Genomic DNA, 57,671 nt, shown 5'->3' on the forward strand with positions numbered 1-57,671 from the left:
ATATTATTAAATAAAGAGGAAGCCAATACAAATTTCCGTAAAAGTTTAAAAAAGAAAGGATATGAAGGCTTCCTACTACAAAACTGCACATGGAATAATAGTGTGACAGATCTCTATTGTCTCTTTACAGGTGATGCCCTCCAAATAGCCGATATCATTTCTGTGAGTCAATTAGATAGGGAGAAGTGAGAATCAATCCATTTGAATAGGCTGCCGAAAAACGACAGCCCACCCTTGTTTCATTACATTTTTAACCCCAGATTTTCACTTTGTTTTTCCCAGGTTTTAAATCAGAGATTGGTCCTAGGATGCTTGCCGCACCTTTTTGTTTTCCTAAATAATCTGTATCTATGACTACATCTGTTCCATCAGAATTCTCAAACTCTGCATCTACAATTCTTACCCGTTCTAGCGTTTCGGTAGAATGGACTTTACCCAAAACTACTCCTATTGTTTCAGGCATCTCACATGTGAGGTAGACGTCATCTCCTTCCTCCACGATTGTAACATTCGGGTTAAAATGGTCGTCTACCAAACTTTCTTCCTCTCTCTCGAAGGAAACTGCGCCGTTTAAATAGGCATTCTGATTAATGTAAACAGGCTGGTCATTATCTAAATATATCTCCACATCTCCAGGTTTTTTATGGACATTTTCCATGTACTCCCCTAGGGAAGTCGCATAGCCATTGTAATGGGCGGTACCAACGCCATGCAGCGATTCATTTTTACCAGGAACGATACCTTCCATATCTTCACGTCCAATGAAGATATTATTAAACCAACGGTCATCTCCACCATGAACGACAGAAAATCCTTTTATCTTCGTACTATGTGGAACATGATAAGGTGTGGAACGATTGAGGATTTTACGGTGAACCATTTTTCCAAAAATAAGGTTATTAATATAAGCGCCACCTTGTGCATAATTATCTAACGCATAATCAGATGCTAAAATGTTATGATCTACAATAAACGGCCCATGGTTCACCTCAATATACATGTCACGATTATTATTGTAAAACAGGTTTCGGCTAATTTTTGTCCCTTGCGTCTGCCAGTCTAACCAAAGGCCTAAGGAGCAGTCATGAATCCGATTCGTATGTAATTGTACATCGATTGCCGCGTGAAGCTTAATACCTGCAATCTCATGACCATAAAACTCTCGCTTAAGAGCAATATTATAAATGTGGTTATTATATATTTCACTAAAAATACAGCCTAAATGTCCCACAATAGCGTTTTGACCGCAATCGTAAATGGTGTTATTTCGTATGATGTGTGACCCCACTTTTTCCTTACTCCACCCTGCTTCAAGTCCTAGAAAAACAGATTCGATCTGATATTGATAACCAGGCTTATCCTTTCGCTTCGTACTAAAATTATCTCCTGTTGAAATCTCTTTCCCAATACTAATTCCGCTACATTTTGCATCGTGAATAATATTGTCCTCGATAATCCACCCTTTACTCCAATGGGCACCAATTAATCCTGGTTGATCTGCTGTTGGTGGTGTCCACGGTGTCGCAGCATGCGCCATCTCAAAACCTTTTACGGTAAGATAATCCATGCCACTGACTTCTGGGTAAAAACAACATTTGCGTACATTGATCTCCACATTCTCTTCATTTGGGTGATAGTAATGGAAATTAGCATAAATGGTCGTATTATACTCATCAACTTCAGCATACCAAACATACTTAGTTTGTTCTGGTTGATGAACTGGTACAATGTTTCTAGTCCAATTATCTTTTATTTCTGTTCGAATACTTGGCTTTAGTAGCTCCTTATATGTCCCAGCCTCGTAAAAGGACATACCATTTAAATACACATCACCTAAATGTTTTTTAGACTCAGATTTAAAAAGCCAATCTCCAAACACTTCTTCTTGATACGGATTGAAATCCCCAAAGATTTCATTTGGTAAGACAGTCTTCCATACCGTCCCTTCAATTTCAACCCAATTTTGGATTCGTTCTGAACCTTTAATAACTACTTTTTCGCCATCTGCAGCTTTATATGTAATTCTTCGCTTTTCGCTTAAACCAGGGTTTCTCGGCTTCACCCATTCTCGATATTCCCCTTCATGCACGATGATAGTATCACCAGCTATTGCCTCTGCTGCCGCTTTATTAATTGTTAAAAAAGGGGAATGCTTCGATCCTTCTCCAACGTCTGATCCATTTTTTGCAACATGATATTCCGTCATAATTATACCTCCTTCATCACACTCTCCCCATTATAGTAAAGTTCCAACCTTGGATCTAGTTTTTGTAGGGAAGTTAGGATTATGTCATCTACGTTGTTCATGCATGTATTTCATCCACTTTTTCACCTTATAACTGTAGATAAAGTATCCGATACTTGAAATTACAGAGACTCCGATAGAAAGCTGCAAAATAAGTTGATGATTTGTAAAAGTTCCTAACCCTATCCCTAAAATTCCTAGGAGGTTTAACTGAAACAAATTTTTTTTATAGTTTTCATATATAGTAAATTGAAATTGTCTTCGCTGTTCTATTTCCTTTAAACTCTCTAGTTTTTGAGGGAGCTTTAGGAATTCATTAAAGGAATGGACTGTCTTAAATAAAGGTTGTGACTGCAGCCAGAACCAGATAAACGACCACTTGTTATTCTCCTGTTTCCTGAGCCAATTCATAAATACTGGTTTTAAAACATGATGGAGATCGTCTTCTGAGACCAGACTCATAACTATCCCCTCCATCGTTATGAATGATCGGCCTAAGAAGACAAATCTAGTTGGCACCTGAATCGGGAGTGCTTGAATCATATCGTTCAACTCCAATTTTAAAGCAATAAGGTCCATTTCTTTCAAATCGGCAGGTTGAAAAGACATTAATTCAGCCAAGAGTCTTTCCATCGTCCTAGGGTCTGCTTCTGGAAGCAAGAAACCTAAATAAGTTAAGCTTTCCACAGCTTTCGGGTAATTTTTTGATAATAAACTCTCAATTAGCGCTTGAAAGTATGTCGCATCCTTTTTTGAAATTTCTCCTACCATTCCGAAATCTAGTAAAATAATTTCCCCTTCCTTTGAAACTAGTACGTTACCTGAGTGGGGATCAGCATGGAACATACCTGGTTCTAGCCACTGTGGAAGAAAAACTTCAATGAGACGCTTAGCTAGCTCACTTTTATTTGTTTCCAATTGACTAATGGATGCTTCATCAGTAAGTTTAATTCCATTCATCCACTCCATAACCAATATCTTCTCTGTACTCAACTCGGAATACACGTCTGGAATTTTCACGCCTTCAGTATCCTTAAAACGTTCTTGGAAAAAAAGTAGACTGTTTTTTTCCAACGAAAAGTCTAGCTCACGTTCAATAACTTCCTTGAGTTCTTTATATAAAACCTTTAAATTAATAAATCCCTTTGGTAATGGAACAAAGTGATGTGCAAACCAAATAATAATACTTAAAGTACGAAAGTCCGTTTGAATGATAGATTGAATATTTGGTCGCTGTACTTTAATGGCAACTGTTTTGCCATCCTTTAGTATAGCTTTATACACTTCACCAATAGAGGCAGAAGCTACAGCTTTTTTCTCTATAGAAATTAAGGAATTCTCCAGTGGCCCACCCCATTCAGTTATAAGGGTTCTCTCAATTTCCTCCCATTCAGAAGGGGGTACTTGATCGGTCAAATCTTGAATTTGACGAATAAATCCATTAGGGAGCAAGTCTGCACGTATACTCAGTAATTGTCCTACCTTAATAAGTAGGCCTTCTAAATCAAATAATGTCCTTCTAAATCTTCCCCCTATTTTTTCCCACAGCTTTTCCCAATCCGCTGCCGATTTTTTGCTTAACTTATACCAATAAATTTGAATGAAGATGATAAACGCCATTGATAATACCTTTGACATTCTTTTAAATTTACTCTTCGTTTTCATAACATCACTCTTTTCTTTTTCCAAAGGACTATTTAGTAACGATGCAAACTAAGTGAAGCTATATCAATGAATAGGATCGCGTCATAATGCTCCCTTACTACAATAAATTCCACATTACCCTTCAAATAAATGATGAAGCAGGCGATCCTTGTTTTCAAAGAATTGCTTCATTAATGAGTAGTGAGTCGTATCTTCCAAACGCACCTCCGTGAGACCCTCTTCCGTCAACTGAATAATAGTTGCATGTGGATAAGCCATAATGATAGGAGAATGAGTTGAAATAATAAATTGGGAGCCTTGGTTCACCAGCTCATTAATTCTAGCAAGCATAGACAACTGCCTTAATGGAGATAGTGCCGCTTCTGGCTCGTCTAATATATACAAACCATTACCTTGAAATCGTTCTGTAAATGCAGCGAAAAAGGATTCACCGTGGGATTGTTCGTGCAAGGACGTACCACCAAAGGAATCAATGATTTTTCCTCCCAATCCTGGCTCACTATCCATTTTTTCTATATTTGTGGCGACATTATAAAAAGTTTCTGCTCGAAAGAAGAAGTTGTCCTTCGCTCTCTGTACGCCTTTTGATATGCGGAGATATTGATCGAGATTAGAATGGGAATCATAGCTTGAAAAATTAAAATTTAAAGTACCACCCTCTGGATTAAAACCTAATAGGAGTGCAATACCTTCAAGTAAGGTTGATTTTCCCATGCCGTTTTCACCGATAATGTAGGTCACATTTGGATGCAATTTGATTTTATTAAAATGCCTGATAACAGGTAGATTAAGTGGAAATTGATCATATGAAGTAATCTGTTCCCGCTTCAAGTGGACTTCTTTCAGGTATTGTGTTTCACGCGTCAATCTCATACCCTCACCTCCTATTTCCTTTAGGTTAGCATGAAAATGGCTTTGTTGAGTTGGAATGCGATTTGATATATTGCTTTTTACATGATGTTCACCAAGTTGATTTGGTGCTCGATCGGGTATGAGATTCTACTTTTCCTCATTCTCATACCTGATCGGCCCTTGATCGGGTATGAGATTCTATATTTCTTCATTCTCATACCTGATCGGCCCTTGATCGGGTATGAGATTCTACTTTTCTTCATTCTCATACCTGATCGGGCCTTGATCTGGTATGAGATTCCACATTTCTTCATTCTCATACCTGATCGGCCCTTGATCGGGTATGAGATTCTACTTTTCTTCATTCTCATACCTGATCGGGCCTTGATCTGGTATGAGATTCCATATTTCTTCATTCTCATACCTGATCTGCACTTGATCTGGTATGAGATTCCACTTTTCTTCATTCTCATACCTGATCGGGCCTTGATCTGGTATGAGATTATACATTTTCTCATTCTCGTACCTGATCGGGCCTTGATCTGGTATGAGATTCCACATTTCTTCATTCTCGTACCTGATCGGCCCTTGATCGGGTATGAGATTCTATATTTCTTCATTCTCATACCTGATCGGGCCTTGATCTGGTATGAGATTCTACTTTTCTTCATTCTCATACCTGATCGCCCCTTGATCGGGTATGAGATTATACATTTTCTCATTCTCGTACCTGATCGAGCCTTGATCGGGTATGAGATTCTATATTTCTTCATTCTCATACCTGATCGGGCCTTGATCTGGTATGAGATTCCACTTTTCTTCATTCTCATACCTGATCGGGCCTTGATCGGGTATGAGATTCTACTTTTCTTCATTCTCATACCTGATCGGGCCTTGATCGGGTATGAGATTCGGGTTTTCTTCATTCTCATACCTGATCGGGCCTTGATCGGGTATGAGATTCCACTTTTCTTCATTCTCATACCTGATCGCCCCTTGATCTGGTATGAGATTCGGGTTTTCTTCATTCTCATACCTGATCAGCCCTTGATATCCATAACTCCTTAATTCACCTACTACAATTCACTAAATGATAAAAACAACGCTAAAAATCATTAAAAATATAAACGAACTTGCTAATATCCAATATACATTTATTATCAAGAAAGTAACCAATACACTATGTTCCTGTGTTTCTTCTGCTACATTGGATGCAACTTTAAGATTAATAGGGATAAAGTACAATGAAAATAAAAATCCCACAGACAGAGTTATGCCAAGAGTTATAATAAAAGTATTTGAGGTTACTTTTGCGATGGCACTCCCAATAAAGAAAATGGGAATACCCGTCCATATGAAAAAAGTTATTCCTAATAGAACCAATGCTACAATTACTAACATAAAATTCTTTTTAAGTACTTTTGCATAGTTATATACATAAAAACTCACACTACCCCACCTAACATCGCATTATTCACTCCGTTACTGTTAATTAAAGTTTATCATATGATTCCGTATTTTCATTAAACTTCTACGACAATTCTAGGCTACCAACTATCATCAAAAAGGTAGTAATTATACTTCGTCCTTGTTAAAATAAACGTTGCATGAAGAAAGTCATATTAAAGTAGATATGAAAGTTATTCAATTTACATAAAAGTTGGTGTGAGACGATGAAAACAGAAGATAATAAACAAGAAGAAAAGTATAGTAAAGGATCCTTACTAGAAGTATTTTTAGTGGCTTTCAGGTTAGGATTGACATCCTTTGGAGGCCCCATCGCCCACTTAGGTTACTTCCATCATGAGTATGTCAGGAAACGAAAATGGCTAGATGAACGTAGCTATGCAGATTTAGTTGCGTTGTGTCAATTTTTACCAGGACCTGCAAGTAGTCAAGTAGGTATTGGTATTGGTGTTATACGCTCAGGATTATTAGGTGGGATTATGGCTTTTCTAGGCTTTACCCTCCCTTCTGTTTTGGCATTAACCATTTTTGCCCTATTTGTACAAGGTTTTGACATTAGTAGTGCTGGTTGGATACAAGGACTGAAAATTGTGGCTGTTGCTGTTGTTGCACACGCCATTTTAGGTATGGCTTCAAAACTTACACCAGACAATAAAAGAAAAACGATCGCATTATTTGCAGTTATTATTACATTGTTGTGGCAAGCGGTCATAACACAGGTCGTTATCATCGTTGCTGCTGGGCTCGTTGGTTTTTGGATATACCGAGAACAAAAAGCACCGGAAATATCACACATTCATGTACCAATAAGTAAGCGTTTTGCTGTCATTTGTTTATCCATCTTTTTCGGACTCCTTTTCCTGCTTCCTTTTTTAAGGGAATTGACGTCTATTCATTGGATTGCTATGTTTGACAGCTTTTACCGAGCAGGATCCCTCGTATTTGGTGGTGGTCATGTTGTTTTACCACTTCTTGAGCGAGAAATCGTTCCAGTTGGTTGGATGACGGAAGAAGCATTTTTAGCAGGATATGGGGCTACACAAGCCGTACCTGGACCGCTTTTTACTTTCGCAGCATACTTAGGGGCCATCATGAACGGTTGGGGAGGTGCTCTACTAGCAACAGTAGCCATTTTCCTCCCAGCCTTCCTTCTTATTCTAGGGACACTACCATTTTGGGGTGCATTAAGAAGTAATCCACATATTCAAGGTGCTCTATTCGGAGTGAATGCGGCTGTAGTTGGAATTTTAGTTGCAGCACTCTATCATCCGATCTGGACTAGTTCCATATTATCACCTGTTGATTTTGCGTTAGCGGCTGTATTATTTGGAATGCTTGTGTTTTGGAAGTTACCACCTTGGACAATAGTTTTAGCAGGAGCAATCGGTGGAACCTTGATTAACTTGATATAATTTTACGTCTGTCAGAGTGTTCTGTTTCATCTATACAGTTTGTACCTACTTGGTATCTTTGTATATAAAATATAATCACAATATTAAGGGCGTGTTCAAGTGGAAAATAAACAATATCATCATCTATTAGAGCGCATGTTCATTGGTGCTGCCGAAGATGCTATGTCTATGGTATCTGAGGAAAAAGCAAATGTAATCGTTGACCTACGAAGCGAAGCAGAAAGTTGTTCCGTATCTGATCCAGAAGTCCAGTGTATTCGTGTTCCCATAACAGATGCCATTTCTGGTCAAAAAGAGGAACTTAAGCGAGCAATTGATACTGTTGTAGAAGCCTTTCATGCTGGAAAAGTAGTAGGATTTCACTGAGGTGGGGGAAAAAGCCGCGCAGGTAGCGTGGCAATAGGTGTACTTCTAACACTAGGAATATGTAATACTGTTGATAAGGGAGAACAATATATTCAGCAAATTCGACCACAAGTAAAGGTCCACCCCCTTTTAAAAGAGGAGCTTAGGAAGATATTCCCTTATTCCTAATATGAATGGTTGATAACTTAACATTTAGGGACCCAAGTGTCTTCCCTATACTTGGGTCCTTCTTTTAATAACTTTCGGTAAAAAATAGAAACATAGATAACAAATCTAAAGCTCTTTAATGATCTCTACTCTATTACCAAATGGATCCCTAAACTCAAATCTTTCAAAATTAGGGATTGGGACAGAATCTATTATTTCTATGCCATTTTCCTCTAGCTTGTTCCTCCAATATGAAACGTCTTCTACTTGGTATGCTAAATGTGCTTTTGTTTGAAGACGGTCAAATCCTGCTTCTGTTCCTACATGAACTGATATGTCACCAACTTGTAACCAAAATCCTCCTCTTCCTTTAAGAGAGTCAGGTTTTTCTATCTCAGGTAAACCTAAAACATTACAATAAAAATCTTTCCCTTCCGCCTCAGTACCCTTTGGTATTGTTATTTGTGCATGGTGAAGTCCAATAATCATAAAAAATCATCTCCTATATACGTAATATCATTTTTTCCACATAAATTGTACCTTTATTTTACTTGATTAATTTCGGCCACAAGGGTTTGTAATGCTTCCCCTTTTTGCGACTCTTTCATTCTTTGTATAAATTCATACTTGTTTTTATAGATCGTGTTAACGTATTCCATCAAGGAATGGCGATTAAGTTTATCTTCTTCCAAAGTAAGAGAATATCCTTTTTCTTCAAATGCCTTAGCATTCAAGATCTGATCTCCCCTACTTTGATTTAGTCCTAGTGGAATAATGATCATTGGTATCTTTAAGGCTAGAAACTCAAATATGGAGTTAGAGCCACCCCTTGTTATGACGATATCCGTCGCAGCTAGTATATCTGGTAGCTCATCATGAACATATTCATACTGTCTATACCTCGGATGATTAGACAACTTATCATCAATGTTATTTCTACCACACAAATGTACCACTTGATAATCCATAGTTAAGACGTTCAGAGATTGACGGACTACTTCATTAATTTTTTTTGCACCTAGACTCCCACCCATGATCGTCAGGATTGGTGTATTACTGTCATATTTAAGAAACTCCCTTCCAAAATCAGGAGAACCATTAAATATCTCTCCCCTAATTGGGGAACCAATCACTTTCGTTTTATGCTTCGGGAAAAAATTAGTCGTTTCTTCAAAAGAGGTATATATTTTCGATGAAAATCTTTGGGAAATTTTATTTGCTAGTCCTGGTGTCATATCACTTTCATGCATGTAGATAGGTATATTTAAAGATTTTGCAGCTAAAATAACAGGAACGGAAACAAATCCACCTTTAGAAAAAACGAGACTAGGCTTTATCTCTTTTAAAATACGCCTTGCTTCAAAGCAACCTTTTATCACTCTGAACATATCCCATACATTGTTTATATCAATATATCGTCTTAGTTTTCCACTACTTATCCCATAATAAGGAATGCTAATTTTCTCGATTAACTCTTTTTCGATCCCACTTTTTGAGCCGATATAATAGATTTTCCATTCATCTAGTTCATTCATCAGTGCAATGTTGGGTGTTACATGCCCAGCAGAGCCACCACCTGTAAATACAATTCCCTTTCTTGTCATACTTTCCTCCTTGTACATCAACAATATGTTTATTCAATAGAATCAGGTTAAGCATGCACGTCAACACTTTCTAACTATCCGTTTCCTCGTCTAAAAACACATATATGTATTGGTCGATGTCGATAAAATTATCTATACTAATTGCAAATTTCATTACATCTATTGGTATGACATAGGAAGGAGAATCTTCATTAACTACATGTGTAACTACTCGCAAAGCAGTTTCGATTCCAAGTTCTCTTTTTAACTCATTAATAACCTCAACTTTATCTCTAAACGTATCAACAATCTTCCCAATAACCATTTCAAAATCCCATGTTTCAATAAGACCTGTACTATATCTCCATTCTGTCGTAACATATTGCCTCTTTTGGTTTGCCCAATCTCCTATTTTTTCAAGATTCGTTGGTGTTACTCCCAATCTGCCCGTTACTGTTTCTAGTGGAAAATCCCAGTGTGGTTCATTTTTGAAAAAGCATAAATATGCTTCAATGGTTGTTTCCTTGTACAAAAAAATCCCCTCCAATCTAGATGGTTGAATGCGTATTCGTTTACTTTACGTGGAAATGGCTCACCCAACAAGATGAAAGCAAGTGTGCTACGGGGCTTTAACTATTGAAAACAACCTTATATTTTAACATCATGTTCATAACCTGTGATAAATAAATATAATCCGTATATCGCTAATCCAAGTCCGACATAAAACGTCCAAGGATTATCTTCTCTGACCTTATCGAATGTTCTTATTGTTAATAGTCCAAAAAGAATAGTTACGATAGGTATGATGACAAACCGTGGACCGAATAGAAACGATGTGAGCCCCATCAGCATCACTATTAGTCCATAGGGATTCTGTTTTTTGATCTTGTTCAATTCTTCTTTTTCCTCAATGGACAAATCGTCTAACCCATTCTTCCACTTAGCCCTGTTACTCAATATAATCCAACCTTCCTAAGAATAATGGTAGGTGATTCAAAATTAATTAGGGTAATAAACCATAGGTTCTGTACAATGAACGTAACCATTTTTCCTATAATAATTTTCCGCATCTTCACTTGGCCATACAATAACGAATTCGTATTCATTCACTTTTATCCATGAGTTGATTGAGCTCAATAATTCACTCCCAACCCCAGCATTTCTAGACTCTGGTTTCGTATAAACGTTAGTCATGTATGCGAATGGTTTCGTAATTCTACCAGGTCTCGGAACCTTATGTATTAATTCAACATATATATGTGAGGAGATTTCCCCCGTTTCATCCTCTGCAATCCAAATAAACCACTCACTACTATTTAGTGCTTTCTGTAAAAATATATAACATTCCGTTGCAAATTTTTCATAATCTTCTCCTTCTTTGCTTACGTCGAACTCTATTGTGTTATCCCACCTCATTTTGATTAACTGCTCAATGTCTTTTTCTTCAGCTAGTCGAATATTCAATATATACACCCCCACTATTCTCTGTTTGTCATCTCATTTTTTTCCAGAATAACCATAAAAAGAACCGTTCGTAATTTATATGAAACTATCGAAAAGGCCTATAGAAATCTTCTTCTAGCTGATATACATCTCCATTAGACGGGTTTATCATGTAATATAAATCATCTCCTGAAGCCTGAACCTCATAATGATAGTAAAAGTTTTCTAACAGCCAAGAAGAATTATCAGTCGTTTGTATCGTTTTGAACTCCGTTGAAATAAAGGATACTTCATCATGGGTGATTTCATTTTGGAGAATTTCTTTTCCACCTTCATAGGTTGTTGTCGGTAAAGCGATGATGAAAACAATTGGCATGATAATTAATAATGCAATATTTGCTATAAAATCCTTACCTTTGCCCGATTGCTGCACGCCCAAAAAGAGTATAAATTGTAAAATGATCGTTAAATCAAAAATCCATGTTTTTATCACACCGTAGAAAAGCATGTTTATTATATGTATTGCTAACAGTTCGATTGCAAAAATGCCAACCAATAATCCTGCTAAACCTTTGTTACTCATATCTTATACCCCCCACAATTATTTTCTGTTCTCTTATTCTATAAAATATAAATTACGATAAACATTACTATATATTTGATCCAAACTCCTTAGTTTATAAGGGTTAATAATAAGGGAAATATACCTATAATGATAAAACTTGAGAGGAGAACTCGCTGCAACAAGGATTTGTTTTCATTTTTAATACTATCTTTCTTTATTTCCAACCATAAAACAAAGATCAAAGCTGCTACAACTCCAAAGGTACTCGCTTCAATATCAAGTCTGCTATATATGTAAGACAACGTACTGCTTACTAATACCCCTATAATGAGGAGGAGGACAAATCTAACAATCTTATTTGGTATTAATGACTCTGATAAAAATTTTCTGCTAAAAAGATAAATAATCCAAGCTGATACAAACAGAATAATTATAAATGCAATAACGTACATAAAAGCCTCCTTTCGTTTCATATTAACATTAATTCTCTGAACTTTGGAATAATTCCCCAAAAAAGCGTTTCTGTTTTTTCACAGAAACGCTTTTTCGCATCTTGAAGATATTGACTTATTTTTAAATTTTTATATATAGGGTCTTTCCGTTTCTCTTACTTCATTTCTTCGGCAATTGCACGCCCAGCTACTCTTCCTGTAAAAAGACAACCTCCCAAAAACGTCCCTTCTAATGAACGGTATCCATGTACACCGCCTCCACCAAATCCGGAAACTTCTCCAGCTGCGTATAATCCTGGAACTGGCTTTCCTGTTTCATTCAAAACTCTCCCTGATAAATCTGTTTGTAATCCCCCCAATGTTTTCCGACTCAAAATATTGAGGCGAACTGCAATGAGAGGACCATTCTTTGGATCGAGTATTTTGTGAGGGGAGGCCACGCGTACAATTTTATCTCCACGATAATATCTTGCACCTCGCATCGCTGTAATCTGGAGATCCTTCGTAAACTTATTATCTATTTCCCGATCTCTCGCAATGATTTGTCTTTCTATATCAGCTAAATCCAACAGGTTTTCTCCAGATAGTTGATTCATTCCCGCAACAAGGTCAGCCAAATTATCACTAACTACAAAATCTTCTCCTTTTTCCATGAAAGCTTTGACTGGAGCAGGCGCACCTTTTAATGCCCTTCCTAGTACTTTACGAATACTTTTCCCCGTTAAATCGGGATTTTGTTCTGAACCAGAAAGGGCAAATTCCTTTTCTATAATTTTTTGTGAGAGAATAAACCAAGAATAGTCATACCCTGTCTTTTTGATAGCATCTAGAGTAGCTAGCGTATCAAAGCCAGGATAGTTCGGGGCTTGAAAACGCTTACCTTTGGCATCTAACCAAATAGACGAAGGTCCAGGTAGAATACGAATACCATGATTTTTCCATATAGGTGCCCAGTTTTTAATGCCTTCCGTGTAATGCCACATCCGATCGCGATTCACAATTCTGCCTCCTGCTTTTTCAGTAATTGCAAGCATCCGCCCATCAACATGTTCAGGAACACCTGAAATCATTTGTTTTGGTGGGGCGCCAAGTCTGCTTGGCCAATTCTTTCGTATCAAATCAAAATTCGCTCCAATTCCACCACTTGAAACTAATACTTTTTGTGCACGATATTCAAAATCACCAATTACCTCTTTACTACTCCCCTCTCCACGAGCAGCATCACTTGGAACAAGCACAGCCCCACTTGCACCGACAACAGCTCCATTACTTGTAATTAATTGATTCACGCGATGGCGCGGAAGAAATTTCACTACCCCATTTTTCATATGCTCACGTACACGTCGTTCAAATGGTGCTACAATTCCTGGTCCCGTCCCCCATACAATATGAAATCGTGGCACGGAGTTTCCTGGGCCATCAGCTAGGTGACCACCTCGTTCTGCCCAACCAACAACTGGAAAAATACGTACCCCCATATCATACAACCAAGAACGTTTCTCTTCTGCAGCAAACTCTACGTAAGCTTCCGCCCATTTACGCCCCCAATAATCTTCGTCATTCTCCCTATCAAAACCAGCAGTCCCAAGCCAATCCTGCCACGCCAAGTCTTTAGAATCCTTAATCCCCATTCTTCGCTGTTCAGGTGAATCAATAAGGAATAGCCCACCAAAGGACCACCAAGCCTGTCCCCCCATTGAAGCTTCTGGTTCTTGGTCTAACAATAATACTTTTTTTCCCGCGTCCCCCAATTCTGCTGTAGCTACCAACCCAGCTAATCCAGCTCCTACTACAATAACATCATATTCCATGTAACTGATTCCCCCATACTTTATATTTACTTAATATTCTGATATTCAAAAGCGGATTATGTCTTAAGTATTAGTCCATCTATGCCGCATTATGAAAGACTTTTAATCTATTGATATGAAGATTCTTCATTTTAACTTACAAAGCCCTTTTCTAAAATACAATCCTTCTATTCTATTTCATTTCCGTCCTTATCATAGTATGTATAATCAAACATATATCTTCCATCCGATTCTGGTAAAGGAATCCAAGTCACAGATTTTTCTTTTAACGGAAACTCTTGTTCAATTACTTCTCTATTTACGATCAACTCCATTTTAGCAATCTCATTTTCATTAGTTGTTACTACCCAAAACGCGGCTCCATCATATTCACCATTCCTTACATGCTCGAAAAATGCAGTAAAGGTTGGGTTTCCACTTCTTATGAATCTCCACTCATAATTACCATCGAGGTTTTTTGTGAACTGTATAAATGTTGGCTGGTTATTATCTAAAAAGCTTACAAATCTGTCCTCTCCTAAATCTTTAATATCCAGTATTTCTATGGAACCCTCTCCATACCCATCTATGGACCTAATCACTTCCACAATAGATTCCTCATCGTTACCATATGTTCCTTCATTCTTTAAAAAAATAGATGCAGAAACAATCATAACGATTAAAACAATAAATATAAGTACACTATATTTTTTCAACAAATACAAGCTTCACTCCTCCTTAAGTCATGATATTATGCATAGCCACCAACTGTATCAGGCAACTCTTGATACTCCTCTTTATTGATAATAATTTCGTGTATAAACTTCTCCAATTCTGCAAGGTCTAACATGTAATCAGGATAATATTGGCATACACTACCATATCCCATTCTTTTCGTTTCTCCACCCATTTCAATCTTCCAAATTGATAGTGTTGCTGGAGAGCTCGCACAACTTAAGTCCTCATCTATATCTATCTCCATGATGTTGATGTCCATCATTTTATTATAAATTTCTTTCATTTCCTGATTAGATAAAGTAATGTTTACCTCTGCTATGCCACTTTGTACTAGATCTTTCACTACAATGTTATGAAAAGTGTCCACTTTTTGATTACCACCCACTCCATAACTTAAACTAAAATTAAAGTCTTCCGGCATTTTATCTGGTTCACCAGTCGATGGAGAACAACCCACCATAACAATTAAAGTACCAATAACAAATGCCCCAAATGAGTAAATGAGTTTTTTTCTAATCAACCAAACACCTCCTAGTCTCCTAACAGTATATTCTTCAAAAATCCTCAAACATGAGTCATTTATTAAACCTAATAATATCTAATACAATACACAAATAATACAATAATTTCGAATAGTAGATTTCAATTTTATTGTAAAATTAATATTATACTAGTATTTGAAGTAATTTATTGGAATAACATTAAGATAGTGATTGATTATAGGAAATAGATGAAAGGAGGTGATAAGAATGACAACTCAAATTATACTTAATGCAACAAATGAAACGTCTGGACAACAACGGTCTTTTTTCGATGGTGGTTTATTTCAATTTATAGGTTGGTCTATTTTAGGTTGGATAGTAACTGTATTTACATTAGGAATTTGTTATCCTTGGGCAGTAACAATGGTATACAAATGGGAAGTTGAGCACACAGTCATTAATGGAAAACGACTAAGATTTCATGGGACCGCCCTTGGATTATTTGGAAACTGGATCAAATGGTGGTTCCTTACTATTATTACCTTAGGTATTTATGGGTTTTGGGTCTTTATATCAGTGAAGAAATGGAAAGCGAAACACACTACTTTTTAGTCAACAAAAGCCTGCCCCCAGGTGCTAAAACTGTTATTTCCCTTCTACATAGGGCAGGCAACTTTATTTATTTCCAACAACTCTCACCCTTTATCCTCCCAACCACATTAAATATCTCACCTAAAACTCAATGTTTATCTTGATCAATTTGTCCAATCAGGAAGCCTCATTTTTCATATCGTAATTATTGAATGACTCGAAAGGAGGAATTCAATATGAGTAAAAAGTGGAACGCACTAGACCCAATTCATGATACGCAGGACGAAACACAACAAGCAGGTAACAAAAATAAAACGAAGCAACTAAATGAAGAGTATATCTATATTAAAGATTCTTGTGACATTACTGTTACTTCAACAGACACGAAAGCATCTGTTAACCTTCAAGCTGGTCTACAGGCTGCAATTGCTGTTTTAATTAGCATCTCTATCGCTGACTCTGACACTGCAGAAGATCTCACGCAGGAATTAATGCAAGCATCAAAAACAGAGCAAGTTTCTATTCAAAAAACAGTGATAGAAAACTCTCGAGATGTTGAAGTGTCAACAACTGACACGCAAGTAGCAGCAAACATTCAAATCCTTCTCCAATTACTAATCGCACTAGCTGTAAAACTAGATATTCTTTAATATAGAGGTTTAGATAGTTCCCCTGTATAGTCAGGGGGACTTTCTTGCCTTCTCCGTGCTGTAACAAAAAGAAGATAAATTCTTAAACCATAAGGCGGTTCTCCCAGTGTAAACGTGAGAACCGTTCCTACGTTCACCTTTCTTCTTGTTTAGGAGAATGGTATAATACACTCTTACATCCAAGTTTTGAAAGAGTGGTAATATTATGAGCACTTCAACAAAAAAAGACTTTTATATTGCAATTAGCTTTTTAGTATTGTTTGTCTTCCTCTCGGTCTTATCATTACTAGATCAGTTAGTACTTTTCGATCAACGACTTATCTCCTTGGCTATGAGTGTAGCAACTCCTTCTATCATGTCAGCAATGGAACTAATAACGAAAATTGGTTCTGGAGAGATAATCATTGTACTTACAGTCTTAATTGGTATCACTTTAATGGTAAAAAAAATGTGGGCTTATACTATATTGTTATTTACACTTAATTTTGGTGGTATAATATTAAACTTTTTGCTCAAGATTCTTTTCCAACGGGAAAGACCAGGGGAAATGAGTGTCATTGAAGTATTCGGTTACTCCTTGGAGATTTCCTCATATAGTTTTCCAAGTGGGCATACTATGAGAGTTTCCATTTTATTTATTCTCATTATTTTCTTAAGTTTTCAACTTATAAGCAACACAATTGCAAAATATATCATTGCACTCTCAGCCATATTCGTCATTTGTGCAATTGCATTAAGTCGAATCATTGTGGGAGCACATTTCCCTTCAGACATTTTTGCAGCGATTGCTATTTCCATATCCTGGTCATACCTTTGCTTCATGACCTTCCGCCACTTAACGCAGGGACGGTTCTCCCGTTCACGGGCATTATGGTTCATGAATTAATGGCTAGATAACAAAAAACGCAGATGAGGTTCTCAAGTTTTGTAAAACCGTAGAAACCCCACCTGCGTTTTTAATATGATGGTTTATCAAAACCGTACTCCTTTAAGAGCCCCTGTCCCTCATCACTTAAAATAAACTCCACAAACTGCCCAGCTAATTCCCTTTCCCCTGATTGGACAGGTATTCCTAAAGCTTGTAGGATCGTATCATGGGAAGCATCATCAATCAGTTCATAGTAAAATCCCGTTCTATTCATAAGAGCCAGTGCAATCAACCCGACATCTGCATTTCCTGTTTCAACGTATTGATACGATTGTCTTATATTCTCCCCTAACACTAATTTAGGCTGAATTTCCTCCCAAATTCCCCAGTATTCCAATGTTTCTTTTGCTGCTTTACCATATGGAGCATGTTCAGGATTAGCAATAGTAATTGTTTTAACATCTGAACTTAGCAAATAATCTACATCTAGATTAACCTCCTCTTCACTTGAGGACATAGCAACGAGTCTCCCAATGGCGTAATACTCTTTAGAATCCTCATGCACTGCACCATTTCTAATTAATTGGTCTATAAACGATTCATGCGCCGCCAAAAATAAATCAAATGGTGCTCCCTCTTGTATCTGTTGTGTCAAAAGTCCAGTTGATCCATATGTATATTCTATGTTCACATCATATTCTTCAGCAAAAGCATTGCCAATTTCAGTTAGTGCATGATATAGGTCAGAAGCTGCTGCAACATATAAAGTTCGCTCTTCCTCTTGGGCATTGTTGCATCCGAAAAGTAAGATAATAGGAAATAAAGCTAGTAAATATCTTTTTAACATCAAAGTTAATTCCTTTCAACTCTGTTTTTTAAATCATAAAAAATTATACCACAATAGACATTAAGTCTGCCCCTTCTCCCTTTTTAAAATTCACATTTTCATATTGACTTCTCAGCATAAACATTATACAGTTATAATGTTACTTTATCGCATAAAAGCGTTTAAGTGTTTAAGTGGTTAAACGGTTAAATGCCCATTATTTCTAATATTTGTAAAAACAAAACTGTAAACGTCAGAAGAGGGAGTTGGCGAAATGATAGATTTAAAAAGATGGGAATCATTCCTGATCGTAGGAGTGATGCTTAGTATCATTGGTGTGTCCTTAATTCACTATAATGCACACCCTCATGTACCAATCTTTTTCGTCATCGTTTTTATAATTGGATATGGATTTATTCGCCGAATAGCATGGTCTACCATGGAAGAAGGCATTATAAAAGGAGTAAAGTCTGGAATCATTCCCATTATCATTTTTATGTTAATTGGTGTGCTCATTGCAGTTTGGATGGAGTCAGGAACTATACCTACGTTGATAGCATACAGCCTGCAAATTGTATCAACTGACTATTTCTTACCAAGTGTGTTTATAACAACTGCTATCGTCGGTTTATCTATTGGAAGTGCATTTACAACAGTCTCAACTATTGGCGTAGCATTTATTTCAGTCGGGACGATCCTTGGTATTCCGTTACCAATGGTGGCAGGTGCAGTTATATCAGGGGCCCTAGTTGGAGACAAAATGTCGCCATTATCAGATACGACTAACCTTGCTTCCTCTGTTGCAAAAACAGATTTATTTGAACATATTAGGCATATGTTGTGGGTAGGCGTACCTGCATTTCTCATATCCCTTATTCTTTTTACCATCGTTGGACGAACAAATGGATCGGTGCAGCTTCATAATCTGAATGACATGCTCATATCCTTACAGGAAACAGCAATCGTCCATCCATTTGCACTATTACCAGCTTTTTGTATTGTGATCATGGCAATCTTGAAGAAGTCCGCAATACCAACGATGATTTTAGGGATTGTCGTAGGCTTAGTCACCTCGTTCGTTCTTCGCGGGGACGTCATGATTGCAGATTGGATGACCTTGATTCAGAATGGTTATGTATCTGGTGCAGAGAATCCAGAACTTGCGAATATTCTGGATCGCGGTGGAATCCAGAGTATGATGTGGGCGGTGTCCCTTCTTTTATTAACATTAAGTATGGGTGGTTTATTGTCCGTTCTCGGTGTTATTGAAAAATTGATTGCCTCTATTCAAGGTGCTGTAAAAACAACTGGAAGACTTGTTTTGTCAACTGTTTTTTCAGCAATTGGAATTAATGTGAGTCTTGGGGAACAATATATGTCTGTTATTTTAACAGGTGAAGCATACGAGAAGCGTTATCAAGAAATGGGGCACTCTGGAAAACAGCTATCTAAAGTCCTAGAGTCAGGAGGGACAGTTATTAACCCGTTAATTCCCTACGGCGTTAGTGGTGTATTTATGTCCAGCGTATTAGGTGTTCCTGTTCTTTCTTATCTACCATTTGTATTTTTCTGCCTACTGTGTCCAATTATTACAATTATCTACGGATTCTCAGGAATTAGCTTTGGAAAAAATACGTTGCGTGAATCTAACGTAAGCTAATTTATATCAAGTTGATTATTTTAAATGTATCTAGCTACCCATAGCGTGTCCCTATAGTAGAGGATGATCCAACCCGATATGGAATTGGAGCATCCTCTTTTCTTCTTAATTAATAAGGGCTTCCCACAACTGCTGCTCCAATGATTACTAGGAGTACAAAAATTACAACAATAAACGCGAAGGCACCTGCAAAACCTGGTGTGTGTGTGTGTTTGTGTGCGTGTGTCATCATCCTACCCTCCCTTTCTCCTCTTACAATAATCACAACCCTACTGTTAAACTATGCGGCAAATAAATTTGTGTATAGGAATTGTCCTATATTCATAAAAAATCAGTTATTTATCCCGTAAACATGGGTAAACATGGGGACGGTTCTTACGTTTACAATTGTCTGATAATTGTAAACGGCAGAACCGTCCCCATGTTTACTCTCTTCTCAACCTTTCACACAGTAATCCCAATTTTTCTCTTAATCTCATTAAGAAATGGCTTGCTAATTTCACGCGCTTCCATTGCTCCATCCTTTAAGATGTTATCAATAGTCTCAGGGTGAGCCATGAGCTCTTTGTACCTTTCCCTTGGACCTTCCAAGAACCTGTTCATAACAATAAATAACTGCCTCTTCGCCTCACCCCAACTAATACCAATTGAATAAGCTTCCCTCATTTTTTCTACCTCAACAGGTGTTGCAAATTCTTTATAGATTGTAAAAATGATTGAAGTATCAGGATCTTTTGGTGCTTCTGGTGGTAATGAATCGGTTTTAATTTTATTTATTAATTGCTGTAATTTTTTTGGTTCTTCAAAAATCGGGATTGTATTATTATAGCTTTTACTCATCTTCCGTCCATCTAATCCTGGTAATACAGATGTTCCTTCTTGGATTTTATACTCTGGTAAATGAAAAGTTTCTCCATAGTAATTATTGAAGCTTTCAGCAATATCTCTTGCAATCTCAACGTGCTGTACTTGGTCTTTTCCAACTGGTACTACCTCGGTTTTGAACATTAAGATATCTGCAGCCATCAAAACTGGGTACGTGAATAGACCAATATTTACTCCAGTGTCTTCGTCTTTCATCAAATTTACATTTTTATCAACCAGTGCTTTATAGGCGTGGGCTCGATTCATTAAGCCCTTAGTTGTAATACAACTTAGTATCCAGTTTAATTCGAATAGTTCTGGAACATCTGATTGTCTGTAAAAGATTGCTCTCTTTGGGTCAAGACCAAGTGCCAACCATGCAGCTGCAATACCATATGTTAATTGCCGAAAGTCATTTGGTTGTTGCATTTTAGTTAATCCATGATAATCAGCAACAAAGTATGCTGGCTGATACTCCTTTCTAATTGCCAAATCTAGTGCAGGTTTAATTGCACCAATATAATTGCCTAAATGTATTTGGCCAGTTGGTTTAATACCTGTGAGAACTGTTTTTTTCATTAGTAACCCTCCTTCTAAAAATACAAAAAGGGCTACTCCTCCCCTAATAAAGGACGAGTAACCCGTGGTGCCACCTTTGTTCGCTATTAACGCGCTCATTCCGTACAGAAAATATTTTCGATACGTAGTCTCTTTTATCGGTGAGACATCCGGCAAACCTACTAATCGTTCAGTTTACAAGCTCAGAAGCCCATTCAACTTTATTATGCACTGATTCACACCAACCATCAGCTCTCTGTACCACACATAAAGTTTACTATTCTTCATCAAAGCTCTTGAAATATTTCCTTAATTGTAAATTATGGATAATAAAAGATCAACATTTAATTTTTGCTATACACATGGAATTGTTCAAGATCACCGATAAAAACAAACACATGTTCTTGTTTTTGTTTTCTCTTTGGAGTATATTAGTCTTAGGAGGTTTTTGAGATGGATATGAATAATAACAAGGATCGGGGAACGATTAAGTGGACTGCCATGATGTTGCCAGAGCATGTTGGCATGTTGAGGGATCTAGAGCACAACCTCAAAAAACAACCAAAACCAGAGATTGATGAACAAAAACTAGAGGAATATGAATTTACTATTTGTGAAGCACTTGAATTTAATAAAGAACTAACATTCCATTATTGGAAAAACGGCTTTTTTGAAGACGTGACAGGTCATGTTCATTACATTGACCACATTACGAAAAGACTCCATATAAAAAGTACATCAGGAGATGTAGAATACATTAAAATAGATTGTATAACCTCTATCAAATAATCAACTTTAGAGCTATAGCCATAAAAACCTTTGTTTCTACTGTGCTTCAAAGCTCAGTAGGACTCCTCTGAACTGACACAAGAAAACATTAACTTATTTTCATTCCCCGCCCCGGCATCTCCCCTATTTCAAAACAATTTTGAGTGTTTAAATTTAAATTTCCCACATATATCTCATAAAGAGGATACTCAAAGTTTTTATGAAATGGGTGATAGCATGCTGTATAACGTGATTTTTTATGAAAAAGGGGAAATTATTTTAAGTCAAGTTCGAGAAAAGTTACCAGAGGAAGGGCAAGGTATTAAGGTTAAGGGGAGAAAAGGGAAAGTGCTACGTGTAGAAAAGTCGGATGACGAAAAGAGATATTACATTACAGTAGAAACAGTTAGCAAAAAAGCAGAGGACAGTAACAAGAAAAGATAGGAAAAACGACAGGCGCCTATTTGGCATGACCTGTCGTTTTCTCTATCATCTACTTACCCAAACGATTCTTCTCTTTGAATCCCAGTGAGTTCTAGCGTTTGTCGTTTCATTCAATGTTCGCATTGATACGTAGACCCTTGAGTTAGAAATAATTGGTGCATTGGTTAATTTTTTATTTTTCCCATTGACCGTTGCTGTTCTACTTTTTACAGTCATTCGGATATTCGAGCGTTTATCTCTCACAGTAATGCGATTAGTAGATCGATTCCATGTGTAGTTCATTTTTAGTGTGTCAGCGACACCTTTCATTGGAACATAAATTGTGTTGTTACGCACGATTGGATTGCCTTGAACATTAGCAACTCGCCCATTGATCACAACTGCTGTTTGTCCATTTGCTGAAAGACGCTGGTTAATGGTTAGTAGATCTACGTGTATAAACCCTCGCACCTTTCCAGCTTGCACTTCGTAAAAACTTCCTCTTCTACCTAGAATGTTAACATTTTGATTGCGGGTAGCCTTTCCTACAATTTGAGATGATGTAGAATTAGACTTTCGGATATTGGCAACATTCACATTTACTCTTCCAGTAACACGAGTACCAACTTTCGCAACTGCAGGTGCTGTCGATTTAGGCTGCGTCACTGTTTGTGTAGCAGGTTGTGTCACTGGTGGTTGCGTTACCGATGGTTGTTGAATTGGTTGCGTCGTTGACTGTGTAACTGTTGGTTGCGTCACAATTGGTTGTGCTACCACTGGTTGCGTGCTTGGTTGTGATACTGGTTGCACCACTTCTGGCTGTTGTGGTTCAACATGCGTCAACGTGTGCTTAACAGTAGCAAGGTCCGTTTGACCACTATCCTTTGCCTCTATCGTAATGTCGTATGTGCCGTTAGGAATCGTTGTTACTGTCCAAAACTGAGAAAGATTTCCTGACTTTCGATTTACGTCTCTTATTAATGTTGCTACTAATTTGTTCTCTGCATCTCGAACTGTGATCGTTACCTGTGCGTCTCTATTTAAGTGATATCGAACAATAACCTGGTGATTTTTCGCATCAAACTCCACGCGAGAATCCGTAATTTTTAGTACAGCTCTTTCCTCTTCTACAACAGGAGCTGGTGCCTGTGCTTGATATTGGATAAACGGTGTTAAGGTAGTCCCAGGGTAATAAAACTCCAAAATGTCCCGGACTTTAAAACCTTTATCCGCCATCCCCTTGGCTCCCCATTGACTCATTCCCACACCGTGACCAAAGCCACGACCATTAACAACAAATGATGTACCTGTATCTCTCACACTATCAATAAACAAACTTCTAACGACACTGGTCCCCAACATGGATCTCATTCGCTGTGAAGTTGTATTCGTCAATTGTAAAGTGTGCAACATAATGGAACCATCGGCGTTTCGCACAAAACTATTATTACTTAATGAACGAACATAGAATTGTACAGTAATATCACCATGTCTCATGCGGCCCCCTGAGGTTTGCTGATCAGAAAACCTCAATGTTGGAACAGATATGATTTTAATGTCTGAGTTCGGATAACCGTTGTTGTTTAACCAAGACTTCAAGTTATTCGCAATCGCAGTGTCCCTTTCCTTCACTTGGGACCACCAATTTTCAGGTGTTAATAAATTTAAATTAGCAATATCAATCTGGTTTTTATGAACAGTAAAATTCCATGGGTTCACTGGGTCGTGTGGGTCTTGTTTAACTGGAAGATAAGAAACATTTGTCCCACCCCAGGCATTCCCATTAGACTCTGTTCTTCCACCATTACTAGAAGAATAAACAGCTGATATATATTTCCCTTGATGCATTAATGTTTGACCGCTTGTTTCATTCACTGCACGTGTACTGTTTTGATGCCATGCGTACCCAGCGTAAACTTGAAAATTCACTGTGTCATCAATGACCTTAGCTCCTTGCATTGCCACATACGTTCGAGCAGCAACAGCTTGTGCCTTTAGGGCCTCCACGTTCCAAGAAGCTGGCATCTCTGAAGGAACAACACCTTTTAAATAATCTTCCACCGGTAACGTATTAATCGGTCTAACAAATGAACCTTCTCGTACAAAACGCATCGTACCTTGGTATGGACGATTATTTATAAAAATGAGGTGATCCTCATATGATCTTGGAGTAAAAGTTAACTCATTTAATGTATGCAATCTATTAGAACCATCTAGCATGACGATCGTATTACCTTCATTTCTAAGACGATACGTCTTTCCGCTTTCAATAGCAATATTATGATTTAAAAAATAATTACCTGTAAACCTAATTGTAACCTCATTCATATTACCTAAATAGTTTACTAGTCGGACACTAACATTTGGTTGTATATGAGCTTGTCCATGAACAACATCATATTGAAAAGGAAAGGAAACAATAATAAGTATAAAAGCCAATAAAGCGGAAGTGATCTTTTGCTTCATCTATTTTCCCCCTACAGGTAAAGTAATAGCAAACTAGTAAGCTAATCATAATCATTTTTGAGAATAATAGATACTAGTTTTTTATGGGAAAAAAATATGCAAATAAAGTAAAAAAGCACTAGAAAAAAGCTAAATATTCCTAACTTTGCATTTCACATGATGGATTTGTTAAAATGTTCATCTACTGAATTGAAAAAGGAAAGGAGATAATATAGATGATTGAAAAAATTGGAAAAATAACGTTATATGTGAAGGATCAAAAAGAAGCGAAGGATTTTTGGTTGGATAAACTAGGCTTCGAATTGAAATTTGAGCAGCCAATGGGACCGAACTTATCCTGGATAGAAGTGGGGCCAAGTGATGATAATACAACGTTAGTTCTCTATTCTAAATCCGCGATGGAGCAACAAGATCCATCTGTAGTCGCCCACCCTTCCGTCATCTTCAGTACAACTGACCTTGAAGCAGCTTATGAAAAAATGAAGGCTAACGGAGTAAAAGTTGAGGAAATGCAAAAAATGCCGTATGGCTCTATGTTCATTTTCTTTGATCAAGATGGAAATAACTATTTATTAAGAGAAGACGCTTGAGATAAGAAATGTAAACTTGAGAATGATTTACATAATCACGAGCAAGGAAATTAAAATAATATAAAATGACCATCCACTTTGCATAAGTAGATGGTCATTTCAATAATTAAAATATAGTGTATTCATTTACTATGATCGTTTTGTTTTTAGGAGAGCTGTCTTCCCTTTTTCACACCTATCTATAGCCATTCTTTCAACAATCTCAACAGAATCACCATTCGTGATAATAATTGGAGTTATCGTGCTTGTTGCTTTCTCTTGGATTAGGTCAAGATCGAATGTGATTAATTTGTCCCCTACCTTCACCTTATCTCCCTCTTTCACATGCCCAGTAAAGCCTTCTCCCTTCATATTCACCGTATCAAGGCCTACATGAATGAGAATTTCCACACCTGCCTTAGAACGAATGCCAATGGCATGCCTTGTGGGAAAGAACTGTATGATCTCTCCATCTACTGGGGAAACGACATTCCCTTCAGAAGGTTCAATAGCAATGCCATCACCCATCATTTTTTGTGAAAAAACGGGGTCTGGGACGTCTGATAGCTGTTTTACTGTTCCTGTTAACGGAGCAACAACTACTTCTTCCAACTCAACTTCCTTTTTACCGAATAATCTCTTTAACAAAACAAATCCACTCTCTTTCTAGTTTGAGGTTATGTATAGGATTAAACACTTGTATATACAACTAATAAAGCAAAATATATAATACCTATTAAATATTGTCAACTAAAAACCTTTCTTCCTACTGGTATATCTTATATTTGGAGGTCATTCTCTTATGGTAAATAGCAGCTTATTTTTATCCTCACAAGCGGAACTACTTACTCTAATGGACATGGACATTTTTTCTTATTCAACACGAAAAGCTGTCCTAAATAAAATTCATTCCAGACAGCTTTCATCTCTTTTTATCCATTCAACTCTCATTTTACTAGAGCGAGTTCATTTCAATTTTTCTGCAATTAGCTTCGCCGCGCGTTTCGGATTTAAGCGATACATCAGATCCATCATTCTCGAATCTTTACCAGCTAACACCCTGTATTCGTCCTTTTCGATTCCTCTGACGATGATCTCTGCAGCCTCTTTACTTGATAATAGCTTATAGGAAGCATCTTTTTTTGGGTCCGACTTTCTCGACCCTTCCGCTCCAGAATTTTTCATAATATCAGTTCCTACCCCACCAGGGAAAACAATAGTAACCGATACATTTGTATCACTTAGCTCTGAATGTAATCCTTCCGTAAATAATTTTACAGCCGCTTTTGAAGCACCGTAAATAGATTGACCAGGTACAGGAAGAAACCCTCCCATACTAGAGACATTCGTGATGTTTGCGACTGGCCTATCCAATAAGTAAGGCAGGAACGTTTTTGTCATATAGACTGTTCCATAGAAATTAATGTCCATTACTTGCTGGATTTTTTCATAATCAATATCGTTTATGTCTATAAAAGGTTGAATAATTCCTGCGTTATTTATCACCCCATCCACGGCACCATGCTTAGAAATCACTTGCTCTGGAAGCTCCTCCACTTCCTTTCTATTAGAAAGATCCACCTTATGAGTAGATAGATTATCACGTTTTTGTTCTGATAACTTTTTAGTTTCCTCCAGAGCGGTTTCATTAATGTCAACTGCTGCTACTTTCGCCCCTTTCGATAGTAAATGCAGCACTACATCCCTTCCAATTCCGTTTCCACCACCTGTAACTACGAAAACTTTATTTTTTACCTCCATCGCACTTCCCCCTTAATATCCATTAATACTTCCAAAACTATATTTAGTACTCACTAACACTATTACTTTATTATATTATTCTAAATTATCAATTAGAAAGGGAAATGCATTTATCGGCTAATCACTAATAAACAACGAAAAAAAACACCAATTAAATTGGTGTTTTAAGACAATTGCATCGTTGTTATACACGTATCGTCACCTTCATAGGTTGAAATCTTCGACTCCACACTTTTCTCATTGTTTTCAATGGTAATTTGATACGTGCGATCACGTGGTAGCCATAAATCAATAAAGCCGTTTTGTAAGGAGGTTACTGTATCATTTAATACGATGCTACCATCCTCCACATCTACAATGACCACTTCAAACTCTTCCTCTATCATCTCTCCCTGACAACCTGTCAGATTATGAATGCTTCAAGGATGGGTTTCATTAACGTATGGTGCAATGGAAACAAAGAAATCTTCCTCTGAAATATCATAGACAAACTGATCGTCACCTTCCCTGACCATTAATTCATGAGAGGAAATAGAAGCGACTTGATTAGTAATATTTCCTACACTGTAATCGTGCACCAGTTCGCGAATGTCCTCCACCTCCATTGAGGTATTATTATCATCATTACATCCTACTAATAAGAGAATGAGAACAAGGCCAATTCCGAATAGTACTTTTAATTTCATCAAATATCACCACCTTTTTTAACTCTTTTATATTAAAACAAAAATATGAAGAAACAATGAAGTTATTATATACGTACAAAAGGACTTAAATTTTGTACATGTTTTACACACGGATAATAGTGGTGTTTTATTTAGTAACTACAAGATAATATTTTACTAGAAAAATAAAAGCGACACAACACCTCTTACGAGAGTATTGTGACGCTTTTGGTAAGTTATTTTATGGTTATGCTTTGAATGTATTCATAACACTCTTTTGCTGTAAGGGGTTTGCTATACAGGTATCCTTGGACAAAATTACATTTTTCTGATGTTAATATATCTTTCTGTTCTTCCGTTTCGACTCCTTCAGCCGTAACAGTTAACTCTAGTGAATGAGCCATTGCGATAATCGCCCGCACAATCGCTGCATCATCCTTGTCCATATCCATATCGTGTATGAACGATTTATCAATTTTCACATTGGAGATTGGCAACTGTTTTAACATGGCTAGGGACGAATAACCAATTCCAAAATCATCAATGGATATATTGACACCTAGTTCACCAAGTTCTCTTAACATATCCATGCTGATCTCTACATTTTTAATGGCTGTGCTTTCCGTAATCTCCAGACATAAGTAGGATGGTGGCAAGTCACTCTCTTCGAGGATAGATTTGACAATATCCACAAAGTTTTTTTGTTGTAACTGTCTCGCTGATATATTAACAGAAACTATAATTGGCGGAAGCCCTAAATCTATCCATTCTTTATTTTGTCGGCATGCTTCTTTCAAAACCCAATTTCCTATTGGGATAATCAGACCCGTTTCCTCAGCCAACGGAATAAAATCTAATGGTGATACAAGTCCACGACATGGTGAATGCCACCTTAGTAGTGCTTCAATTCCAAGTGTTCGGTTATTTTCTAATTGAAATTGAGGCTGATAATGTAACTCGAATTCATTGCGTTCAATCGCTTTACGTAGTTCGTTCTCCATCGTAAAACGCTCTATTGTCATGGAATTAATGTCTGATGAATAGATTTCCATTTGATTTTTTCCATTTTCCTTCGCCTTGTACATGGCCACATCTGCACAGCGAGTTAAGCTGTCATAATCTAGCCCATCATCAGGATATACACTTACCCCAATACTTGCAGTGGTAAAAACATCGTGATCCTGTATAAAGAATGGGTCTTTAAATTTTTCAATAATCCTCTTAGCAACGACATCTGCATCTCTTACATCATGAATATGTGATAACAGAATGATAAACTCATCACCACCGAGCCTTGCTACAGTTGAATGTTCGCGGCTACCTCGTGAGATGGTATCTGAGGACCTCACTGTTTTTTCTAGTAAGCCCGCAACTTCTTGAATGAGCTGATCCCCTGCATGGTGCCCAAGAGTATCATTAATCACTTTGAATCGATCCAAATCTATTAATAAAACACCTAATTTGTAATTATAACGATCAGCTTGTTCGATAGATTGAACTAATCGATCATGGAACAGTCGCCTGTTCGGAAGACCAGTTAAACCGTCATGAAAGGCTAAGTATTTAATTTGTTCATCGGCAAGCTTTTTCTCTGAAATGTTAGTAATTGAGCCAATAATTCGAACAACCTTATCATTCTTACGGATAGAGTCTCCAGTTACATAAACCCAAAGCTCCTCCTCGTTTTTCCCTTGAATCCTGAACTCACTCTTTAGTGCTGTACCCTTTTCCCCATGCTCTTTAAAGCTATTCAACACTCGGTCATAATCATCTGGATGTATAAGTTGGAAGAAAGATTGATAATCAACAGGTAAAGATTCTCCTATTGTATCAAAAATATCTTTACTCCTGACGTTCCATTGAATATGATCTGTTTCTACGTCCCAATCCCATATACCGTCATTCGTTGTGCTTGATACAATTTCCAATTGCTCTGCGATGGATTGAATTTGTTGAAATAATTCATCACGCTCCATAGATGCAGCTGAAACTGTAAAACTAATTTGCGTAATATCGGCAGCAGAAATTAAGATAAGTTCATCTACTGGACCAACAATAGCAATAAATCCCCAGTCTCCACGTTGATTTCGAATGGATTGAACCCGAACAAAATCATTGTCCTTAAGTGGTGGAATCCATTCCGTCGGTGGAAATTGATTAAGGGGGATTTTATATCCAACAGGTGGTACAGGGTCACCATTTTTACTAAAGGTCTGGGAAACGATCAGATCTTTTTTATCCTGTTCATTTTTATCCCATAATGCGAGGCAACCCCAATGACTTTTCTTGCCAAACATATTTTCAAAATCAAAGTATTTCTCCCGTGATGCAGATGCCCATCTCTGAACAAACTCATCATAACGAGTTAGTATTGTATCTAAATTTAACTTTGATTGAATAAGCTGCTTTTGAACATCTACCGTTGGCTCCACAACTGGCACATGGTCACAACCACAGGAAGCCCGAGTGACAAGGTGAGTCTGAATGTTTGTTACGCCATACTCAATGTCTTCTCCATTCATTTTTCGATATAGGATATCAAAACCAGCACTTGCCAAATCTTTAAAGGATTGGCGCACGGTTGTTAGTGGTGGATTAAAGGTTTCAGCTGGCGCTAAATCATCAAATCCTACTACTGCAATATCTTCTGGCACTCTATATCCAGCTTCCTTTAGTTTCTCAATTGCTCCCATGGCGTTTAAATCTGTTGCAGCAAATATAGCAGTAAAGTCAATTCCTCGCTCAATCATTTCTTCAGCGGCGTAATATCCCCCTTGACGTATAGAATCCTTGGCTTGAAAAATGAGGTTATCATCATGATTTATCTGACTTTCAGTAAGCGCTTGCAAATAACCGAAACGCCGCTCCACAATGTCTAGATGTTCATTGCTACCAATAAAAGCAATGCGTTCATGACCATGATCTTTTATAAGGTGGAGAACGGCTTCTTTTGTCGCGCTTTTGTTATCAATAATAACAGAATGACAATCAATAGCTTCCTCTGGATAACCTATCGTCACAACAGGTTTTCCAGTTGATTCAATATGTTTTAGTAATTCAGGATCTATAGGCAGCACAGACTGGGGATTAGTCATTAATAACCAGCCATCTGTTTCCTCTGTTCCAACTTGATAATTAAATGGTTCTGGATTTCTTCCACTTGGTCTAGCTTGAATGGTAAAAATAGTAGCATTCTTTTTATTCGCTTCTTTATGCAACTCAACAAAAATTCTGCCGTAATAATCACCATCTAGGTAGGGAGTCATTAAACTAATGCGAGTGTTCATGTTCATAGGCGTGAACCCCTTAACTATTATTTTTCTGAAAATGTTAGATACTACTACAATTCGACATAATGTAAGTAAATCCTTCTAGGATATTAGTACTATTTTAATATTTTTTTTACCAATTTACATAGTAATTTCAAATGTTCACAAATGTTTCCTTTTTAGAGAGTCTTCCTTTTCATTTCCTGTTAAGACTGGTTCGGTCCGAAACCATATGTTTAAATCATTGATGACACTAGCAAGGTGAACAATTTCGTTGTTTAAGTCTATCATTTTATTAGCATCATTCTCTAAAAGCATATCATTTGTTTTTCTACTTACAACTTTCTCTAATTCTTTTATTCTATCAGGTATTTTAGCACGTTGTTTTTCCCAGAATGCTAATATCTCTCCTTGCTCTTCTATCGTATATAACTCCCAAGACTTATTTAGTTTTGGAAGAGCGATTCCTAATCGTTTGTCTTCAATAAATAAGGTTTGCATCCTAACCTCTCCTTTTAAACTTCATCAAAACTATAACTGGATAATCATTTCTAGTTATTATCCCTTAAGCATTATCTAATCGTTTCTCCACGATTTAAAAAATCTATGGTCTATTATACCAAAAATAATCCATATAAGATTCCATTAAAGAATAAAATCACCATTTAATCCAAATAATAATAAAAAATTTAATGTGGAGGGAAGTATGAGAAAAAAATCATCACTTGTCCTAGCAATACTATTTATCATTTTCATTCATGTTTTTCCATTTTCAACTATTGGATACGCAAATACTGATGTTAATCAATTAGATAATCAAGATAAGCACCTTATCATGACGAAAGAGAAATTTAAGGAATGGTTATTTCAACAGGATTTATCCAGAGAAGTAAAGGTCATTCAACAGCATCATACATGGGTCCCATCCTATGACCGCTTTAACGGCGTCAATCATCTTGAATTATTACAAGGAATGGAGCAGCATCATATAAAAACAATGGGTTGGAGAGATATTGCTCAACATATTACTACCTTTCCAGATGGCAAGGTAGCAGTATCGAGACCTTTTGATATGTCTCCTGATGGTTCCATTGGTCCAATTGCCAATGCAAATAGTATTGCTATTGAAAATGTTGGTAACTTTGACATTGGTAATGATGTGATGACGAAAGAACAAAAGGACACCATTGTTTTTATCACTGCACTTCTGTGTATTAAATTTGGATTAAACCCATCTGTTGATACGATCACCTATCATCACTGGTGGCATTTGAAAACGGGAGAGCGCGTGCTTGATGAAGGAAACGACTATGATGTAAAGACCTGCCCTGGGACTGGTTTCTTTGGTGGCAACTCAACGGAAGATGCAGAAAAGAATTTTTACCCACTTGTGTCTGAAAAAATAGAGGAAATACTAGCCTCAATGTCTTAAAGGAGGGTGAGGTGAAATTTGAATCTCTCCTCTTCCTTTGTTTGCTCTATTTTGTGAAAAAATGGTGAATCCTACTCTTATGACCTAGCTATCACTTGTGAAATACCTGAGACTTCTTTACAATAGTACAAAGAGCGTTTTATGAAGGAGTTTCTATCAACCTACTATCGAAGCTATATTCGTGAATATTGGTGTTAGAAGTGAATGCAACAACCCATATAATTCGGTTCTTGACCAGAATGAAGGAGGTCGTACATTTGAGTATGAGCAATGATAAGCAGCTGCAAAAAGAAGCGATGCAGATGCTAAAGCTAACTAGCAGAACCTTTTACATACCCATCACTCTTTTAGAACCTACGCTGAAAAAGACTGTTGCTTCCGCATATCTTTGCATGCGTGCAATCGATGAAATCGAGGACCATGTAACACTTGATTCCGGTGTAAAGGAGCACTTATTGCGTGAAACAGCAAGCCTTTTGAAAAAACCGTTTGATCATGAAGCATATCTCCAGTTAGTTTCCCCCTACAGCCATATTTTGCCTGAAGTAACTCTAAAGCTTGGAAACTGGATTTCCACATGTCCCTCAGATATCGTTCATAAGGTACAAGAGTCTACTAGTATAATGGCAAATGGTATGGCAGAGTGGGTAAGAAAGAACTGGCACATTAAAACAAAAGAAGATTTAAATGACTATACTTATTACGTAGCAGGTTTAGTTGGGGTCATGCTGTCTGATATTTGGGAATGGCGTGATGGTACGAAAACGGATAGAGATTTAGCAATTGCATATGGACGAGGCTTACAAACTGTAAACATTTTAAGAAACGTACAAGAGGATAAAGATCGGGGAGTTAACTTCATTCCAGCTGGTTGGTCGATTGATGACACTTTTGACTATGCAGAACGAAACTTAGCACTAGGCGATGAATATATGAAAGACATTAATAGTAAAACCATTCTATTGTTCTGTAAAATTCCATTAGCATTAGCGAAAAAAACGTTACAGACATTAAAAAGTGGTAAAGAAAAAATGTCCAGATCAGAAGTGGAAGCAGTTGTAGAAGAAATAACAGGTAGTTAAATTAATATAAACATTCAATTAATTAGAAAAAGGTCAAAGCTCATGGACTTCTTAAATCCGAATGCGCTTTGACCTTTAATATTCTGCTCTTTAGTATGCAAGTCTAAGATTATATCTCTTCTACAACATTTGCATCATTCTTCTGTGTTTGATAAGCGTCCACTAACAATAAAACACCAGTAATGATATGCAGAATCATACCTAGTATTGGAATCCATGCAAGACAAGATGTGATGATACCCATAATGCTTCCGTGATATTTTCTATTGTCTCGAATGGAAAGAATTAAGGTGACGATATGTAAGATTAGCATGAAAAATAATGGTGTCCATGCAAGACTTAGTATAAGTGTTCCTCCGATTAAAGGGATCCCCCAAAATGCTTCTAATCCCCCTGTAATCCATTTAAATAAAGTTGAATTTTTCATCATACAATCCTCCTAAAAAAAATAAATAATGACTCCATCTCAAAAATTATTTGGAAAATGTTACCGTTAAACCTACATACTCGATATTTTAACACTAAATACCATAAAAATATGTAGGAATAATTACCTAAGTATTCCGAATTTTATAACTCCAGTACGTAATAAAAGTCCCAACCTTAAAATTCTTTGTCCAATTAAAAAAGGATGAAATGACGTATTTTGACGACATCTCACCCTTCCACATTACAAGCGAATGATACGAATGGAACTCGTTACTTACCTAATCCTAACTCATTTTTCCGAAGCTGTAATATTAAGATTAAATCACTCGTACACTTACGATTCCTTCAATTTCCTTAATCCCTTCAATAATACCTGGAATCGTGTCGCCATTGATCCGATTATCAATATCTATCATTGTATAAGCATAGTCACCGCGACTTCTATTGACCATATCCGCAATGTTTAATTGATATTTTGATATAGCAGAAGTCATTTGTCCAACCATGTTAGGTACATTTTTATGGAATGCAGTCACGCGTCGCTTCCCTGTATAAGGTAATGAAGCATTTGGGAAGTTTACAGAATTTTTAACATTACCAGTTTCTAAAAACTCCTTTAACTGTCTTGCAGCCATGATGGCACAGTTTTCCTCAGACTCTTGTGTTGAAGCACCGAGATGAGGGATAGGAATTGCATTTTTCATTTTTAGTACTTTTTCATTTGGAAAATCTGTAATATATTTTCCTACTTTGCCAGTCTCAAGAGCTTCCGCCATATCATCTTCATTCACGAGGCCCCCACGAGAAAAGTTCAGGATATGCACGTCTGGTTTCATTAAGCTGAATGATTCTTTATTAAACATCCCTTTTGTATCACCTGTTAATGGGACATGTACTGTAATATAGTCTGCATAGCTATACAACTGTTCAATCGTCATAGCTCTGTGCACATTTCGTGATAGATTCCAAGCAGTATCTACAGAAATGAATGGGTCATACCCTATTACCTCCATGTCTAGATCCAATGCATCGTTAGCAACAAGTGCTCCGATTGCACCTAGACCTATGACACCAAGAGTTTTCCCTTTAATCTCTTTACCAACGAATTGCTTTTTCCCAGATTCCACAAGCTTAGAAACGTTTTCCCCTTCTCCTTCTAACGTTTTCACCCAAGCCATTCCATCAAATAGATTACGGGAAGATGCGATAAGAGAAGTCAGAACAATTTCCTTCACGGCGTTTGCGTTAGCACCAGGTGTGTTAAAAACACAGATCCCTTCTTCTGTGCATTTATCAATAGGAATATTATTCACTCCAGCTCCAGCTCTTGCAATCCCTTTAAGGTTTGAATTAAGCTCCATTTCATGCATATTATAGCTTCGAACAACGATGGCATCAGGGTTGTCACTGCGATCATCGAGGTTATATTTTTCCTTTTCAAAAACATTTAATCCGCTTTCGGCAATATTATTTAGGGTTTTTATGGTGCTCACTTCTAATGTTTTTACACTCATCTTGATCTCTCCTCCTGCTTATTCCTTCACATATGTTCTTTTCTTAGCTCTCCGATTAAAAACAGCATCTCGACCGTACTAAAAAAGTTCGTTGTTCCCCCCCTCAAAATATACATAAAGAGGTAAGGGACTTGTGTTTCCCTTACCTCTTGCCCAGGCGAACGGCTGAATCGATACTATGTGCTCCCATACGGTTATCCGTTTTTCGCCAGTTGCACATAGCCCTTTAATTCATTTTATAGTAACAAATTCTTTTAAAAACATCAACAGAATTTTCTTAAAAATTTAATCTTTTAAACTCCTAAAGTAAAATACAAACATTTACATCATGGCAGCTCCATTATTTAGGCATAATTAAATGGTTTTCCCACTTTTCACCCCGGTCAAATAAGCCACTGTCCATTCCAGAAATGCCAGTGTAATACTTGAGTCCGCCATCGTTCATTTTAAGAAAAGGCATGCTTCGATAAAGGGAATCTTTAATCTCCTCCACGATCTCTTCCGTAAATGGAAAATATAACAGAAGTTCTCCCGTTTCAAGAGTTAGGGGTAATTCAATAGGATCACCCTTAAATTCACTAGGTTGATCCCAATAGCGCTCACTACCTTCAAAGGAATATAATATCTCATTCTCATGATAGTCATCATTCATTCCTGGGAGCCAAAACAAAATATCTTCTAAGACAGCGTTAACAGGACCCGATAAATGATAAATAAACCCTTCTGTATGGAGGTCATCTAGTACTTGAATTGCACCTTCTATATTCCATGTATTACTTGTAGTATTTGCTGAAAGGTTTGAAATTGGTACAAGCTTATACGTATTTTCCATTGGAAAACTGACTTCTTCTCCTTTATAGGTCATATTCAATTGTTTTAAAAAATAATGTTCCTTCATCGAATCAATACTCGTCGTTACATGGGTTGTTTCCCTAACCAAACGTTCTCCGTTAATTGGGATTTCAATCACTGCTGGAATGTTCCGTTCGTGCCACTTGTTATCATGATCATTCACATGAATAGACATTTCCCCTTTCGTCTTGGAAATAATATCGTTATCACTATCTATTAATTGAATGTTCTTCAAAGTGGGGCGACTTTCCCACGGGTGTGTTTTAATCCACCTGACAGGTAATTCATAAGTAATGACATCTACGTCATCTTCCATATCTAGTACGACTACCCCTGTATGTTTTTCTGGATAAACACCACTAGGTACAGGGACTAACTGATGCCACCATAATAAAGGAATAATAATTGCAAGAATGATAGAAAAAAGGATTAACCACTTTTTCACAATAGTCCTCCCTGTCTTACTGATTTTCAAGCGAGTTCGTATGTAAAATCAAAGTCATGACATACATATATAGTAATTTGTTACGAATAAATAAACAATACTTGCAGTAGAGATTAGCTAGTTATCTTTTAGATTTTACTACAATATATTATATTAATATTATTGTATGATAAAACTTAAGCAGGCTCCAAGGGGTGATGATAATGAAAAAAACGTTAAAAATATTATCTATTATTTTTGCAAGCTACTTACTTTATGCATTATTTGCTGGTGTGATAATATTTAGTTTCCACACCCCTAATGTGACCGAGTATCATGAAGAACATCCAGTCCAGCATTTTTACGGAGAAAAGGAGTCCTCAGACCGAGTAGCCCTGGTGGAGGAACGATTAGAATCTGGCATTGCACGGATTGATTTAATTAATCGAGCTGAAGAAACGTTAGATATAACATACCATACCATTCACGATGGGTTCTCCACTGATATTTTTTTAGGTGCGATTATTGATGCTGCCGACAGGGGAGTTCAGGTTCGGGTTTTACTCGACGGATTGTTTCATAATCTTCGAGGCAGCTTGCGAGGTGTACAATATGCATTTGATCAACACCCAAATATTGAAATTAGTATGTATGAACCCCTATCCATAACTAAACCTTGGACTTGGAATAATCGACTACATGATAAAATGATGATCATTGACAATGAATACGGTATTATTGGTGGCAGAAATATTGGTGATAAGTACTTCCAACCAGAATATGATGGTGCCACTCATGACAGGGATGTGGTCATTATTAATACTGCAACTGACAATGAACCTATTACCAAAACGACTAGTGCAGTACACGAAATGACGGATTATTTTAATTATGTCTGGAATCACAAGTTTACACATGACGCAGTTCGTTATACAAACTATATCCGTAACAAAAGAGGAGATAATACTTTGGATGCCTTGCGCTACAGCTATGCCGATATCCAAACAAATTATCCGCAATTATTTAACCATGATATCCCTTGGGAGGAAATTTCTTTTTCTACAAACAATGTAACACTAATTCATAATCCAATCGAACGGATGAATAAGGAACCATTAGTTTGGTTAAAAATTGTAAGTCTCATGGAAGCGGCAGAAAAGGATATTTTTATACAAAGTCCTTATGTTATACCTACTGATGAAATGCTGTCCTATCTAGACAAGTCTAAAATAACAGCAGATAATACAACTATTTTTACTAATTCATTAGCTTCTACACCAAACGTCATCGCATTTTCTGGATATACGAACGTGAAACAAGATGTTGTAGCATTTGCAGAAAAAATATATGAGTACCAAGGACCAGATTCTGTTCATGCAAAAACATATATTTTTGACCAAAGGATTAGCGTGATTGGCTCCTTTAACCTAGATGCAAGAAGTGCGTTTCTCAGTACAGAAACGATGGTCGTCATAGATAGTGAGGAATTTACCAATGAATTGCTTTCAGTAATTTCATCTAGCTACTATACAAATAGTTTAATCCCTGCGAATGAATCTTCCTATAGGCCGAACGACACGATTGAAGATCAGCCCGTATCCTTTTGGAAAAAAAATGTAGTAAGACTTTTATCATATATTACTCGTCATCTTGATTACATGTTATAATCCACCCTAAAAAGGTTGGATGTTGTCATTAAGTTTGCTAAAATTTAGTACAGTTAAGACAAAAGTAGACTGAAGCGAGCACCGATACAGGTTTTGTAGTTTCAGGAAAAAAACAACGATTGAAGGAAAGTGAGCTAAAAGATGAAGTACTTCAAACCAGATTATTTATTTGAGCACTTTACAGATATTACGATAACTTGGCTAAAGGAGCATCAAATCCAACATATTTTTTCAGATTTAGACAGTACTTTAGCCGCCCACGATCAGCTTGGCTGTGAACGGTTTGAAAATTGGTTGGCTATGCTTCACGACAACCATATTGAATTAGTGATTATCTCGAATAACAACCAAGAACGAGTGGACAAGTTTACAGAACCTTTTGGCATAACAGGTTATGGCAAAGCAAACAAACCTACGACAACTAAAATTGAGAAAATCATGAAAGACGTTGGTGCAAAGTCAGAAACAAGTATCTTCTTAGGCGATCAAATATTCACAGATGTTCTCTGCGGAAAGCGCCTTGGAATGACGACAGTTCTTGTCCAACCAATTGGCCCAGAACATGAGCCTTGGAATATTACCATAAAGAGAAAATTGGAAACAGTAATACGGAGTCAGTGGTAAATAAGAAAAGCCTAAGTGCCCCGTGGCACGTAGGCACTGTAGCCAGACCTCCATTAGAAGTAATAAAAGAGGTTGCCCTAGGGACAACCTCGAAAGCTTCTTTTCATCATATTCTATGTCAGTGTTACATTTAATAAATGAAGGACCTTGAGTTAATCAGGTTATCTCCATTTGCTTGTTCTATAGTTTTTCAACGTTTGAAGCTTGAGGACCACGATCCCCATCTGTTATATCAAAACTAACACGTTGTCCTTCTTCAAGGGTTTTAAATCCCTCACCTTGAATTGCAGAGAAGTGTACAAAAATATCCTCTCCACCTTCTTGCTCAATAAAACCAAAACCCTTTTCAGAATTAAACCATTTTACAGTACCTTCAGCCAAAATAATCCCTCCAAAATTTCTTAAAGAAGCTTCATGATTATATTACCCAAGATAGGACAAGTTAAACATATTTTTTGAATTAACCAAAATTAACGACCTTGCCATATTAACACAAAGACTCTTCCCTTTTCAGAAGGGATAGAATATCGTACAATATGAATCATGAAAAGGGGTGATTTCTGATGCCAAGCGATCTATTTATGTGGTTTATCGTTCTTTGGTCCATTTTCCTCGCTGTGACCATTGGTATCGGTGGGTATTTTATGTTTAGGAAATTCCTTAAGAAGATGCCAAAAGAAGATGGAAAATCGATTCTGGACTGGCAAGAACATTATATTAATGAAACATTACATTTATGGACAGATGAAAAAAAAGAGTTATTAAACGAACTTGTGGAACCTGTACCAGAACTATTCCGTGATGTAGCAAAAGGGAAAATCGCTGGAAAAATTGGAGAATTGGCACTTGAGGAAAAAGCGGATGAAATGACCGTTGAGCTAATTATAAAGGGATACATATTAGCAACCCCTAAACGTGATCATAAATTTTTAATTAAGAAGCTACACGAAAAAAACATTGATCCTAAAAAATACGATGAATATTTTAATGCAAACTAAGTGGTGCGAGGGAGATTCCCTCGCTTTTTCATTAGATCATTCTATATATCCACAGAAGCATCTCCTGTCTTTTGGCCTAAGAGTTCTTTCTCCACTTTCTTAAACTTCATAAGCATAGCAATTCGCCATGGCAGAATCATACCAAACGCCAAAATAAAGAACATGCCAGCTAGGACTTCATACTCGAAATGAATACCAAGAACCAATTTAAATACGAGACGAAGTGCCAACAGTCCGATTAAAAGGAATGGAAATATTTTTGAACGTTTCATATAAATATCATTGTCTCTAATCTCAAAAGAGGACAATTTAATTAATATCAAGCTGAAGATAGCCCCAACGATAAATGCCTCGCCTACTTCCAATAACGTTGGTCTTGTTGGGGGATATAAGAACATAAAGAATCCAGTCGACATAGCAATGGGAGGAATCATAATTTTCTTTACATTCGCAGGCCGTTTCATGGACTTCATCCTTACGATTAATGCTAGCATTGCCATCATTAATCCAAAAAGAGTGAAAATAATACCGAGATAACCGTCAAAGTTCAAATTCATTTGGAACTCCCCTCTAATAACCTATTCTGATGCTAGTATATCATTGTTTAATGAAGAATTATATTTTTAATATACTGACATAATTTTTCCAAGAACAAAAGTTAGAACCTCGCGTGAGATAGGAGCTCGATCGAACGCGAAAATGAGCAAATGCGGGAAACTCGCGTGAGTTAGACTGCTGATCGAACGCGAAAAGGAGCAAATGCGGGAAACTCGCGTGAGATAGGAGCTCGATCGAACGCGAAAATGAGCAAATGCGGGAAACTCGCGTGAGTTAGACTGCTGATCGAACGCGAAAAGGAGCAAATGTGGGAAACTCGCGTGAGATAGGAGCTCGATCGAACGCGAAAAGGAGCAAATGTGGGAAACTCACGTGAGATAGGAGCTCGATCGAACGCGAAAAGGAGCAAATGCGGGAAACTCGCGTGAGATAGGAGCTCGATCGAACGCGAAAATGAGCAAATGCGGGAAACTCGCGTGAGTTAGACTGCTGATCGAACGCGAAAAGGAGCAAATGTGGGAAACTCGCGTGAGATAGGAGCTCGATCGAACGCGAAAATGAGCAAATGCGGGAAACTCGCGTGAGTTAGACTGCTGATCGAACGCGAAAAGGAGCAAAAGTGGGAAACTCACGTGAGAAAGACCGCTTATCGAACGCGAAAAACAAAAAAAGCAAGAAACTCGCGTGAGATTGTCGGTGTGAACGGGGTAAAATCAAAATGATCTTGTAGTATCTTTTTAATCACTCCACTACAATGCTTCACCACGATCGCCCCTAAACATATATTAATCAATCTATGAGTTTTCCACAGGTTGATTATTTTATAATTTCATATCAACAATAAAAAAGCAACCCCTATATGAGTTGCTTCGATCGTATGGCAATTTGATAAATCTGTACCTTTTTCATACTCCTATTTCAAAGTAATAAATAAGTGCAGATTCTATTTTTTAGTACACATCTCCCTGAACCCTTATAATATCAAAGCTGTGCCCCTCCACATCGAAATAGTAAGCTTTAAATAACCACATTTGACCAGGCTTGATACCTTCTACAATATCTAATGTACTTGCAACTATCGTGCCCTCCTCGTCTAATACGTTAATATCAATAGTTAAATAATCTAACGTGTATTCTGAATCATTCCGAATCCTTCCAGTAACATAGGTGGATCCATATTCATCCTCTACAAGCTCAGCACCCATGACTGGCAGTTCTGTCTCATCAACAGTGATCCATAAAAAGTCACTTTCATCCATATCATAAAAGTCTTCTATATCATGATCAAAAAATTCGTCTTCCTCTAGTTCAAGAAATACTTGCTCATCATTATAGTCTTGATATTCTTCATCTTCTCCAATAAATACACCTATAAAAAACAATCCAACCAATACAAAAAGACCGACAAAACTAATAATACCTAAACAACCCAGGGTTATGGCAACAGTATTGTTCTTCTTAGGCTCTTGCCTAACCATTGGGGGAGGTCCATTCTTAGTTAAGTATGGAGAATTATGAGTACTTATATTATTCATTCTGTCAGTAAGAAAATGATATAACAAAGTGACACCTTTCTCGCTTATTTCATTAAAATATACCGTCTTTTCCTCTAGCCAAATCTCTATACTTGATGCTTCTTTTTGTATATTTTTTATTTTTTTATAAAAGATCTCAAGTGGTTCACGATTATACAAAAACTTGTGAACAAAATAGATGCGGTCAGCCAGGGCTACAACATGACCATTCGTACTATCTAATTTAACTTTTACTACACAAAAAATACTATCCTCTTCTCTTATCCGTGGTAACAACATTTCTAATTCGTTATAGTCTAACGAGAACTTTCCTTTTGTTGCATCACTAACTTTCTTTCGTAATACATCTAAATTCACACCTGTTCCTCCTCATCATTTGTTTAAAACAAATAGCTCTTTTTTCTAATTTCGTTTCAGATTACTTGCTGACCACGGTTGCGAGGTTTCGTCAATAGAAATAAAAAAATGAGTTACATAACATAAATGTAACTCACTGTTTTATCCAAAATCAACCAAAATATTGTAAATTCATCCTTTTTAACTACACCCTCCATGTTGTTCAAATACTCAAATCCGTTATTGGTGGACGCTAGGTTACACAGTAAAAGGAGAAACGAGATAAACGGAAATAATTACCCCTATTATTAGTACAAAGGTTCTACCATATTTTTTACTATTTGGCACTATTCCTAAGCATGTTAAGAGCACTAAGAAATATAGCCAGCTTCGATATAAATTAACTGGGTGATGCACAATTCCATCTACATAAAAACCAAGAGCAAATGGACTTGCAACTCCAAATTCTTTAACAAATAAATAAAATACTGCAGAGGCAAGGACGATAGTGAATGTAAAACCATCATACGCATAATGGGACCATTTTTTTCGCAACGCTTGAAAAAGGTAGTATGCAATACTAAATGTTGCCGCAGCAAAAAAAGCATAAGGGCCACCCATGTAGTAAATGAAGTTAGATGGATCCAATAATAGGGATGGCTGTAGGATAAAGGGCCATAGCTTATATGTCAGAACTCCTATTATTACCGAAGTTATAAAAGCATCGAGTATCTTCTCCCTTTCAGGAATTTGGTTACGTTTTAAATAAATTATCATCCCACCGTAGCCAACCCCTATACTAACGATCATAAACAACATTTCAAAGGAAACTGTAAACGGCCCTAAGGAAAATGTCTCTACAGGATTGAACATTACTCTCCACTCCTTTTAAGCACACTTATACCCAGCTCAACCTCTCTTGTGGTCAAGCCACCCACTTTTCGATGAGCAATTACTCCATCTTGATTGATAAAAAATGTGGCTGGTACTGGTGGCACATGATAGGTACTCGCAACGATTCCCGTTTCATCAGCTATCATCTGAAATGATACGTTATGCTCTTTCACAAAGGTTTGGGCAGCACGTAAAGAATCTTGACTCGTCACATTAATACCAACAAAAGCTAGTTCGTCTCCATATATGAGGTGACCTTCTTCCAATGCTCTCACAGACGCTTCACAAAAAGGGCACCAAGACGTCCAAAAGTAAATGACCGCCCCCTCTTTTTCCGATAGAATGGTAGGGAGGTCAACATAGACGGCGGAATCAGTTGAATCAGTCGTCTCACTTTCTTCTTCCCTCCCCAACTCTATTAAAGAAAAGTTAGGTGCTTGGAAACCCACCTGTGGCATACTCGCAGTTTCCTGCGTATAATTCACTTCAAATTTTCTTTGCTCAAGATCCATCCAGATAAATAAGCCTATATTCAAAAAAAGAATAAAAAGTAATAAACGTTTTAAAATCAAATTCCTAGCCTCCCTAGAAAAAGCTAAACAGTACTACAAAGTCACCTAAAAAACTTTGCTGGTAAATTACCACAAAGAAAAAGGGTGAACCATGATGGCACACCCCAATAACGTTTAATTAAACGACATCGTAACCTTGTTCTTCAATTTCCTCTTTTAACTTATCTAATTTCACAGCAGCATCGTCAAACTCTACTGTTACATTTTTCTCGTCTAAATTAACCTCTGCGCTTGTAACTCCAGTTACATTTTTCAATGTCCCTTCCACAGAAGCTTTACAATGATTACATGTCATACCCTCAACTTTTATTACTTCTTTCTTCATAAAACCCCACTCCTTGTTTACATATTCTTTATATCTATTATCCATAAAGCATAAATTCTTATTCGAAAGACACTTCCGCACGAACATAAGCGACTTAGCTTTATGATTTAGAAAACTGTTGAATTACTTTCATGAGCTCGTTAATAGCAGCGTCACCATCACCATTAGCAACCGCACTAGAAACACAGCCTCGAGTATGATCTTCAAGCAAATTGTAACCAACTTTTTTCAAAGCTGCACTGATAGCAGATAGCTGTACTAACACATCAACACAATAACGGTCATCCTCTACCATGCGCTGAATACCCCTAACCTGACCTTCAATCCGCTTCAGACGGTGAATTAACTCCTTTTTCTCCTCATCGGACCTCATGGCTGCAGGCTTTTTCTCAGGATTCAATGGAATATTCAACTTCAAGTCATTATCTATGCCCATGTCCTCACCTCTTATAAATACCATACCCCTTTAAGGTATCTTATGTCAATGACTTTGAACGAATCTATAAAGTACAAGGCCATGACTACAAAAGCCATGACCATCAGACCAACTATATAGCAATTTACAGAGTTTAACTTGGCACTTTTAAATATCAACTAATAAACCTTCAACTATCCCCTTCAAGAGCTTTCTTCACATACAACAAATGATCTGAATCCTCTTGCCTCACCATTTTAACAAGGGCTGGGCGCATTAACCTCGTTTTTAGCTTCGTTGCCTCCACCTTGCCTTCAAACCTAATCATAGTCCCTTCATCTGAATCTCCTAATTGGTACGTGTAGAAGACATTCATGCCATTAGCCTCACTCTTAATTGTTACACGATACGGAGGAACAAGCTCCGTTAGCTCTAACTCAGTACCAACACGCCGATTCGCAAACTGCCTCATTTCCAGAAAACGGCTTCCAACTGCAATTTCCTCCACAGGAGAGGTGCCAGAACTTAACGACTCCACCTCACTTACAATCGAATAAATCTTTGTACGATTCATAGGATTAGAAAGAAACGCATAAGTATCATCTTTAGAGCTATTTACTACAACCTCTTCCACAAAATCAGCCATATTAGAAACCTCCTTATGCCCTTATGATTCCAACGCTGCTTCCTCTGCTATTTCATCTAATTTTTCAGCCCCCTGCTGTAACAAGTACATCTTATGATAAAGGCCATTAGCTGCAAGAAGCTCCTGATGTGTTCCCCGCTCCACAATTTCACCTTGATGGAGGACAAGAATTTGATCCGCATCCTTGATAGTTGAGAGACGGTGAGCAATTGCAATAGTCGTACGCCCACGCCTCATTTTTTCAAGAGCAGCCTGAATGACCGTCTCCGTTTCCGTATCCACATTAGCAGTAGCCTCATCTAAGACAAGGACCTTAGGCTTTCTTGCCATCGTTCGAGCAAAGGAGATTAACTGACGCTGACCACTGGAAAAAGTCGATCCCCTTTCTCCTACAGAAGATTCATAGCCTTTGGGAAGCCGGTTAATAAATGGGTGCGCGTGTACAAACTCAGCGGCTTCCTTGACTTCCTTATCAGTAATTGTGTCATCATAAAGTCGAATATTATAAGCAATATCACCAACAAAGAGAAATGGATCTTGGAGGACAAGTCCTAACTTGGACCTTAATTCCTCATCTTCGTATTTTTCAATTGGTACACCGTCTATGAGGATTTCCCCTTTTTTTATAGCGTAAAAGCGCATAAGAAGATTTATAATCGAGCTCTTTCCACTTCCAGTATGCCCCACTAATGCAAGTGTCTCCCCTTCGTTAACCTTAAAATTAATATTCTTTAACACATCTTGCTTGCCATCATAGGAGAAAGTCACACCCCTAAATTCAATAACCCCTTCTGTTATTCTCGGAGACTGGTTCCCTTGTTTTACAGGAGCTAATTCATCATGATCCATCAGTCTGAAAACACGGCCTGCTGAAATCATCGCCTGTTGGAATAGAGATAACCGTTGCATCATCTGATTGACTGGCTCAAAAAAACGGTCCAAATAGTTGACGAAAGCATATAATACACCAATTTCCACTGGACTGTTTAAGGAAGTAATTCCAAAATAACTTAAGACTAATACTAAAGCCATGATGGATATGAAATCCACTGCAGGGCGTAATAGCAAACCATCCAACTTAATACTCTTGAAATGAGCATCATTATGTTCCTCATTCGTCTTTTGGAAATCACGATTCATTCTTCGTTCTTGACGGAACACTTGTATGATTGTCATCCCTTGAATAGACTCATTTAGTCGTGCATTTAACTGACTTAGTTTTTCACTCATCACGGAATAATATTTAGAGCTATACCGTCTATAAAGTTGCATGATGATGATAATTGCAGGAAGTAGCACAAGACAGAATATCGCCAGTTGGACATTAAGGGCAAACATAGCCACAAATACCCCTACTAAAAAGACGATGTTTTGTACGAAAATGGCCATGACACTCACATATAGTTCCTTTACCTGCTCTGTGTCATTAGTAATCCGTGAAACAAGCCCTCCTGTTGGGAATTGATCAAAAAAAGATAAACCGAGTCTTTCTACCTTGGCAAACACGTCTATTCTTAATTGTTGAATAATGCGTAATGCTATTTTTTGAAACATGAGTGATTGTGCAAAGTTCATTCCAGCTGATGAAAAATATAACACTAAATAACCAATACCTAGCCATAAGAGAGGCTGAAGTTCAAATATCCTAGGAGTTAAATAATCATCTATGAAAACTTTAATTAAGATTGGCCCTAATATTTGTGCACCAGTTCCACCCACTAACAGTAGAAAAGCTATAATTAGCCATTTCCAATGTGGTTTTGCATAGGAGAGGAGTCGTTTAAAAACCGCTCCTTGTGGTAACGGGACTAACAAATGCTTGTGACGTTCAATCATGATGACCTGCCCCCTTTCTCCACAAGTGATTCCAATTGTTGATGATCGTACATTTTACGATACCAACCATTTTCTTTCATCAACTCTGCATGATCCCCCTGCTCAATAATTACCCCTTGTTCTAAAACAAGAATCAGATCAGCATGTTTAATGGCACTTAACCGATGTGCAGTAATCAATGTTGTTTTTCCACGACGCACATCCCTTAAGGCATGGAGAATCTGTTCCTCCGTTTTCGCATCTACGGCGGATAAGGAATCATCTAGAATGAGTATTTCTGGATCAGCAAGGAGAGCCCTAGCTATGGAAATCCTTTGCTTCTGTCCACCTGATAAGGTTACTCCCCGCTCTCCGACAATCGTTTCATATCCTTCATCGAATCGCGTAATGTCTTCATGAATGGCCGCTAGCTTTGCTGCTTCAATGATTTCTTGATAGCTTGCTTCCGGTCTCGCAAAGGCGATATTATCTGCAATAGTTGCAGAAAACAGAAAATGATCTTGTGGCACATAGCCGAGCGATGCCCGTAGTGCATCTAGAGTATATTCATCATGAGGCGTGCCATCTAATAGAATTTTGCCATTTTTAATTTCAAAATCTCTCATTAACGTTTTGGCCAAAGTGGTTTTACCACTTCCTGTACGTCCAGCAATACCTAAAGTTTGCCCACGCTTCAAATGAAAGAAAATATCCTTTAAGGCCGGTCCCTCATCATCAGTATAAGAAAATTCGTTGATCTGAAAGTCTAGGTTCCCCTTTGGTGGTGTATCTACTGCACCTGGCTTATCAACAATGTCCTGCTTAACTTGAAGGAGCCGGTTTACCCTGTCGTAAGAAGCACGACCTCGCTCAACGATATTAAATAACCAACCAAATGCAAGCATGGGCCAAATTAGGAGGCCTAAATATACTGTAAACGCAGTTAATTGTCCAATAGTCAAGTCACCTAGTACAACATACCTCGCACCAAATACGATAGATAAAAAGAATGATAAGCCAACAATGATCTGAATCGTTGGATCAAAGAGGGCATCCACCTTTGCGACTTGAATGTTTTTTTCAACCACATCATCTGATTCTTTTTTAAACTCGGTTACCTCGTTTTCTTCGTAACCGAATGTTTTAGTTACTCTTACTGCAGACATGCTCTCCTGTACTTTATCATTTAAAGATGAGAATGCTGCCTGAGCCTTTGCAAAGCGTTTATGTAACATGAATCCATATTTACTCGTTGCAAATGCCATGAATGGCATTGGAATAAGAGCAATTAGCGTAAGCTCCCAGCTGATCGTAGCTGCCATGGTAATGATCACAAAGCCCCCCATAGTGAGGGAATCTACTAATGTAAGAACACCAACACCTGCAGTTTGTTCAATGGCACGTATGTCATTTGTTGCGTGCGCCATTAAATCTCCCGTTCTACGTTTCTGAAAAAAAGAAGCTGACATTCTAGAAAAGTGATCATAGAGCTGGTTCCGTAATAACCTTGCTAACCGAATAGCCGATCCAAATATTAATATCCTCCAAATATATCTGAGGACGTATACCGTCACAGCAAGAACAAATAATATGACCATCCACCTTAGAAGAATATCTTGGGTTAATGTATTTTCAACAATATGGTCAACAATCAACCCTACAACGTATGGCGGTAATAAGGAAAGAAACGATACGAGGGCTAGTACTAATATTCCTCCTCCATATTTCCATTTTTGTTCTTTAAAATACCACATTAAGTCTTTGAATACTCGCATCTGTGACGCACCTCTGTCTTTATTAGTTAAAATACCTTATTCATCATAGCAGAATTTCCATTTTTCCTCTATAAACGAATCCTACTTATACAATAAAAAAACACCCCAAATGGAGTGTTTTAATTACTTCATATTATTTTGCATTGCTTTCATCATTTGATTAATTTTCTTCTGGGACGGATTCATCCCCATCTGCATCATCATGACGCGAAGCATTTTCTCATTAATTGGCGGATTCTTTTTCATATAACTCATCATGTACTGTCGGGCAATGAAGAAACCTAACGCAACTCCCGCCAACAGAGCAATGACACCGATTAAAATATTTACCCACATTTTACGGTGACCCTCCTTCTCGTTGTTGTTTCTACTACTAATTCTCGTATTATTATTATAAACCTTATTTATTATAACGTATTGATTGGGTGATTAAAAGAGAAGTTGCTAAAAAATGTGTTATTCCGTCTAAGAATGTTGAACGACATCGAGAGACTTAAGTGGTTTTAGCCACCCATAACGACCTTGTGAGAATTCCATAGCTAAAAAATAAGGATGAAATCTTCTCAACGCTTCGAAAAAGCAAGCTTCTGCATCATACCCACCCTCTGAATATAAAGTTATATAATCTTCGTGTATATATAAACCAGCTTGGCTATTCTCTTCATCCATAATAATATAGTGTTTATTATTTGTGAATGAATATGCCTCTTTATGTTCAAGTTCTTTATTTAAGTATACTTGTAATTGATCATAGTTAATGGCACCTATAATAAATTGAATCTGCTTATCAGTAATTTCCTTTAAATTCCCTTGCGCTGCTCGATTTTCTTTAAATAGTTGATACAGTTTCGTCTCTAACCCGTAATAAGTGTTCGCAATCTCTTCTCGTATGACATAAATCTCATATTCTCTCATGGGCTCACCCCTTGAAGACAATCATATTTTCAATCCATTATATCGGACAACCTCTATATTAATTGTCATTCCTTGGAGGAAAGCCTGACTTATTTTGTCGTTTTCGCCTCTTTGCAAGAATTATTAAAAATTCACACCTTACAGTATGAGGGAATCTTCAACATGGTGGTTTACATAATAAAAGGAGAAAATACCATAGTTAAAAGCAATCTTTGGTCTTTCAGTTAAAGAAAAAGTGCCTGATCTGAAGATCAAGCACTTTTACACCGTTCTATTTTTGAAGAATATGCTTAAATTGCGCTACAACATTATCTACAGTAAAGCCGTATTCACTCATGATTTTTTCACCAGGAGCAGAAGCACCAAATCCATCGATGCCTAAAACTGCACCATGATCACCAGTATACTTGTGCCAACCTAAAGGTGTAGCCATCTCAATTCCTAAGCGTACCTTCAAGTGAGGTGGGATAACAGAGTCTTTATATTCTTGACTTTGTTTTTCGAAACGATCCCAGCTTGGCATACTAACCACATTTACAAAGATACCTTCTTTTTCAAGGGCCTGTTGCGCTTCCACAGCTAAAGGAACCTCAGAACCAGAAGCTAGTAGTAAACCTGCTGCTTCTCCATTTGCTTCTGAGATAACATACGCACCTTTTTTTACCCCTTCATACGCTTTTTCTTTCGTTCCAGCAATAGTTGCTAATCCTTGTCTTGTTAGAACAAGTGCTGTTGGTTGATCCTTACTTTCCACAGCTAGCTTCCATGCTGCAACTGTTTCATTGCCATCACCAGGACGGATTAAAGATAGACCTGGCATAGCCCTTAATGCAGGAAGCTGTTCTACAGGTTCGTGTGTAGGACCATCTTCCCCAACAGCAATACTATCATGTGTGAAAACATAAGTTACTGGAATTTGCATTAATGATGCTAAACGGACTGCTGGACGTAGATAGTCAGAGAAAACAAAGAATGTAGCATTAAACGGTTTAACCCCACCATGGAGCGCCATCCCATTAGCTGCACAAGCCATTGCGAATTCCCTAACACCAAACCAAACATTCCTACCAGCATAATTATCTCTAGAGAAATCTTCTTCCCCTTTTAGCATTGTTTTATTGGAGGAAGCTAAGTCAGCTGAGCCACCAAATAAGTATGGAATGTTCTGAGCTAATGCGTTTAATGCATCACCACCTGATTCTCGAGTTGCTTTCTTATCACCAACTTCGTAAACAGGAAGATTTGCATCATAACCTTCAGGAAGATCTCCATTAATTGCATTCGTTAACTGCTTAGCAAGCTCTGGATATTCCTCTTTATATTTATCAAATAAACTGTTCCATTCCTGTTCCTTCTTTGCGCCTGCTTCTTCTAGCTTGCGGTAATGCTCCCTTACTTCATCTGGAACATGGAAGTCCTTTTCAAATGTCCATTTATATGCTTCTTTCGTTAATTTTGCTTCTTCTTCTCCTAGAGGTGCTCCATGAGAAGCGGATTTACCACCTTTATTCGGTGATCCATATCCAATTGTTGTTTTTACTTCAATTAGAGTCGGACGCTCATCTGCTTTTGCCGCTTCTATTGCTTTTGAAATCTCTTCAAGATCGTTTCCATCTTCTACTCGGATCACTTGCCAGCCATATGCCTTATAGCGATCTTCTACACTTTCAGAGAAAGACTGGTGTAGATCCCCATCAAGAGATATATCATTAGAATCATATAAGACAATGAGACGTCCTAGTTTTAAGTGTGCTGCAAGGGAGGCAGATTCTGCAGATACACCTTCCATTAAATCCCCATCACCACAAATACTGTATGTATAGTGATCGATAAGGTTGTAATTGTCTTTGTTGTACGTTGCAGCTAAATGTCTTTCTGCCATCGCCATACCTGTTGCCATTGCTAACCCTTGCCCTAATGGACCGGTAGTTGCTTCAACACCAGGTGTGTGGCCGTATTCTGGGTGACCTGGTGTTTTACTTCCCCATTGACGAAAGCTTTTTAAGTCTTCCATAGAAACACCATACCCATGTAAATGTAATAAGCTGTAGAGTAACATAGAACCGTGTCCTGCTGATAAGACGAATCTGTCACGATTAAACCAATCTGGATTTTTAGGATTATGATTCATATACTTTGCGAATAAAGTATATGCCATTGGTGCTGAACCCATCGGCATTCCCGGATGTCCGGAGTTAGCTTTCTCAATACTGTCAATTGATAAAGTTCGAATCGTATTAATTGCTAATGCATCGATATTATTCATACTATCCATCCCTTCTTTCCAAAAATAAATTCCCTTTCCATAATATACCCTCTGTCCAAGTAAAACAACCGTTCTTAGAAGGATTTGTTCGAAAATTCACAACTTGACCTTCATTATTAATACAAAAAAAGAAGAAGATCTCCTTTTTTAAGATAGTCTTCTTCTTTTTAGTGATAATATCCATTATTATTGTCTTTTTTCTTTTCCTGCTTCAGCTTCTCAGGAGTTACATCATTACCTGTTTCATCAACTATTTTTACGGATTTCAATTGATTTTTAAAAGATTGGCGCATACTTTTTAAATATTCTTCTCGTAGTTCCTTTTGCTCCTTCTGTTCCTTTAAGCTAAGACCTTCAGACTTAGACTTCTTTGCTAGGGCATTTATACGTTCAATTTTTTCTTTTCCGAGCATACTAACAAACCTCCATCTATCCTTATAAAACTTATCCTACATAAATAACAGCTATGTTGCAACTGACAACTCTCACAAGAGAGTGCTACTCTAATCGTCCCATTCATATTTATTTATAAGGAAAATATGAAATGGGGGAAAACGAGTTGAAAAAAGTCAAAGTGAATTTACAACCCATTATTAGCCATATTAATTTACCAACGGTATTAAAAACAGCTGTCCTTCCAGGAGATTCTACTGAGAGCTTGTTTATTGCCACTCAGGTTGGTGAGGTTTTATATGTTAAGAACGGTATTGCTAAGAATTTCCTAGATATTCGTCACCGAGTGATTCAACTTGGCTCAAATGGTGGATATGATGAACGGGGATTGGTTGGATTAGCGTTTCATCCAGATTTTTATCACAATGGCCTTTTTTATCTTCATTATTCTGTGGCTGGTTCACAAGGTCCTGGGGCTCTTTCAGATTCCTTTGAGCCTGATCCTTGTGATCCGAAAACGTTAACCATGAAGTGGAAAAATAGGGAACAGAATTATGATCACATTGATACTGTTGAAGAATGGAGGTATAAATCAAACAATAAGCCTCAAAAACGTCGGACACTCCTTAACTTAAGAAGACCTTTTTTTAATCATAACGGGGTTAATAGTTTAAACTTTTCACCTGAAACAGGAAATCTTGTCTTAACGACGGGGGATGGCGGGTCTGGATTTGATCCATTCAATTTAAGCCAAGATCCTATGGAGATAGCTGGAAAAATAATTGAGGTGGATGTAAAGGGCGATACTTCTAGCGTTGAACCACCTGCAGTATCACGTTTTAATGAACTCCCTGAATCCCTCCAAGAAATACTTACTGTTATAGTGATTGGTGTTCGTAATGCTCCTGGAATTTCTTTTCACCGATTGAATAACCAATATATGAAATATGTAGGTCATGTAGGGCAAGAACTTATAGAGTCGATTTTCTCCTTTAGCAACATTAAACCACTAGGAGTAAAGGATCTAGTGCAGTCTCATGTAAAGAAGACTGGACCTGATCTAGATGGAATAGTAAATTTAGGTTGGAGAGGTTGGGAAGGGGACTTTCCTTCTCCGATTATAAAGGATTGCTCTAACAACAATGATCTGGACAAGAAAATCATCGCTTTCTACAATGACGCAGTAATCACTTCCACAAAAAGATTACGACCGCTCATTAACTATTTTCATCAAGATCCTCGAGCAAATAAATTTCGAGGAACGGCATTGACAGGCGTACAGGCGTATACAGGGAAAAGAATCTCTGATTTAAATGATAGTATTGTTTTTACAGACTTTGCTCGAAGAGAAGAAAGTGATGATCCAACCAGAGGTGTCCTCGCTTATACGAGGGTAAGAATGGACGGTCAACCAAACGATTTTTCCGTTATTGACAATGATTTTAATTTTGGCAATGAGGATGCTTATTACGTTAGCTTAGGAACAGATTTGAAACAAAAGAGATTATTTCTTGGAACATATGGCTCATCAAAGGTAACCGAGTTTAAACAAGGGACTGTATTTGAGATTGTGCCATAACTAGTAGATTGAATGACTACTAATAAAACTTTTTACTTTGAATGATGTCGCAAATGGTACTTTGCAATATCTATTAAGACTTTTAGTAGCTTAGCAAGGAGTGAGGTAGTTAATTTGAGAGAAATGAATAAAGCTAGGTTTGTAAGTGTTGGGGGAATGCTTACTACACTTGCTGTCATCTTCCAGTCAGCACCAGTATTTTTACCTATAGTTGGGCTAGCTTTCAGTCCAATAAGTACGATGCCGATTGCATTAGCTGCTTATTTGAATATATCACTTGGAATTGTTGTTTATTTATCTACCGCGTTTATCCTGACTATCATCTACATTCAAGAAGCAATCATTTTTGTATTTACTACTGGACTCCTTGGCCTAGGGATTGGAACACTTCTTTATAGAAAAGGTACAATAGCATCGATAATTTTTTCTAGTATACTTTTATCCCTTGGAATGCTCTTGTTAACTTATTTTGTAGGGATTGCATTGTTTGGAAATATTACAATTCCCGCAAGAATCCCTTTGACTCTTTTTATATTCTTTACATTTTCACTTCTTTATTCAACCATCTGGTGTTTAGTTCTAAAAAAACTAATTAATTATCTTATCAGAATGAAGGCTATTTAACGAATTTTAGCCAGAATTCTCCTTCCTCAACATTTGGGTAGGTGGGAGATTAATAGAGGTTCCTAACTCCCTGCATGTTTAGGTTATACTTTGCTAAGAGTTAGGAACCATTTAGTGTTCTTCTTTTGAATATTCAGCTAACCTTACAACAATGTGATCAATAATAGCGATTGCATTATTGTGGAAGTAATTATTTAGGACGATGGAAAACATTAATTCTTCTTCATCCTGCGTGGTTACATACCCAGATAATGAAGCTTTAGAAGTAAGGCTCCCAGTTTTTCCTCGCACATTCCCTTCCGCTGCTGTTCCCCCCATACGATAACCTAATGTACCGCCAATGTTGCGATTACTTGTACCTGCAATAGGAAAGGAATCATAGAAAAGGTCATACCATTCTTCCTCCTTCACAGTATGTAAAAGCTTTGTCATTTCTTCTGGTGGAATAGCATTTAAATGTGACATGCCGGATCCATCTCGCAAGTGGATACCATTCATATTTAAGCCTGCACTACGAAGATAGTCTTCCACAACCTGTAGTCCAGCCTCCCAACTCCCTTCATCATGAACGACCTTCCCCATTGTTTTCGTTAAAATTTCTCCAATGGAATTATTACTGAGCTTCATATAAGGATAGAAGAGATCTTCTAATGGAGCAGAAACATGGTGGGCAAGCTCTTGAGCTCCTGTTGGAGTATCTCCAAGCCTCCCTTCTCCTTCTATCTTTATACCATTATCTATAAGTGCTTCATAAAACAATTGCAAAACAAGCTCCGTTGGCTCCCAGACCGATACCCAGTTTCTGTAGACTGTTGCATTATGAGTAAGTGTCCCATCATAATGTATGGTATTATTTCCATGCTCACGATCCCATTCAATATGACTTGTACCTCCAGTAGCTACCGTTTCCACATTGTTAACAATCGTCACATAGTCTGTGTCAGGATATACTGAAATGATAGCGTCCTCCCCTATCTCCGCGCCAGGACGAATTTCTACCATAACAGATCCGGCATCATAATCTCGGGTCGGTGATAGAGTTAACGCAGAAACCTGTGTACCATAAACGTATTTCTCGTTTGCCCATGAAAGATCAATGGACAGTCTAATATCATCAAAATACGTGTCGTCAGCAATAACATCCCCGCGAATCGTTGTTATCCCTAACTTTGCTATTTCCTCCGCTAACTTTTGATAATCTTCTGCTTGTATTGTAGGATCACCAGTCCCTTTTAAAAATAAGTTTCCCTCCAACACACTTCCGATCTGTTCTGAAACAGTATAAACACCTGTGTAAAAGGAAAAGTCTCTTCCTAGCGTATCAAGGGCGGCTGCACCAACTAAAACCTTTTGACCAGATGCTGGTACTGCACTTTTATCACCATGAAAAGAATAAATTTCCTCTCCCACCTCCGAGCGAACATGAACTGCTGCCAAGGCATGGTCTAAACGTTCATCTTGTAAAAATTCATCAAGTTGCTCTTTTAATGTATAATCCGTATTTACTAGAAACTCTACTGTCTGCAAATAATTATCTTCAACAGGCAAATCTTCTAGCTTATTCTCTTCAATAATTATTTCCACTTCTTCGGAATCATCTTCCTTTTCTTCCCCTAAAGGTGGAATCTCTGATTCTATTTCTGGTGTATACTCTGGTTCAACTTCAGAAACAACTATTTCGCTAAGATTCGTGACAAAAAAATATACTGACCCTGTACTAAGAATTAATAAGACTAGTACGAACCACAGGGATACTTTTCTTTGAAATAAAATAGCCAGCCCCTCCTCCGATATGTATCTATTATATGGTTAATACATTATCAGAATATTAGAATAGAAACTAGCGTATTACCAAAGATTAATATGTTGTTCTTTCCCTTTTTCTTTCATGTTCTTGATACCGCCTATGAGCTGTAGCCTTTGAAATATCATGCCCTAATCCCCTTAATGTTGCAGCAACCTCATAAAAAGTAAGGCCCATTTCTTTTAACCTAACTATATCTTCTATCGGTACTTCTTTTCTCTTCCTTCCACCACTAGCAGAAGCATTAGCCAGGTTTTTCTCAGGTCGGTAACCTTCATTAACAGCGCGTTTCATACCACGTTTTATTTTCACATTATGCAGTTTTCGCTGATACTCTTCCACAATTGATACAATATCAAGAACCATTGTGTCCGTTTCTGATAGGGCCAACTCCCCCTTATCTTCAATTGTATAAATAGTAACGCCCCACTTTAACAATTGATGAAGAATGGCCATTTTTGCATTTCCTCTTCCAAGTCTTGTATCGTCTTGTACTAATAGTATGTTAGCTTTTTTATCTTTGAATAAGGAGAGTAGTTCAAGGATCCCCTCCCTTTCAACATCATATCCACTTGCATTTTCTTCAATAATTTTAGTGATATTAATTCCTTCACGTTCTGCTATATGTTGAAGTTCATTTTTTTGTCTAGTGATGGATGAGGTCTGTGACTCTTTTTCAGTACTTACCCTTGCATATATAATCCCCTTCATTCTCCTGCAAAATCTCCTATATAGGAAGGAACGGCTATTTTTTGTCCTGGATAAATAGCCTCACTATCAAGATTGTTTTTTGATTTCATCCAATTTAATGTTTGTTCAATGGATAATTCTGTGTTTTCATGAGCAACTTTTGCGATACTCCATAATGATTCTCCTTCAGATACTACCCAGTCGCTAGAAATATAATCATGTATGTAAGACGGTTCATCTGATGCAGATACTGTTGTCCAAACAAATAATCCAGCTGATAAAAATAAGATAAATACAGAGCAATCTAATCCTTTTTTACATTTATTAATAAATTTCATTATCTTCACCCCTATAGAATATAT

Annotated in this window: 61 protein-coding genes, 1 riboswitch and 1 other annotated feature (1 of these 63 running past the window's edge); of the genes, 18 read left to right on the forward strand and 43 right to left on the reverse strand. The window is 37.4% G+C overall.

All coding sequences use genetic code 11. From position 1 onward, the window contains the following. Positions 1 to 189, forward strand: the final stretch of a protein-coding gene (locus BW724_RS12590; protein ID WP_235848969.1) for a hypothetical protein. It extends 426 nt beyond the left edge of the window; only the last 189 of its 615 coding nucleotides appear in the window; its start codon lies off the left edge, out of view; it ends in the stop codon at positions 187 to 189. Between the two features lie 61 nt (positions 190 to 250). Here BW724_RS12590 and BW724_RS12595 read toward each other — a convergent pair whose 3' ends face one another. From BW724_RS12595 to BW724_RS12605, 3 genes are all read right to left on the reverse strand, one after another. Further along, the gene (locus BW724_RS12595; RefSeq protein ID WP_088075549.1) at positions 251 to 2,206 is read right to left on the reverse strand and encodes a right-handed parallel beta-helix repeat-containing protein; all 1,956 of its coding nucleotides are present in this window, start codon (positions 2,204 to 2,206) and stop codon (positions 251 to 253) included. A gap of 84 nt (positions 2,207 to 2,290) precedes the next feature. Then, positions 2,291 to 3,910 carry an ABC1 kinase family protein gene (locus BW724_RS12600; protein WP_088075550.1) on the reverse strand — a complete coding sequence of 540 codons (1,620 nt, stop codon included), beginning with the start codon at positions 3,908 to 3,910 and terminating at the stop codon, positions 2,291 to 2,293. Between the two features lie 114 nt (positions 3,911 to 4,024). After that, the gene (locus BW724_RS12605) at positions 4,025 to 4,783 is read right to left on the reverse strand and encodes an AAA family ATPase (RefSeq protein WP_088075551.1); all 759 of its coding nucleotides are present in this window, start codon (positions 4,781 to 4,783) and stop codon (positions 4,025 to 4,027) included. Between the two features lie 96 nt (positions 4,784 to 4,879). Between BW724_RS12605 and BW724_RS12610 the strand changes: the two genes are divergently transcribed. After that, a complete protein-coding gene (locus BW724_RS12610; RefSeq protein WP_088075552.1) occupies positions 4,880 to 5,830 on the forward strand; it encodes a hypothetical protein in 951 nt (316 codons plus the stop codon). 18 nt (positions 5,831 to 5,848) lie between these two features. Here BW724_RS12610 and BW724_RS23655 read toward each other — a convergent pair whose 3' ends face one another. Further along, entirely contained in the window at positions 5,849 to 6,211 is a 363-nt protein-coding gene (locus BW724_RS23655; RefSeq protein WP_088075553.1) for a hypothetical protein, read from the reverse strand. A 224-nt stretch (positions 6,212 to 6,435) separates the two neighbouring features. Here BW724_RS23655 and BW724_RS12620 point away from each other — a divergent pair, with 224 nt between their 5' ends. Both BW724_RS12620 and BW724_RS12625 read left to right on the forward strand, forming a co-directional pair. After that, positions 6,436 to 7,641, forward strand: coding sequence for a chromate transporter (locus BW724_RS12620; RefSeq protein WP_088075554.1), 1,206 nt, complete (start codon positions 6,436 to 6,438; stop codon positions 7,639 to 7,641). A 99-nt stretch (positions 7,642 to 7,740) separates the two neighbouring features. Next, on the forward strand, positions 7,741 to 8,007 hold the full coding sequence (locus BW724_RS12625) for a protein-tyrosine phosphatase family protein (protein WP_088075555.1): 267 nt from the start codon (positions 7,741 to 7,743) through the stop codon (positions 8,005 to 8,007). Positions 8,008 to 8,280: 273 nt separating this feature from the next. On the opposite strand, the gene BW724_RS12630 is transcribed toward BW724_RS12625, so the two are convergent. From BW724_RS12630 to BW724_RS12675, 10 genes are all read right to left on the reverse strand, one after another. After that, on the reverse strand, positions 8,281 to 8,643 hold the full coding sequence (locus BW724_RS12630) for a VOC family protein (protein WP_088075556.1): 363 nt from the start codon (positions 8,641 to 8,643) through the stop codon (positions 8,281 to 8,283). A gap of 53 nt (positions 8,644 to 8,696) precedes the next feature. Then, on the reverse strand, positions 8,697 to 9,758 hold the full coding sequence (locus BW724_RS12635; RefSeq protein WP_088075557.1) for an undecaprenyldiphospho-muramoylpentapeptide beta-N-acetylglucosaminyltransferase: 1,062 nt from the start codon (positions 9,756 to 9,758) through the stop codon (positions 8,697 to 8,699). A gap of 70 nt (positions 9,759 to 9,828) precedes the next feature. Further along, on the reverse strand, positions 9,829 to 10,269 hold the full coding sequence (locus tag BW724_RS12640) for a DUF4279 domain-containing protein (protein WP_176371407.1): 441 nt from the start codon (positions 10,267 to 10,269) through the stop codon (positions 9,829 to 9,831). Between the two features lie 116 nt (positions 10,270 to 10,385). Further along, on the reverse strand, positions 10,386 to 10,694 hold the full coding sequence (locus tag BW724_RS12645) for a cell division protein FtsK (protein WP_235848970.1): 309 nt from the start codon (positions 10,692 to 10,694) through the stop codon (positions 10,386 to 10,388). Positions 10,695 to 10,736: 42 nt separating this feature from the next. Further along, complete coding sequence (locus BW724_RS12650) at positions 10,737 to 11,201, reverse strand: GNAT family N-acetyltransferase (RefSeq protein ID WP_088075560.1); 465 nt, start codon at positions 11,199 to 11,201, stop codon at positions 10,737 to 10,739. 85 nt (positions 11,202 to 11,286) lie between these two features. Next, positions 11,287 to 11,763, reverse strand: coding sequence for a hypothetical protein (locus tag BW724_RS12655; RefSeq protein WP_088075561.1), 477 nt, complete (start codon positions 11,761 to 11,763; stop codon positions 11,287 to 11,289). 89 nt (positions 11,764 to 11,852) lie between these two features. After that, positions 11,853 to 12,197, reverse strand: coding sequence for a hypothetical protein (locus BW724_RS12660; RefSeq protein WP_088075562.1), 345 nt, complete (start codon positions 12,195 to 12,197; stop codon positions 11,853 to 11,855). Positions 12,198 to 12,352: 155 nt separating this feature from the next. Next, entirely contained in the window at positions 12,353 to 14,008 is a 1,656-nt protein-coding gene (locus BW724_RS12665; RefSeq protein WP_088075563.1) for an FAD-binding dehydrogenase, read from the reverse strand. Positions 14,009 to 14,175: 167 nt separating this feature from the next. Beyond that, entirely contained in the window at positions 14,176 to 14,712 is a 537-nt protein-coding gene (locus BW724_RS12670; RefSeq protein ID WP_088075564.1) for a hypothetical protein, read from the reverse strand. Between the two features lie 26 nt (positions 14,713 to 14,738). Next, positions 14,739 to 15,245, reverse strand: a complete 507-nt coding sequence (locus tag BW724_RS12675; protein WP_235848971.1) for a hypothetical protein — start codon at positions 15,243 to 15,245, stop codon at positions 14,739 to 14,741. Positions 15,246 to 15,474: 229 nt separating this feature from the next. Here BW724_RS12675 and BW724_RS12680 point away from each other — a divergent pair, with 229 nt between their 5' ends. The 3 genes from BW724_RS12680 (at position 15,475) to BW724_RS12690 (ending at position 17,334) form a co-directional block, all read left to right on the forward strand. Then, positions 15,475 to 15,819, forward strand: a complete 345-nt coding sequence (locus BW724_RS12680) for a YjgN family protein (protein WP_088075565.1) — start codon at positions 15,475 to 15,477, stop codon at positions 15,817 to 15,819. Between the two features lie 215 nt (positions 15,820 to 16,034). Further along, positions 16,035 to 16,448, forward strand: coding sequence for a spore coat protein (locus BW724_RS12685; protein ID WP_235848972.1), 414 nt, complete (start codon positions 16,035 to 16,037; stop codon positions 16,446 to 16,448). Between the two features lie 205 nt (positions 16,449 to 16,653). Continuing rightward, complete coding sequence (locus BW724_RS12690; RefSeq protein WP_088075567.1) at positions 16,654 to 17,334, forward strand: phosphatase PAP2 family protein; 681 nt, start codon at positions 16,654 to 16,656, stop codon at positions 17,332 to 17,334. A gap of 70 nt (positions 17,335 to 17,404) precedes the next feature. On the opposite strand, the gene modA is transcribed toward BW724_RS12690, so the two are convergent. Then, on the reverse strand, positions 17,405 to 18,163 hold the full coding sequence (gene modA / locus BW724_RS12695) for a molybdate ABC transporter substrate-binding protein (RefSeq protein ID WP_088075568.1): 759 nt from the start codon (positions 18,161 to 18,163) through the stop codon (positions 17,405 to 17,407). 253 nt (positions 18,164 to 18,416) lie between these two features. On the opposite strand from modA, the gene nhaC reads away from it, so the two are divergent. After that, positions 18,417 to 19,802: a Na+/H+ antiporter NhaC gene (gene nhaC / locus BW724_RS12700; RefSeq protein WP_088075569.1), complete on the forward strand. Its 1,386-nt coding sequence runs from the start codon at positions 18,417 to 18,419 to the stop codon at positions 19,800 to 19,802. Positions 19,803 to 19,911: 109 nt separating this feature from the next. Here the strand turns inward: nhaC and BW724_RS12705 are convergent, their stop codons facing one another. Both BW724_RS12705 and BW724_RS12710 read right to left on the reverse strand, forming a co-directional pair. Continuing rightward, entirely contained in the window at positions 19,912 to 20,031 is a 120-nt protein-coding gene (locus BW724_RS12705; RefSeq protein WP_140354969.1) for a YjcZ family sporulation protein, read from the reverse strand. Between the two features lie 215 nt (positions 20,032 to 20,246). Next, on the reverse strand, positions 20,247 to 21,245 hold the full coding sequence (locus tag BW724_RS12710) for a tryptophan--tRNA ligase (RefSeq protein ID WP_088075571.1): 999 nt from the start codon (positions 21,243 to 21,245) through the stop codon (positions 20,247 to 20,249). Positions 21,246 to 21,291: 46 nt separating this feature from the next. Beyond that, positions 21,292 to 21,524 (reverse strand) — a binding site (T-box leader). A gap of 153 nt (positions 21,525 to 21,677) precedes the next feature. Here BW724_RS12710 and BW724_RS12715 point away from each other — a divergent pair. Both BW724_RS12715 and BW724_RS12720 read left to right on the forward strand, forming a co-directional pair. Next, positions 21,678 to 22,013: a YolD-like family protein gene (locus BW724_RS12715; RefSeq protein ID WP_235848973.1), complete on the forward strand. Its 336-nt coding sequence runs from the start codon at positions 21,678 to 21,680 to the stop codon at positions 22,011 to 22,013. Positions 22,014 to 22,229: 216 nt separating this feature from the next. After that, positions 22,230 to 22,436, forward strand: coding sequence for a hypothetical protein (locus BW724_RS12720; protein WP_140354970.1), 207 nt, complete (start codon positions 22,230 to 22,232; stop codon positions 22,434 to 22,436). A gap of 45 nt (positions 22,437 to 22,481) precedes the next feature. Here the strand turns inward: BW724_RS12720 and BW724_RS12725 are convergent, their stop codons facing one another. After that, on the reverse strand, positions 22,482 to 24,881 hold the full coding sequence (locus tag BW724_RS12725) for a SpoIID/LytB domain-containing protein (RefSeq protein ID WP_088075573.1): 2,400 nt from the start codon (positions 24,879 to 24,881) through the stop codon (positions 22,482 to 22,484). Between the two features lie 215 nt (positions 24,882 to 25,096). On the opposite strand from BW724_RS12725, the gene BW724_RS12730 reads away from it, so the two are divergent. After that, complete coding sequence (locus BW724_RS12730) at positions 25,097 to 25,471, forward strand: VOC family protein (RefSeq protein WP_088075574.1); 375 nt, start codon at positions 25,097 to 25,099, stop codon at positions 25,469 to 25,471. Positions 25,472 to 25,600: 129 nt separating this feature from the next. On the opposite strand, the gene BW724_RS12735 is transcribed toward BW724_RS12730, so the two are convergent. From BW724_RS12735 to BW724_RS12755, 5 genes are all read right to left on the reverse strand, one after another. Beyond that, positions 25,601 to 26,098: a PTS sugar transporter subunit IIA gene (locus BW724_RS12735; protein ID WP_088075575.1), complete on the reverse strand. Its 498-nt coding sequence runs from the start codon at positions 26,096 to 26,098 to the stop codon at positions 25,601 to 25,603. Positions 26,099 to 26,416: 318 nt separating this feature from the next. Then, entirely contained in the window at positions 26,417 to 27,211 is a 795-nt protein-coding gene (locus tag BW724_RS12740; RefSeq protein ID WP_088075576.1) for an SDR family NAD(P)-dependent oxidoreductase, read from the reverse strand. A gap of 164 nt (positions 27,212 to 27,375) precedes the next feature. Then, positions 27,376 to 27,897: a CueP family metal-binding protein gene (locus tag BW724_RS24290; RefSeq protein ID WP_176371408.1), complete on the reverse strand. Its 522-nt coding sequence runs from the start codon at positions 27,895 to 27,897 to the stop codon at positions 27,376 to 27,378. Positions 27,898 to 28,112: 215 nt separating this feature from the next. Beyond that, positions 28,113 to 31,169: an EAL domain-containing protein gene (locus BW724_RS12750; RefSeq protein ID WP_088075577.1), complete on the reverse strand. Its 3,057-nt coding sequence runs from the start codon at positions 31,167 to 31,169 to the stop codon at positions 28,113 to 28,115. 138 nt (positions 31,170 to 31,307) lie between these two features. Next, positions 31,308 to 31,646, reverse strand: coding sequence for a hypothetical protein (locus BW724_RS12755; RefSeq protein WP_088075578.1), 339 nt, complete (start codon positions 31,644 to 31,646; stop codon positions 31,308 to 31,310). Between the two features lie 205 nt (positions 31,647 to 31,851). Here BW724_RS12755 and BW724_RS12760 point away from each other — a divergent pair, with 205 nt between their 5' ends. Then, positions 31,852 to 32,577, forward strand: a complete 726-nt coding sequence (locus tag BW724_RS12760; RefSeq protein ID WP_088075579.1) for a peptidoglycan recognition protein family protein — start codon at positions 31,852 to 31,854, stop codon at positions 32,575 to 32,577. Positions 32,578 to 32,840: 263 nt separating this feature from the next. Continuing rightward, entirely contained in the window at positions 32,841 to 33,659 is an 819-nt protein-coding gene (locus BW724_RS12765; protein WP_088077907.1) for a squalene/phytoene synthase family protein, read from the forward strand. 109 nt (positions 33,660 to 33,768) lie between these two features. On the opposite strand, the gene BW724_RS12770 is transcribed toward BW724_RS12765, so the two are convergent. From BW724_RS12770 to BW724_RS12780, 3 genes are all read right to left on the reverse strand, one after another. Next, positions 33,769 to 34,086 (reverse strand): hypothetical protein, encoded by a 318-nt coding sequence (locus BW724_RS12770; protein ID WP_176371409.1) that lies wholly within the window; start codon positions 34,084 to 34,086, stop codon positions 33,769 to 33,771. A gap of 319 nt (positions 34,087 to 34,405) precedes the next feature. After that, positions 34,406 to 35,602, reverse strand: a complete 1,197-nt coding sequence (locus tag BW724_RS12775) for a phosphoglycerate dehydrogenase (protein WP_088075581.1) — start codon at positions 35,600 to 35,602, stop codon at positions 34,406 to 34,408. Between the two features lie 144 nt (positions 35,603 to 35,746). Beyond that, a riboswitch (ZMP/ZTP riboswitch) is annotated at positions 35,747 to 35,828 on the reverse strand. 114 nt (positions 35,829 to 35,942) lie between these two features. Beyond that, entirely contained in the window at positions 35,943 to 36,899 is a 957-nt protein-coding gene (locus BW724_RS12780) for a hypothetical protein (RefSeq protein WP_088075582.1), read from the reverse strand. Positions 36,900 to 37,102: 203 nt separating this feature from the next. Here BW724_RS12780 and BW724_RS12785 point away from each other — a divergent pair, with 203 nt between their 5' ends. Then, on the forward strand, positions 37,103 to 38,545 hold the full coding sequence (locus tag BW724_RS12785) for a phospholipase D-like domain-containing protein (protein WP_176371410.1): 1,443 nt from the start codon (positions 37,103 to 37,105) through the stop codon (positions 38,543 to 38,545). A 141-nt stretch (positions 38,546 to 38,686) separates the two neighbouring features. After that, the gene (locus BW724_RS12790; RefSeq protein ID WP_088075584.1) at positions 38,687 to 39,169 is read left to right on the forward strand and encodes a YqeG family HAD IIIA-type phosphatase; all 483 of its coding nucleotides are present in this window, start codon (positions 38,687 to 38,689) and stop codon (positions 39,167 to 39,169) included. Between the two features lie 180 nt (positions 39,170 to 39,349). Here the strand turns inward: BW724_RS12790 and BW724_RS12795 are convergent, their stop codons facing one another. After that, positions 39,350 to 39,550 carry a cold-shock protein gene (locus BW724_RS12795; protein ID WP_088075585.1) on the reverse strand — a complete coding sequence of 67 codons (201 nt, stop codon included), beginning with the start codon at positions 39,548 to 39,550 and terminating at the stop codon, positions 39,350 to 39,352. Positions 39,551 to 39,732: 182 nt separating this feature from the next. Here BW724_RS12795 and BW724_RS12800 point away from each other — a divergent pair, with 182 nt between their 5' ends. Continuing rightward, positions 39,733 to 40,167: a DUF2621 domain-containing protein gene (locus BW724_RS12800; RefSeq protein WP_088075586.1), complete on the forward strand. Its 435-nt coding sequence runs from the start codon at positions 39,733 to 39,735 to the stop codon at positions 40,165 to 40,167. Between the two features lie 41 nt (positions 40,168 to 40,208). Here the strand turns inward: BW724_RS12800 and BW724_RS12805 are convergent, their stop codons facing one another. The 13 genes from BW724_RS12805 to BW724_RS12870 all read right to left on the reverse strand — a co-directional run bounded on the left by BW724_RS12805 (position 40,209) and on the right by BW724_RS12870 (position 52,632). Continuing rightward, the gene (locus tag BW724_RS12805; protein ID WP_088075587.1) at positions 40,209 to 40,724 is read right to left on the reverse strand and encodes a CcdC family protein; all 516 of its coding nucleotides are present in this window, start codon (positions 40,722 to 40,724) and stop codon (positions 40,209 to 40,211) included. 951 nt (positions 40,725 to 41,675) lie between these two features. Further along, positions 41,676 to 42,617: an FxLYD domain-containing protein gene (locus BW724_RS12810; RefSeq protein WP_088075588.1), complete on the reverse strand. Its 942-nt coding sequence runs from the start codon at positions 42,615 to 42,617 to the stop codon at positions 41,676 to 41,678. Between the two features lie 237 nt (positions 42,618 to 42,854). Further along, positions 42,855 to 43,469, reverse strand: a complete 615-nt coding sequence (locus BW724_RS12815) for a hypothetical protein (RefSeq protein WP_088075589.1) — start codon at positions 43,467 to 43,469, stop codon at positions 42,855 to 42,857. Next, positions 43,469 to 44,062, reverse strand: a complete 594-nt coding sequence (locus BW724_RS12820; RefSeq protein ID WP_088075590.1) for a TlpA family protein disulfide reductase — start codon at positions 44,060 to 44,062, stop codon at positions 43,469 to 43,471. The genes BW724_RS12815 and BW724_RS12820 overlap by 1 nt, the downstream gene beginning before the upstream one ends. Positions 44,063 to 44,180: 118 nt before the next feature. Then, complete coding sequence (copZ, locus tag BW724_RS12825) at positions 44,181 to 44,387, reverse strand: copper chaperone CopZ (protein ID WP_088075591.1); 207 nt, start codon at positions 44,385 to 44,387, stop codon at positions 44,181 to 44,183. A 100-nt stretch (positions 44,388 to 44,487) separates the two neighbouring features. Continuing rightward, positions 44,488 to 44,823: a metal-sensing transcriptional repressor gene (locus BW724_RS12830; RefSeq protein WP_088075592.1), complete on the reverse strand. Its 336-nt coding sequence runs from the start codon at positions 44,821 to 44,823 to the stop codon at positions 44,488 to 44,490. A gap of 169 nt (positions 44,824 to 44,992) precedes the next feature. Then, a complete protein-coding gene (locus BW724_RS12835; RefSeq protein WP_088075593.1) occupies positions 44,993 to 45,448 on the reverse strand; it encodes an SRPBCC family protein in 456 nt (151 codons plus the stop codon). A 21-nt stretch (positions 45,449 to 45,469) separates the two neighbouring features. Next, positions 45,470 to 47,284: an ABC transporter ATP-binding protein gene (locus BW724_RS12840; RefSeq protein WP_088075594.1), complete on the reverse strand. Its 1,815-nt coding sequence runs from the start codon at positions 47,282 to 47,284 to the stop codon at positions 45,470 to 45,472. Next, complete coding sequence (locus BW724_RS12845) at positions 47,281 to 49,038, reverse strand: ABC transporter transmembrane domain-containing protein (RefSeq protein WP_088075595.1); 1,758 nt, start codon at positions 49,036 to 49,038, stop codon at positions 47,281 to 47,283. The genes BW724_RS12840 and BW724_RS12845 overlap by 4 nt, the downstream gene beginning before the upstream one ends. Positions 49,039 to 49,161: 123 nt before the next feature. Further along, the gene (locus BW724_RS12850; RefSeq protein ID WP_088075596.1) at positions 49,162 to 49,374 is read right to left on the reverse strand and encodes a YneF family protein; all 213 of its coding nucleotides are present in this window, start codon (positions 49,372 to 49,374) and stop codon (positions 49,162 to 49,164) included. Between the two features lie 129 nt (positions 49,375 to 49,503). After that, a complete protein-coding gene (gene sirA / locus BW724_RS12855) occupies positions 49,504 to 49,953 on the reverse strand; it encodes a sporulation inhibitor of replication protein SirA (protein ID WP_088075597.1) in 450 nt (149 codons plus the stop codon). 271 nt (positions 49,954 to 50,224) lie between these two features. Then, the gene (gene tkt, locus BW724_RS12860) at positions 50,225 to 52,219 is read right to left on the reverse strand and encodes a transketolase (RefSeq protein WP_088075598.1); all 1,995 of its coding nucleotides are present in this window, start codon (positions 52,217 to 52,219) and stop codon (positions 50,225 to 50,227) included. Positions 52,220 to 52,386: 167 nt separating this feature from the next. Continuing rightward, positions 52,387 to 52,632 carry a DUF896 domain-containing protein gene (locus BW724_RS12870; RefSeq protein ID WP_088075600.1) on the reverse strand — a complete coding sequence of 82 codons (246 nt, stop codon included), beginning with the start codon at positions 52,630 to 52,632 and terminating at the stop codon, positions 52,387 to 52,389. Positions 52,633 to 52,778: 146 nt separating this feature from the next. On the opposite strand from BW724_RS12870, the gene BW724_RS12875 reads away from it, so the two are divergent. Then, complete coding sequence (locus BW724_RS12875; RefSeq protein WP_088077909.1) at positions 52,779 to 54,191, forward strand: PQQ-dependent sugar dehydrogenase; 1,413 nt, start codon at positions 52,779 to 52,781, stop codon at positions 54,189 to 54,191. A gap of 114 nt (positions 54,192 to 54,305) precedes the next feature. Beyond that, complete coding sequence (locus BW724_RS12880; RefSeq protein ID WP_088075601.1) at positions 54,306 to 54,815, forward strand: hypothetical protein; 510 nt, start codon at positions 54,306 to 54,308, stop codon at positions 54,813 to 54,815. A gap of 111 nt (positions 54,816 to 54,926) precedes the next feature. On the opposite strand, the gene dacB is transcribed toward BW724_RS12880, so the two are convergent. The 3 genes from dacB to yneA form a co-directional block, all read right to left on the reverse strand. Next, on the reverse strand, positions 54,927 to 56,399 hold the full coding sequence (dacB, locus tag BW724_RS12885) for a D-alanyl-D-alanine carboxypeptidase/D-alanyl-D-alanine endopeptidase (protein ID WP_176371411.1): 1,473 nt from the start codon (positions 56,397 to 56,399) through the stop codon (positions 54,927 to 54,929). Between the two features lie 274 nt (positions 56,400 to 56,673). Continuing rightward, a complete protein-coding gene (locus tag BW724_RS12890; protein ID WP_088075603.1) occupies positions 56,674 to 57,330 on the reverse strand; it encodes a YneB family resolvase-like protein in 657 nt (218 codons plus the stop codon). After that, positions 57,327 to 57,647: a cell division suppressor protein YneA gene (yneA, locus tag BW724_RS12895; protein ID WP_088075604.1), complete on the reverse strand. Its 321-nt coding sequence runs from the start codon at positions 57,645 to 57,647 to the stop codon at positions 57,327 to 57,329. The genes BW724_RS12890 and yneA overlap by 4 nt, the downstream gene beginning before the upstream one ends. Positions 57,648 to 57,671: the final 24 nt, after the last annotated feature.

It is taken from the genome of Litchfieldia alkalitelluris (assembly GCF_002153425.1).
Lineage (GTDB): Bacteria > Bacillota > Bacilli > Bacillales > Salisediminibacteriaceae > Evansella > Evansella alkalicola.

Coding starts and splice junctions, on each gene's coding strand:
- BW724_RS12720 (WP_140354970.1), top strand. CDS start 22,230: ATGCTGTATAACGTGATTTTTTATGAAAAAGGGGAAATTATTTTAAGT.
- BW724_RS12890 (WP_088075603.1), bottom strand. CDS start 57,330: ATGAAGGGGATTATATATGCAAGGGTAAGTACTGAAAAAGAGTCACAG.
- BW724_RS12790 (WP_088075584.1), top strand. CDS start 38,687: ATGAAGTACTTCAAACCAGATTATTTATTTGAGCACTTTACAGATATT.
- BW724_RS12850 (WP_088075596.1), bottom strand. CDS start 49,374: ATGTGGGTAAATATTTTAATCGGTGTCATTGCTCTGTTGGCGGGAGTT.
- BW724_RS12725 (WP_088075573.1), bottom strand. CDS start 24,881: ATGAAGCAAAAGATCACTTCCGCTTTATTGGCTTTTATACTTATTATT.
- BW724_RS12775 (WP_088075581.1), bottom strand. CDS start 35,602: ATGAGTGTAAAAACATTAGAAGTGAGCACCATAAAAACCCTAAATAAT.
- BW724_RS12870 (WP_088075600.1), bottom strand. CDS start 52,632: ATGCTCGGAAAAGAAAAAATTGAACGTATAAATGCCCTAGCAAAGAAG.
- nhaC (WP_088075569.1), top strand. CDS start 18,417: ATGATAGATTTAAAAAGATGGGAATCATTCCTGATCGTAGGAGTGATG.
- BW724_RS12840 (WP_088075594.1), bottom strand. CDS start 47,284: ATGATTGAACGTCACAAGCATTTGTTAGTCCCGTTACCACAAGGAGCG.
- BW724_RS12740 (WP_088075576.1), bottom strand. CDS start 27,211: ATGGAGGTAAAAAATAAAGTTTTCGTAGTTACAGGTGGTGGAAACGGA.
- BW724_RS12770 (WP_176371409.1), bottom strand. CDS start 34,086: ATGAAAAATTCAACTTTATTTAAATGGATTACAGGGGGATTAGAAGCA.
- BW724_RS12805 (WP_088075587.1), bottom strand. CDS start 40,724: ATGAATTTGAACTTTGACGGTTATCTCGGTATTATTTTCACTCTTTTT.
- BW724_RS12635 (WP_088075557.1), bottom strand. CDS start 9,758: ATGACAAGAAAGGGAATTGTATTTACAGGTGGTGGCTCTGCTGGGCAT.
- BW724_RS12665 (WP_088075563.1), bottom strand. CDS start 14,008: ATGGAATATGATGTTATTGTAGTAGGAGCTGGATTAGCTGGGTTGGTA.
- BW724_RS12690 (WP_088075567.1), top strand. CDS start 16,654: ATGAGCACTTCAACAAAAAAAGACTTTTATATTGCAATTAGCTTTTTA.
- yneA (WP_088075604.1), bottom strand. CDS start 57,647: ATGAAATTTATTAATAAATGTAAAAAAGGATTAGATTGCTCTGTATTT.
- BW724_RS12595 (WP_088075549.1), bottom strand. CDS start 2,206: ATGACGGAATATCATGTTGCAAAAAATGGATCAGACGTTGGAGAAGGA.
- BW724_RS12600 (WP_088075550.1), bottom strand. CDS start 3,910: ATGAAAACGAAGAGTAAATTTAAAAGAATGTCAAAGGTATTATCAATG.
- BW724_RS12630 (WP_088075556.1), bottom strand. CDS start 8,643: ATGATTATTGGACTTCACCATGCACAAATAACAATACCAAAGGGTACT.
- BW724_RS12785 (WP_176371410.1), top strand. CDS start 37,103: ATGAAAAAAACGTTAAAAATATTATCTATTATTTTTGCAAGCTACTTA.
- BW724_RS12830 (WP_088075592.1), bottom strand. CDS start 44,823: ATGGGCATAGATAATGACTTGAAGTTGAATATTCCATTGAATCCTGAG.
- BW724_RS12710 (WP_088075571.1), bottom strand. CDS start 21,245: ATGAAAAAAACAGTTCTCACAGGTATTAAACCAACTGGCCAAATACAT.
- BW724_RS12815 (WP_088075589.1), bottom strand. CDS start 43,469: ATGTTCAATCCTGTAGAGACATTTTCCTTAGGGCCGTTTACAGTTTCC.
- BW724_RS12760 (WP_088075579.1), top strand. CDS start 31,852: ATGAGAAAAAAATCATCACTTGTCCTAGCAATACTATTTATCATTTTC.
- BW724_RS12685 (WP_235848972.1), top strand. CDS start 16,035: ATGAGTAAAAAGTGGAACGCACTAGACCCAATTCATGATACGCAGGAC.
- BW724_RS12765 (WP_088077907.1), top strand. CDS start 32,841: ATGAGCAATGATAAGCAGCTGCAAAAAGAAGCGATGCAGATGCTAAAG.
- BW724_RS12845 (WP_088075595.1), bottom strand. CDS start 49,038: ATGCGAGTATTCAAAGACTTAATGTGGTATTTTAAAGAACAAAAATGG.
- tkt (WP_088075598.1), bottom strand. CDS start 52,219: ATGAATAATATCGATGCATTAGCAATTAATACGATTCGAACTTTATCA.
- BW724_RS12680 (WP_088075565.1), top strand. CDS start 15,475: ATGACAACTCAAATTATACTTAATGCAACAAATGAAACGTCTGGACAA.
- BW724_RS12705 (WP_140354969.1), bottom strand. CDS start 20,031: ATGACACACGCACACAAACACACACACACACCAGGTTTTGCAGGTGCC.
- sirA (WP_088075597.1), bottom strand. CDS start 49,953: ATGAGAGAATATGAGATTTATGTCATACGAGAAGAGATTGCGAACACT.
- BW724_RS12620 (WP_088075554.1), top strand. CDS start 6,436: ATGAAAACAGAAGATAATAAACAAGAAGAAAAGTATAGTAAAGGATCC.
- BW724_RS12750 (WP_088075577.1), bottom strand. CDS start 31,169: ATGAACATGAACACTCGCATTAGTTTAATGACTCCCTACCTAGATGGT.
- BW724_RS12715 (WP_235848973.1), top strand. CDS start 21,678: ATGGATATGAATAATAACAAGGATCGGGGAACGATTAAGTGGACTGCC.
- BW724_RS12660 (WP_088075562.1), bottom strand. CDS start 12,197: ATGTACGTTATTGCATTTATAATTATTCTGTTTGTATCAGCTTGGATT.
- BW724_RS12755 (WP_088075578.1), bottom strand. CDS start 31,646: ATGCAAACCTTATTTATTGAAGACAAACGATTAGGAATCGCTCTTCCA.
- copZ (WP_088075591.1), bottom strand. CDS start 44,387: ATGAAGAAAGAAGTAATAAAAGTTGAGGGTATGACATGTAATCATTGT.
- BW724_RS12605 (WP_088075551.1), bottom strand. CDS start 4,783: ATGAGATTGACGCGTGAAACACAATACCTGAAAGAAGTCCACTTGAAG.
- BW724_RS12730 (WP_088075574.1), top strand. CDS start 25,097: ATGATTGAAAAAATTGGAAAAATAACGTTATATGTGAAGGATCAAAAA.
- modA (WP_088075568.1), bottom strand. CDS start 18,163: ATGTTAAAAAGATATTTACTAGCTTTATTTCCTATTATCTTACTTTTC.
- BW724_RS12800 (WP_088075586.1), top strand. CDS start 39,733: ATGCCAAGCGATCTATTTATGTGGTTTATCGTTCTTTGGTCCATTTTC.
- BW724_RS12835 (WP_088075593.1), bottom strand. CDS start 45,448: ATGGCTGATTTTGTGGAAGAGGTTGTAGTAAATAGCTCTAAAGATGAT.
- BW724_RS12655 (WP_088075561.1), bottom strand. CDS start 11,763: ATGAGTAACAAAGGTTTAGCAGGATTATTGGTTGGCATTTTTGCAATC.